44 protein-coding genes and 7 tRNA genes (1 of these 51 running past the window's edge) are annotated in these 57,671 nt (G+C 68.2%); 18 read left to right on the top strand and 33 right to left on the bottom strand.

All coding sequences use genetic code 11. The features are described from left to right. The 3 genes from EX88_RS0113540 to pmbA form a co-directional block, all read right to left on the bottom strand. Nucleotides 1–419, bottom strand: partial view of a DUF1501 domain-containing protein gene (locus EX88_RS0113540; RefSeq protein ID WP_031372523.1) — the 5' end (the start) only. Its footprint begins 721 nt before the window's first position; only the first 419 of its 1,140 coding nucleotides appear in the window; it begins with the start codon at nt 417–419; its stop codon lies beyond the left edge, outside the window. A 1-nt stretch (nt 420) separates the two neighbouring features. Continuing rightward, nucleotides 421–1,920, bottom strand: a complete 1,500-nt coding sequence (locus tag EX88_RS0113535; protein ID WP_031372522.1) for a DUF1800 domain-containing protein — start codon at nt 1,918–1,920, stop codon at nt 421–423. A 143-nt stretch (nt 1,921–2,063) separates the two neighbouring features. After that, nucleotides 2,064–3,434, bottom strand: a complete 1,371-nt coding sequence (pmbA, locus tag EX88_RS0113530) for a metalloprotease PmbA (RefSeq protein ID WP_036148902.1) — start codon at nt 3,432–3,434, stop codon at nt 2,064–2,066. Nucleotides 3,435–3,530: 96 nt separating this feature from the next. On the opposite strand from pmbA, the gene yjgA reads away from it, so the two are divergent. Further along, nucleotides 3,531–4,106, top strand: coding sequence for a ribosome biogenesis factor YjgA (yjgA, locus tag EX88_RS0113525; protein ID WP_031372520.1), 576 nt, complete (start codon nt 3,531–3,533; stop codon nt 4,104–4,106). 130 nt (nt 4,107–4,236) lie between these two features. Here the strand turns inward: yjgA and tldD are convergent, their stop codons facing one another. The 4 genes from tldD to EX88_RS0113505 all read right to left on the bottom strand — a co-directional run bounded on the left by tldD (nt 4,237) and on the right by EX88_RS0113505 (nt 12,198). Beyond that, nucleotides 4,237–5,679 carry a metalloprotease TldD gene (gene tldD, locus EX88_RS0113520; RefSeq protein ID WP_031372519.1) on the bottom strand — a complete coding sequence of 481 codons (1,443 nt, stop codon included), beginning with the start codon at nt 5,677–5,679 and terminating at the stop codon, nt 4,237–4,239. 307 nt (nt 5,680–5,986) lie between these two features. Next, on the bottom strand, nt 5,987–9,943 hold the full coding sequence (locus EX88_RS0113515) for a YhdP family protein (RefSeq protein WP_031372518.1): 3,957 nt from the start codon (nt 9,941–9,943) through the stop codon (nt 5,987–5,989). A 117-nt stretch (nt 9,944–10,060) separates the two neighbouring features. Further along, nucleotides 10,061–11,548, bottom strand: coding sequence for a ribonuclease G (rng, locus tag EX88_RS0113510; RefSeq protein ID WP_031372517.1), 1,488 nt, complete (start codon nt 11,546–11,548; stop codon nt 10,061–10,063). A gap of 80 nt (nt 11,549–11,628) precedes the next feature. Next, a complete protein-coding gene (locus tag EX88_RS0113505) occupies nt 11,629–12,198 on the bottom strand; it encodes a Maf family protein (RefSeq protein WP_031372516.1) in 570 nt (189 codons plus the stop codon). A 124-nt stretch (nt 12,199–12,322) separates the two neighbouring features. Between EX88_RS0113505 and EX88_RS0113500 the strand changes: the two genes are divergently transcribed. The 3 genes from EX88_RS0113500 to EX88_RS0113490 all read left to right on the top strand — a co-directional run bounded on the left by EX88_RS0113500 (nt 12,323) and on the right by EX88_RS0113490 (nt 14,367). After that, nucleotides 12,323–13,093, top strand: a complete 771-nt coding sequence (locus EX88_RS0113500) for an SIMPL domain-containing protein (protein WP_051885096.1) — start codon at nt 12,323–12,325, stop codon at nt 13,091–13,093. A gap of 2 nt (nt 13,094–13,095) precedes the next feature. Next, on the top strand, nt 13,096–13,284 hold the full coding sequence (locus tag EX88_RS0113495; protein ID WP_031372514.1) for a hypothetical protein: 189 nt from the start codon (nt 13,096–13,098) through the stop codon (nt 13,282–13,284). Nucleotides 13,285–13,695: 411 nt separating this feature from the next. Next, nucleotides 13,696–14,367, top strand: a complete 672-nt coding sequence (locus tag EX88_RS0113490) for an energy transducer TonB (RefSeq protein WP_031372513.1) — start codon at nt 13,696–13,698, stop codon at nt 14,365–14,367. A gap of 152 nt (nt 14,368–14,519) precedes the next feature. Here EX88_RS0113490 and rlmH read toward each other — a convergent pair whose 3' ends face one another. Further along, the gene (gene rlmH / locus EX88_RS0113485) at nt 14,520–14,990 is read right to left on the bottom strand and encodes a 23S rRNA (pseudouridine(1915)-N(3))-methyltransferase RlmH (protein WP_031372512.1); all 471 of its coding nucleotides are present in this window, start codon (nt 14,988–14,990) and stop codon (nt 14,520–14,522) included. Nucleotides 14,991–15,117: 127 nt separating this feature from the next. On the opposite strand from rlmH, the gene EX88_RS0113480 reads away from it, so the two are divergent. Next, complete coding sequence (locus EX88_RS0113480; RefSeq protein ID WP_031372511.1) at nt 15,118–16,680, top strand: alkaline phosphatase PhoX; 1,563 nt, start codon at nt 15,118–15,120, stop codon at nt 16,678–16,680. Between the two features lie 151 nt (nt 16,681–16,831). On the opposite strand, the gene EX88_RS0113475 is transcribed toward EX88_RS0113480, so the two are convergent. From EX88_RS0113475 to EX88_RS0113415, 13 genes are all read right to left on the bottom strand, one after another. Further along, a complete protein-coding gene (locus tag EX88_RS0113475) occupies nt 16,832–18,826 on the bottom strand; it encodes a peptidyl-prolyl cis-trans isomerase (RefSeq protein ID WP_031372510.1) in 1,995 nt (664 codons plus the stop codon). A 333-nt stretch (nt 18,827–19,159) separates the two neighbouring features. Beyond that, a tRNA-Asp gene (locus EX88_RS0113470) sits at nt 19,160–19,236 on the bottom strand. Between the two features lie 91 nt (nt 19,237–19,327). After that, nucleotides 19,328–19,402: transfer RNA gene (locus EX88_RS0113465), tRNA-Val, on the bottom strand. Between the two features lie 51 nt (nt 19,403–19,453). Further along, entirely contained in the window at nt 19,454–19,726 is a 273-nt protein-coding gene (locus EX88_RS0113460; protein WP_031372509.1) for an HU family DNA-binding protein, read from the bottom strand. A 219-nt stretch (nt 19,727–19,945) separates the two neighbouring features. Next, on the bottom strand, nt 19,946–22,378 hold the full coding sequence (gene lon, locus EX88_RS0113455; protein WP_031372508.1) for an endopeptidase La: 2,433 nt from the start codon (nt 22,376–22,378) through the stop codon (nt 19,946–19,948). A 594-nt stretch (nt 22,379–22,972) separates the two neighbouring features. Further along, on the bottom strand, nt 22,973–24,262 hold the full coding sequence (clpX, locus tag EX88_RS0113450; RefSeq protein WP_031372507.1) for an ATP-dependent Clp protease ATP-binding subunit ClpX: 1,290 nt from the start codon (nt 24,260–24,262) through the stop codon (nt 22,973–22,975). Nucleotides 24,263–24,442: 180 nt separating this feature from the next. Next, nucleotides 24,443–25,069 carry an ATP-dependent Clp endopeptidase proteolytic subunit ClpP gene (clpP, locus tag EX88_RS0113445; protein WP_031372506.1) on the bottom strand — a complete coding sequence of 209 codons (627 nt, stop codon included), beginning with the start codon at nt 25,067–25,069 and terminating at the stop codon, nt 24,443–24,445. A 155-nt stretch (nt 25,070–25,224) separates the two neighbouring features. Then, entirely contained in the window at nt 25,225–26,526 is a 1,302-nt protein-coding gene (tig, locus tag EX88_RS0113440; protein ID WP_031372505.1) for a trigger factor, read from the bottom strand. A 381-nt stretch (nt 26,527–26,907) separates the two neighbouring features. Further along, nucleotides 26,908–26,993: transfer RNA gene (locus EX88_RS0113435), tRNA-Leu, on the bottom strand. Nucleotides 26,994–27,350: 357 nt separating this feature from the next. Next, nucleotides 27,351–27,426 (bottom strand) — tRNA-Lys (locus EX88_RS0113430). Between the two features lie 52 nt (nt 27,427–27,478). Beyond that, a tRNA-His gene (locus EX88_RS0113425) sits at nt 27,479–27,555 on the bottom strand. Between the two features lie 62 nt (nt 27,556–27,617). Then, nucleotides 27,618–27,694 (bottom strand) — tRNA-Arg (locus tag EX88_RS0113420). Nucleotides 27,695–27,734: 40 nt separating this feature from the next. Further along, nucleotides 27,735–27,811: transfer RNA gene (locus tag EX88_RS0113415), tRNA-Pro, on the bottom strand. A 187-nt stretch (nt 27,812–27,998) separates the two neighbouring features. On the opposite strand from EX88_RS0113415, the gene EX88_RS0113410 reads away from it, so the two are divergent. Beyond that, a complete protein-coding gene (locus tag EX88_RS0113410; protein ID WP_031372504.1) occupies nt 27,999–28,757 on the top strand; it encodes a Bax inhibitor-1/YccA family protein in 759 nt (252 codons plus the stop codon). Nucleotides 28,758–28,945: 188 nt separating this feature from the next. Here the strand turns inward: EX88_RS0113410 and rsfS are convergent, their stop codons facing one another. From rsfS to EX88_RS0113375, 7 genes are all read right to left on the bottom strand, one after another. Next, the gene (gene rsfS, locus EX88_RS0113405) at nt 28,946–29,380 is read right to left on the bottom strand and encodes a ribosome silencing factor (protein ID WP_036148873.1); all 435 of its coding nucleotides are present in this window, start codon (nt 29,378–29,380) and stop codon (nt 28,946–28,948) included. A 38-nt stretch (nt 29,381–29,418) separates the two neighbouring features. Continuing rightward, nucleotides 29,419–30,072 (bottom strand): nicotinate-nucleotide adenylyltransferase, encoded by a 654-nt coding sequence (gene nadD, locus EX88_RS0113400; RefSeq protein ID WP_031372502.1) that lies wholly within the window; start codon nt 30,070–30,072, stop codon nt 29,419–29,421. 10 nt (nt 30,073–30,082) lie between these two features. Next, complete coding sequence (gene holA / locus EX88_RS0113395; RefSeq protein WP_031372501.1) at nt 30,083–31,129, bottom strand: DNA polymerase III subunit delta; 1,047 nt, start codon at nt 31,127–31,129, stop codon at nt 30,083–30,085. Nucleotides 31,130–31,157: 28 nt separating this feature from the next. Further along, nucleotides 31,158–31,679 (bottom strand): LPS assembly lipoprotein LptE, encoded by a 522-nt coding sequence (gene lptE / locus EX88_RS0113390; protein ID WP_051885094.1) that lies wholly within the window; start codon nt 31,677–31,679, stop codon nt 31,158–31,160. A 142-nt stretch (nt 31,680–31,821) separates the two neighbouring features. Further along, complete coding sequence (locus EX88_RS0113385) at nt 31,822–32,475, bottom strand: glutathione S-transferase family protein (protein WP_031372499.1); 654 nt, start codon at nt 32,473–32,475, stop codon at nt 31,822–31,824. A 232-nt stretch (nt 32,476–32,707) separates the two neighbouring features. Continuing rightward, nucleotides 32,708–35,497, bottom strand: coding sequence for a leucine--tRNA ligase (gene leuS / locus EX88_RS0113380; protein ID WP_036148872.1), 2,790 nt, complete (start codon nt 35,495–35,497; stop codon nt 32,708–32,710). Nucleotides 35,498–35,726: 229 nt separating this feature from the next. After that, the gene (locus EX88_RS0113375) at nt 35,727–35,924 is read right to left on the bottom strand and encodes a hypothetical protein (protein WP_031372497.1); all 198 of its coding nucleotides are present in this window, start codon (nt 35,922–35,924) and stop codon (nt 35,727–35,729) included. Between the two features lie 181 nt (nt 35,925–36,105). Between EX88_RS0113375 and EX88_RS0113370 the strand changes: the two genes are divergently transcribed. Both EX88_RS0113370 and EX88_RS0113365 read left to right on the top strand, forming a co-directional pair. Continuing rightward, the gene (locus tag EX88_RS0113370; protein ID WP_031372496.1) at nt 36,106–37,407 is read left to right on the top strand and encodes a metal-dependent hydrolase family protein; all 1,302 of its coding nucleotides are present in this window, start codon (nt 36,106–36,108) and stop codon (nt 37,405–37,407) included. A 261-nt stretch (nt 37,408–37,668) separates the two neighbouring features. Then, nucleotides 37,669–37,968, top strand: a complete 300-nt coding sequence (locus tag EX88_RS0113365) for a hypothetical protein (protein ID WP_031372495.1) — start codon at nt 37,669–37,671, stop codon at nt 37,966–37,968. A 202-nt stretch (nt 37,969–38,170) separates the two neighbouring features. On the opposite strand, the gene EX88_RS0113360 is transcribed toward EX88_RS0113365, so the two are convergent. Beyond that, nucleotides 38,171–38,755 carry a hypothetical protein gene (locus EX88_RS0113360; RefSeq protein ID WP_031372494.1) on the bottom strand — a complete coding sequence of 195 codons (585 nt, stop codon included), beginning with the start codon at nt 38,753–38,755 and terminating at the stop codon, nt 38,171–38,173. Between the two features lie 217 nt (nt 38,756–38,972). Between EX88_RS0113360 and EX88_RS0113355 the strand changes: the two genes are divergently transcribed. The 6 genes from EX88_RS0113355 (at nt 38,973) to EX88_RS0113330 (ending at nt 45,708) form a co-directional block, all read left to right on the top strand. Then, entirely contained in the window at nt 38,973–39,842 is an 870-nt protein-coding gene (locus EX88_RS0113355) for a tetratricopeptide repeat protein (protein WP_031372493.1), read from the top strand. Between the two features lie 124 nt (nt 39,843–39,966). Then, entirely contained in the window at nt 39,967–40,470 is a 504-nt protein-coding gene (locus EX88_RS0113350) for a DUF4442 domain-containing protein (RefSeq protein WP_051885093.1), read from the top strand. Nucleotides 40,471–40,687: 217 nt separating this feature from the next. Continuing rightward, nucleotides 40,688–42,712, top strand: coding sequence for a bifunctional serine/threonine-protein kinase/formylglycine-generating enzyme family protein (locus tag EX88_RS0113345; protein WP_161786126.1), 2,025 nt, complete (start codon nt 40,688–40,690; stop codon nt 42,710–42,712). A 307-nt stretch (nt 42,713–43,019) separates the two neighbouring features. Beyond that, nucleotides 43,020–43,700 carry a DUF502 domain-containing protein gene (locus EX88_RS0113340; RefSeq protein WP_051885092.1) on the top strand — a complete coding sequence of 227 codons (681 nt, stop codon included), beginning with the start codon at nt 43,020–43,022 and terminating at the stop codon, nt 43,698–43,700. Continuing rightward, nucleotides 43,697–44,887 carry a PQQ-dependent sugar dehydrogenase gene (locus EX88_RS0113335; protein ID WP_152566261.1) on the top strand — a complete coding sequence of 397 codons (1,191 nt, stop codon included), beginning with the start codon at nt 43,697–43,699 and terminating at the stop codon, nt 44,885–44,887. Before EX88_RS0113340 ends, EX88_RS0113335 begins: the two co-directional genes overlap by 4 nt. After that, nucleotides 44,884–45,708: a queuosine precursor transporter gene (locus EX88_RS0113330; RefSeq protein WP_051885091.1), complete on the top strand. Its 825-nt coding sequence runs from the start codon at nt 44,884–44,886 to the stop codon at nt 45,706–45,708. Before EX88_RS0113335 ends, EX88_RS0113330 begins: the two co-directional genes overlap by 4 nt. Nucleotides 45,709–45,733: 25 nt before the next feature. Here EX88_RS0113330 and EX88_RS0113325 read toward each other — a convergent pair whose 3' ends face one another. After that, on the bottom strand, nt 45,734–46,504 hold the full coding sequence (locus EX88_RS0113325; RefSeq protein WP_031372487.1) for a LytR/AlgR family response regulator transcription factor: 771 nt from the start codon (nt 46,502–46,504) through the stop codon (nt 45,734–45,736). Continuing rightward, entirely contained in the window at nt 46,501–47,577 is a 1,077-nt protein-coding gene (locus EX88_RS0113320; protein WP_051885090.1) for a sensor histidine kinase, read from the bottom strand. Before EX88_RS0113320 ends, EX88_RS0113325 begins: the two co-directional genes overlap by 4 nt. A 146-nt stretch (nt 47,578–47,723) precedes the next feature. Here EX88_RS0113320 and EX88_RS0113315 point away from each other — a divergent pair, with 146 nt between their 5' ends. The 4 genes from EX88_RS0113315 (at nt 47,724) to EX88_RS0113300 (ending at nt 54,465) form a co-directional block, all read left to right on the top strand. Beyond that, complete coding sequence (locus EX88_RS0113315; protein ID WP_031372485.1) at nt 47,724–48,629, top strand: TolB family protein; 906 nt, start codon at nt 47,724–47,726, stop codon at nt 48,627–48,629. Between the two features lie 133 nt (nt 48,630–48,762). Next, nucleotides 48,763–50,619, top strand: coding sequence for a DUF885 domain-containing protein (locus tag EX88_RS0113310; RefSeq protein WP_051885089.1), 1,857 nt, complete (start codon nt 48,763–48,765; stop codon nt 50,617–50,619). 490 nt (nt 50,620–51,109) lie between these two features. Continuing rightward, a complete protein-coding gene (locus tag EX88_RS0113305; RefSeq protein WP_081930955.1) occupies nt 51,110–52,810 on the top strand; it encodes a FecR domain-containing protein in 1,701 nt (566 codons plus the stop codon). Between the two features lie 20 nt (nt 52,811–52,830). After that, nucleotides 52,831–54,465, top strand: coding sequence for a CHASE2 domain-containing protein (locus tag EX88_RS0113300; RefSeq protein WP_031372482.1), 1,635 nt, complete (start codon nt 52,831–52,833; stop codon nt 54,463–54,465). Nucleotides 54,466–54,601: 136 nt separating this feature from the next. Here EX88_RS0113300 and EX88_RS0113295 read toward each other — a convergent pair whose 3' ends face one another. Together EX88_RS0113295 and EX88_RS0113285 are read right to left on the bottom strand one after the other, a co-directional pair. After that, entirely contained in the window at nt 54,602–55,072 is a 471-nt protein-coding gene (locus tag EX88_RS0113295) for an avidin/streptavidin family protein (RefSeq protein WP_161786125.1), read from the bottom strand. Between the two features lie 528 nt (nt 55,073–55,600). Beyond that, entirely contained in the window at nt 55,601–56,929 is a 1,329-nt protein-coding gene (locus tag EX88_RS0113285) for a DEAD/DEAH box helicase (RefSeq protein ID WP_031372480.1), read from the bottom strand. Between the last annotated feature and the right edge of the window lie 742 nt (nt 56,930–57,671).

Below are 57,671 nucleotides of genomic sequence, written 5' to 3'. Positions count from 1 at the left end.
AGCGCCTGCACGCAGCGGCCGAGCCAGCCGTCGCGCGCGCCGTTCGGCCGCGCGGTGCCGTTCTCCAGGCAGTCCTGGGCATCGAAATGCGAACGCGCGCGATATGGCGGCGCGATCGCGACGATCGGCAGCAGTTGCTTGTCGCGGTACATCGCCGCGGCCTGCTGCATCGCCGGATGCAGGCCGAACATCGCGTCGATGCGGATCGGGTCGGCCACCGCACCGGCGCCGCGCAAGGCGGCATACACCGGATCGGCGTAAGGCGGCAGCAAATGCAGGCCGTCGAGCCCGCCGCGCAACAACACCAACAGGAAACGCGTATCCGTATCGTCGCCGGCGGCGCGCGACGCGTTCGGGAACAGGGTCAGCAGTGCGCTCGCGCCGAATGCAGCCAACAGACCTCGGCGTTGCGAATCCATCTCAGATCCTCCATTGGAAAGCGGGGCTGGCGAACAACAGCGCATAGCCGTCCCTCAGGGAACCGGCGCGACGCAGGCCGATGGCGAAATCGCCGTCGACCGCGGCGTTGCCGAGCACCGATACCGCGCATTGGTAAGGCGCCGACGCCTTCGGGTCGATGCGCGCGGCGAGCATTTGCGCGGCCTGGATGCGTTTCCATAGGCCGTCGGGGCTGCTCCAGTCGGCGGCGGTGTCGGGAAAGCCCGCCGGCGAACGCGGGGTGAACACCGGCTGGCCGAGGCTCGACAGCAGATTGATCAGGGCGCGCGCATCGTTGCCGACCGGCAACTCGCCGGCACGCAATGCCGAGACCACGAAATCGTTCGGCGTCTTGAACTTGCGCGCGTTGTCCGCCCACGACTCCTGGCTTTCGACCAAGGCGCGGTACAGCGCGCGCAGATCGCCGTCGTGGCTCAGATAAGCCTGGGCCATGCGCTTGACCAGCGCCGGCGGCGGCTGGTCGGCGACGAAATGGCGCGCGAGCTTGAAACTCAGGTGATGGGCGGTGGACGGATGCTTGGCCAGGTCGGCCAGGACCGCCCGCCCCTGCTCGACCCCGCCTTCGGCGTAACGGCGGCCGAGTACCCGACGTTCGCCGGGTTCGTGCGAGGCCTTGCGAAAGGTGAAGGCGTGGTCGGGAATCCGATCGCCGGCGGCCTTGGCTTCGCGCGAATTGAAGGTGCTCCAGCCGGTGATCGCGCGCGCCAGCTCGAGCACGTCGTCCTGGCGATAACCGCCGTCGACGCCAAGCGTATGCAGTTCGAGGATCTCGCGGGCCAGGTTCTCGTTGAGCCCTCGTCGTTCGCGACGCATCAGTTCGGCGCGCTGCGCCGCCGCCGAGTCGTTGCCGATCGAAATCGAATTGTCGAGATAACGCAGCATCGCCGGATGGCTTTCGACCGCGAGCAGCATGTCCTCGAACCGGCCCAGCACGTGCGGACGGATCGCTTCGCGCTCCATCGCCGCGGCATACAAGCGCGTATCGCCCTTGTCGATCGAGACCGCGAAATGATTCGACCAGAACTGGGTCAGGCGTTCGACGAAGGGCCGGTCGGTGCGCGAGGCATGGCGATAACGCGCGGCGAATTCGTCGAGCTGGCGACGGCGCAGGTCGCGCCGCATCTGCTCGGCGCGTTCGCCGGCTTGGTCGACGTCGACGGCCTTGCCCTCAGGCCGAACCGACGCCATCGCATCCGCAGCGCTCATCGAGGAACCGGGCTGCATATCGCCCATCGCCGCGGGCGGCGCGGCCTTGACCCGGCCTGCGCGCGCGGCGCTGAGCTGTTCGTATTCGCGCGTCATCGTCACGGCGCTGCTCGGCAGGCCGTGAAATTCGTCGAGCGGGGGCGGCTCGCGCAGTTGCGCGAGCAGAATCTCGCGGCCGTCGCCGCTGCCTTCGAGTTCGCCCGGCTTGGCGCCGAGCCCGAAACGATTGGCGGCCGTCGCCTTGCTTGCACTCATGCGGCCTCCCAGGAGTGGAGTTCCAGGATGAACGCCCTGATGCCGCTTGCGTTGACAGGATCGGGCCGCTTTGGCGACGCGATCCCGATTCCGCTAACCCGATCTCACTCTCGCGACCTCATGTTCATGAGTTCATTCGCGGGTCATTCTTCGACCGATTCGCCGGCGACGGTCATGCGGCCGACCAGGATCGAACCGGTGCGCACGTGCGAGCGGTAATCGACGTCGCTGCCGACCGCTTCGACCGCGGCGAACATCTTGCGCAGATTGCCGGCGATGGTGATGCCGTCGACCGGATACTGGATCTGGCCGTTCTCGACCCAGAAACCGGCGGCGCCGCGCGAATAATCGCCGGTCACGGTGTTGACGCCCTGCCCCATCAATTCTGTGACCAGCAGGCCGCGCCCCATGTCGCGCAACATCGCAGGGAAATCGCCGGCATTCGCCGCGACCTGCAGGTTATGCACTCCGCCGGCGTTGGCAGTGGTCTGCAGGCCGAGCTTGCGCGCCGAATAGCTGCCGAGCACGTAGCGCTGCAGCACGCCGCCGCTGACGATGGCCGATTCGCGCGTGGCCACGCCCTCGGCGTCGAAGGACGTCGAACGCAGGCCGCGATGCAGGAACGGCTGCTCCTCGATCTGGAACCACGACGGGAACAACTGCGCGCCGACGCTGTCGAGCAGGAAGCTGGCCTGGCGGTACAAGGCGCCGCCGCTGATCGCGCTGAGCAGATGACCGACCAGCGAGCGCGCGCTTTCGGCCGCGAACAGCACCGGGTAGTCGCCGGTGGCGATCTGCCGCGGCGCGAGCCGGGCGATGGTGCGCTCGCCGGCCTTGCGGCCGACGCTGGCGGCCGATTCGAGGTCGTCGGCGGCCAGGGCCGAGCTGTACCAGCCGTCGCGCTGCATGGCGTCGCCGCGGCCGGCGATCATCGCGCAGCCGAAGCTGTGCTGGGTGCTGCGCTCGCGGCCGACGAAGCCGTGCGAGTTGGCGTACACGCCGAGGCTGGCGCCGGTGCCCACCGAGGCGCCGTCGGAGTTCTCGATCCGCGCGTCGTAGTCGCGGCCGGCGCTTTCGCAGGCCAGGGCCAGCTCGACGGCGTGGTCGGCGTCGATCGCCCAGGGGTGCCAGCTGTCGAAATCGCGCAGATCGCTCGCCATCAGGGCCGGATCGGCCAGGCCGGCGGCCTCGTCGTCCTCGGTGTAGCGGGCGATCGCGCAGGCCTGCTCGACCGTGGCTTCCAGGCTCTCGTCGCGCAGGTCGGCGGTGCTGGCGCTGCCCTTGCGCTGGCCGAAATAGACGGTGACGGCGATGCCGCGGTCGCGGGTGGCCTCGACCGTCTCGACCTCGCCCATGCGCACGTTCACGTTCAGCCCCGCCTCCTCCGAGCAGGAAACCTCGGCCTGGCTGGCGCCGCGGGCCTTGGCGGCCGCCAGCAGGCGCAGGGACAGGTCGGCGAGCAGGTCCAGGCGCGCCTCGGGGTCGGCGAAAGTGTGGGCCGAAGCGGTCGGAATGAGGGCGACTGCGTTCAATGTCTTATCCTTGCGGTACGCGGCGCGTCGGCGGCGCGGGAATTCAGGTCAGTTTGACGGTACGAGAGGTGTTTTGCGATGCGCGGCAGAGACGAAGAAACCGGCGAGTTCCTCAGCCCCAGCCGGAGCCAGAACCGGCGCGAGGCGCTGGAGGTGCTGGCCCTGGGCGAGAAACTGGTGTCCTTGACCGAGGCCCAGCTGTCCAAGCTGCCGGTGCCCGAGTCCTTGCTGCCGCACATCCGCGATTGCAAGCGCATCACCGCCAACATCGCCCACAAGCGCCAGTTGGCGTTCCTGGCCAAGCAGATGCGGCGCGAGGACGACGAGGTGCTCGAAGCGATCCGCGATGCCCTCGACGAGGACGGCGAAGCGGCGCGGCGCGAGGTCGCGGCGATGCACCGCATCGAGAACTGGCGCGAACGCCTGCTCGCCGAAGGCGATACGGCGCTGGCCGCGTTGCTCGACGAATACCCGCAGGCCGATCGCCAGCGTCTGCGCCAACTCGCGCGCAACACGCTGGAAGAGCGCAAGCGCAACAAGCCGCCGCATTCGTTCCGCGAGCTGTATCGCGAACTGCGCGAGGTGATCCTCGGCGCGGGCGCCGCGGCCGATGCGGCCGACGAAACCATCGACGACGGCCATCCCGACGACTGACGCTCGTCGCCGGCGTTGAAGCCCGCTGCCCGAGCCATCCGGCTCGGGCTATCGTCGCGCACTGCGATCCGGCGCTCTGCGTCGCCTTCTCCTGCCTGCGGGAGAAGGCAACGATGGCTTGCCGCCGCGATCACGCGCTGGTGCCACCCACCGTCAGACCTTCGATCAACAGCGAGGGCTGGCCGACGCCGACCGGCACGCTCTGCCCGTCCTTGCCGCACACGCCGACGCCTTCGTCGAGCGCGAGATCGTGGCCGATCATGCGCACCTTCTGCATCGTCTCTGGGCCGTTGCCGATCAGGGTCGCGCCCTTGACCGGCGCGGTGACCTTGCCGTCTTCGATCAGATAGGCCTCGGTCGCCGAGAACACGTACTTGCCGCTAGTGATGTCGACCTGGCCGCCGCCGAAGTTGACCGCGTATAAGCCCTTCTTGACCGAGCGGATCATCTCTTCGGGATCGTGCTGGCCGGCCAGCATGTAGGTGTTGGTCATGCGCGGCATCGGCAGATGGGCGAAAGACTCGCGACGGCCGTTGCCGGTCGGCGCCATGCCCATCAAGCGCGCATTGAGGGTGTCCTGCATGTAGCCGACCAGGACGCCGTCTTCGATCAAGGTGGTGCAGTTGGTCGGCGTGCCTTCGTCGTCGATGTTGAGCGAACCGCGGCGGCCGTCGAGGGTGCCGTCGTCGACGATGGTCACGCCGGGCGAGGCCACGCGCTGGCCCATGCGGCCGGCATAGGTCGAGGTGCCCTTGCGGTTGAAATCGCCTTCCAGGCCGTGACCGACCGCTTCGTGCAGGAGCACACCGGGCCAGCCCGGGCCGAGCACGACCGGCATGATCCCGGCCGGCGCATCGATCGCCTCCAGGTTCACCAGCGCCTGGCGCAGCGCTTCGCGCGCGAGCCGGTCGGGCTTGTCGCCGCCGAGCAGTTCGGCGTAACTGTAGCGGCCGCCGCCGCCGGCATAACCGCTTTCGCGGCGGCCATTGTGTTCGACGATGATCTGCACGTTGAGCCGCACCAGCGGGCGTACGTCGGCGGCGAGTACACCGTCGCTGCGCGCCACCAGGATCGTGTCGATGCCGCCGCTGAGGCTGACGATGACCTGCTTGACCCGCGGGTCGGCCGCGCGCAGCAGCTTGTCGATACGGCGCAGCGCCTCGACCTTGGTTTCGTTGCCGATCGAGTCGATCGGATCTTCGCTCGGGTACAGCGAACGCCCGCCGCCGCGCACCAGCGTCTTCGCCGATTGCGCATGACCGTCGCGGGCGATCGCGCGCGCCGACCTCGATGCCGCCAGCAAGGCCTCGCTGTTGATCTCGTCGGAATAGGCGAAGCCGGTCTTCTCGCCGCTGATCGCGCGCACGCCGACGCCCTGCTCGATCGAATGCGAACCGTCCTTGACGATGCCGTCCTCGACGCTCCAGCTCTCGCGGCGCGAATGCTGGAAATACAGGTCGCCGAAATCGATGCCCGGCCCGAGCAAGGTGCCGAAGCTGCGCTCCAGGCCGCCGGCATCGAGCCCGGCGGGCAACAAGAGGCGGTTTTCGGCGATCTGCAGGGGAAGGGTCATATCGGAACCATGGGGACGTGGAAGGGTCATCTTAGGCGGCGCGGCGGCGGTTTGGCGCGGTCCGCGGCCACCCGGACGAGTGTGGACGAGTGTGGACGGGTGCGGCGCGGGAAACCGTGTCGCAACCCCGTTGTCGAAACCGAAATGGTGGCGGCGGCCGGCGCAATCAACCGCCGCAAGCGGCTGCGGCCGGGGCTCGGCCGGTTTGGGCCGAACCGATTCGCCCCCCTCGCCCGCCATCGCCCGCTCTGGCGCGGTGGGCCGCAGCCGAACCGAGGCGGAGCTGGCGTGCGGGGTGAATCGCCGTTCAGCCCGGCGGTGGCGCGACGGGCGGCGCCACCGGCGGCGTCAAACGCGTCTGCTCGCGCGTCACCACCTCGACCTTCGGCTCTTTCCACGGCCCGGTGACCCGGTAGGTCTTCGAGGCCAGGCTGCCGAGCGGTTTCTGCAGCACCGCGTTCGCCGCCGCACCGATCGCCGCGCCGACCGGGCCGGCCGCGAGCGCGCCGAACGCGGTCAGCAGATTGGCCGCCTTGGGCCGCACTTCGATGGTCTGGTCGTAGCGCTGAGCGCGCAGATCCGCCGCACCGCGGATGGCGATCGCCGCGGCCGGACCGTCGATCACCAGATTGTCGCTGCGCGCGGTGCCGTTGCCGAAGCGCACGGTGCCGTCGATGCGATCGAAGGCGAAGCCTTTCGAGAACAGGTCGCGGAAGTCGAGGGTCAGGCGGCGCGGCAACTGGGCGATGCTGAGCAGGCCGAGCACGCGGCCGGCGCCGGGCTCGACCTCGATCAGGCGGCCGTTACGCGCCTCCAGGCTCAGGCTGCCTTCGAGCGAACCCAGTGCGAACGCCGCCGGGCTGCCCGGCCAACCCGCATCGAGCTTGGCCTTGGCCTTGCCGCCACCGATCTGGCCGGCGAAACCGAAACCGCCGAGCAACGCGCCGACGTCGCCGCTGTCGAGGGCGACGTTCAAATGGGTGCGCGCCGCCGCGCCGCGGCCGGTCCAGTCGCCGCTGATGTCGAGCGACTGTTTGTCGGCGCGGGTGCTCAGTTGTTCGATGCGCAGGCCGGCCGGTGTCGGCCGCGTGCGTATCATCGCCTTGCCGAGCGCGGCGTCGCCGACCCGCAGCTCGGTGATGTCGAGCGCGAGCGCGGGGATCTTCGCCGGGTCGATGGCGTTGGCGCCGCCGGCCGCCGCGTTCGCGGCCGCGCTCGCCGGCGCGCTGCCGACCGTGGCGGTCGCGTTGGTTGCGGCCGCACTCGCGGGCGCCGACGTCGATGGCGACGCGGTCGGCGTGCGCCAGTGCACACGGGCGAAACGCCCGGCGATGGTGCCGCCCTCGCCGCCCGGAATCAGCAGCGCGCCTTCGAGCGCCGCGCCCTCGGCGCGCACCGCGGTCGCGCCGCGCGGCGCCGGCGCGACGATCACGCGCGTGTTCGGGAAACTGCCGCCGAGCAATTGCAGATGCTGCGCGGTGACGTCGATGCGCTGCAGCGCAAGGCCGTCGCCGCTGCCGCCGCCGTGCGCGATCGCGATCCAGTCGATCGCCTCGAGCGTCGCGGCGCGGCCGGTGGCGATCAGGCCGCTGGCCGGCGGCGCTTCGTCGACGCGGTTCGCACCGAGCACGACGCGCACGCCGGTCTTGCCGGCGGCGCTGCGTGCGCGCAAGGCCAGGACATTGCCGAGGCCGACGCGCACATCGCCGCTGCCGAGCGGCAATGGAGTTTCGATGGTCGCCGGCAGACTCGCCGCGGCGGCCTTGTCGAGCGGCGGCGGCAAAGTCAGCGCGGTACCGACCAAATTCGACTGCAAACGCAACAGAGTCGGCGTCGGCGCGGACACGCCGGGCCTCGGCGTCGTGCCGGCGGCCTGCGCGGCCCTCGGAATGGAGATCCCGACCGTCCACAGCGAACGCCCGTCGAGATAGGACTTCAACCAGGCCAACTCGTCCGGACCGCGCCCGATCAACTCGTCGGCGCCGGACACGACATCGAGCCCGGCCTCGAACACGTTGCCGCGATCGCGCACGAACTCGTCGCCCGCGCGCAGCGACAGCTTGCCCGGCGCGCCTTCGTGCATCACCGCGAGATCCTCGGCGCGGAAACCGCCGCGGCCGTACTCGGCATGGCCGCGTACTTGTTCGAAGGCGATCTTCCAGCGCGGATCGGCGAGCTTGGCGTTGTCCAGGTCGACCGTGCCGGCGATGCGGGTGATGCTGTTCGGCTGCAAGGGCATCTGCATCTCGAACCCGACCCGCGCCGGGCCGCTGGCGCGCAGATTGTCGAGCGTGTCGGCGTGGTCCTTGCGCAGCGGGCTTTGCTTGAGCAGCGCCTGCAACTGCGCCGCATCCGCCGCGGCTTCGGCCTGCACGCGCAGATGGCCGTCCTTGTAGTGATCGATTCCGGCGCCGACCTTGCGCACGCCGACACCGGCGATGCGGCCGCTGCCTTCGACGCTGAAGCCGTCGGCGACGAAACGCACCTCGGCGTCCAGGCCTTCGACCGCCGGCCATTCCGGCTGGAACTTCACCACCGCATCGTCGAGACGGGCACTGGCTTCGAACAGGCCGTTATTGCGATTGAACGGCCAATCGTCGAGGTCGCCGGATATCACCGCGCGCGCATTGTTCAGGCGCCCGCCGACCAGGGCGGTGTCGAGCCAGTTCACCAACTTGGCCGACATGCGGTTGCGGATCCAGAAGCCCTTGGCGACCGGAACCTGGGTCGGGTCGATGTCGGCGGCGATATCGATCCACGGCCGCGTGCCGTCGCCCTGCCACCACAGACCGCCGCGCGCGCTGACGCCGAAATCGTCGCCGCGTACGCGCAACGCGGTGGTGCCCACGCGCCAGCCCGCGCCTTCGCGCCAGCCGCCGACGCGGCCCTGCAGCTTGACCGCATGCGGCACGCCGAAACCGCGCGGCCAGTCGAAGCGCATCGGTGAGTTTTCGTCGAGGTCGAGGGTGAAACCATCGGCATCGCCCTCGAAACCGCCGGCCAGGCCCTGCAAACCCGGCGCATCGCCGACCGCGTCGAAGCCGAGCGCTTCGATTCTCGCGCTCGCGAACATCGGGCCGCCGCGGCGGCCGTTGAGCGCGATATTACGCAGCGACGCCCGCGGCTTGGCGGTTTCGAACCAGTTGCGCAAGCGTTCCGGCAAGGCGTCGCTGAGCGCGGCCACCGCGATCAACGGGCCGGCATCGATGCGTTCGGCGCGCAGCGCGTAATGCTCGCCGCCGGCGACGGCGAGGCCGTCGAGCTGCTGCACTTCCTCGCCGCTGCCGATGCGCAGCTTGGAAGCGTCGAAACGCCAACCGTGATCGGTCAGGCGCCAGTGCGACAAGGTTTCGACGTGTTCGAAATCGACGCGCGCCGCGGCCGCAGCCGTGTTCGTCCCTGGCTGCGCACGCTCGGCGCGCAGACCGACGCGGTCGAGCGCAGCCGACACCGTCACCGAAGCGACGCGGTGGTCGCGCAGTTCCGCCCAGGCCTCGGCCCGGCCCTGGCCCGACTCGACCCGGATGCCGGCGAGCTTGAGCAAGGGCGACCAGCCGGTCAGGTCGGCGCGGGTGGCGCCGGCATAGGCGCGGCCGTCGCCGCGCTCGCGATCGAAGTCCACCACCGCATCGAGCGGCGTCGACGGCGCACCGGCCACGCCGACCGTAGGCCAGGCGCGGACGCCGGCGCGCACGCGCTTGCCGTCGACGCGCAGACGCAGGTCGATCTTCGGCACCCGCGCATCGATGCCGAGCGAAGGCGCGATCACCGCAAGCCGGCCATCGATGACCTGCAGTTCGCCCAGGCCTTCGAGCGCCGACAGCGGATCGCGCTGGCGCGTGTCCTGCTGGCCGGGCAGACCGCGCACTTTCCAACGGCCGTCGTCGCTGCGCTCCAGGGTCAGGTCGAGGCCCTTGAGGCGCAGCTCCGAGAACGATTGCCCCGGCAGCAGCCCGGCGTACACCGAGACCAGCATTTCGGCATCGCCGATGGTGAAGGCCTGGCTGCCCTCGCCGATGCGTAATCCATCCAGGCGCAGCAAGGGGCCGCGCCGCGTCCACTGCGTCTCGACCTTGTCGAACGCCACCGGCCGCCCGGCGCGCTGGCTCAACCAGGCCGCGACGCGATCCGGATGGCTTTCGGCCAAGGGCAGGACCTGGCTCGCCGCACCCAACAGCACCGCCACCAGCACGAGCACGATCGCGACGCCATAGAAGGCGCCACGACGGGCCATGCGCAAGCGGCGGCGCAGCGGGGTAGGCATCAGGCCCGCGCTCCGCGCGCGCCCGACGGGAATCGGGAATGGGGATTCGGGAATCGGAAAATCAAAAGCCGGGCTTCGCTGTTACGAATCCCGAATCCCGATTCCCGATTCCCGGCTTCAGAGCAAAACCACATCGAACTGCTCCTGCGCGTACTGGTCCTCGGCCTGGAAGCGGATCGACTTGCCGAGGAATTCCTCCAGCTCCGCCACCGCCGCCGATTCTTCGTCGGTGATCCGCGCGACCACCTTCGGCGATGCGATGACCAGCAAACGCGCGGCATCGAACTGGCGCACCTGGCGGACGATCTCGCGGAAGATCTCGTAGGTCACCGTTTCCGGCGTCTTCAAGGTGCCGCGGCCGCCGCATTCGTGGCAGGCCTCGCTGAGCTGGCGTTCCAGGCTCTCGGTGGTGCGCTTGCGGGTCATCTCCACCAGGCCCAGCGGCGAGAATTCGTAGACCGTGGTCTTGGCGTGATCGCGGGTCAGCGCCTTTTCCAACTGGCGCAGCACCTGGCGGCGATGCTCCAGGTCGGTCATGTCGATGAAGTCGATGATGATGATGCCGCCCAGGTTGCGCAGCCGCAGTTGCCGGGCGACCGACTGCGCCGCCTCGAGATTGGTCCGGTAAACGGTCTCCTCGAGATTGCGTTGACCCAGGAAGGAACCGGTGTTGACGTCGATCGTCGTCATCGCCTCGGTCTGGTCGATGACCAGATAGCCGCCGGACTTCAGCGGCACTTCCTTGTCGAGCGCGCGCTGGATCTCGTCCTCGACCCCGTACAGGTCGAAGATCGGCCGCGCGCCGGTGTAGTGCTCGATCTTCTCGGCCAGCCCCGGCATGTACTGCGCGGCGAAGCTGCGCAGGCGCTCGCAGGTCTCGCGCGAGTCGACCTTGACCTTCTCGACGTCACGGCGGATCAGGTCGCGCACCGCGCGCAGCGGCAGGCTCAGGTCTTCGTAAACGCGTTCGCCGACTTTCGAGCTCTGCGATTTCTCGGCGATCAGGGCCCAGGCCCGGCTCAGATAGCCGATGTCCTCGGCCAGGGCTTCCTCGGGCTGGCTCTCGGCATTGGTGCGCACGATGTAGCCGTGGTTGTCGCCGGCCGGGGCCAGGGTCGTGACCAGCGACTTCAGCCGCGCGCGCTCGCCCTCGTCCTCGATCCGCGCCGACACCCCGACCACGCGGGTGCGCGGCAGCAGCACCAGATAACGCGAGGGAATACTGAGCTGGGTGGTCAGGCGCGCGCCCTTGCTGCCGATCGGGTCCTTGACTACCTGGACGATGATTTCCTGACCCTCGCGCAGCAGCTCGGCGATTGGCCGGGTCGGCGTCGGCGGCAGCGGCGCTTCGTCGCCCTCGCCTTCACCGACCGGGTTGTGCTTGACGATGTCGGCCGCGTGCAGGAACGCCGCGCGCTCCAGGCCGATCTCGACGAACGCCGCCTGCATGCCCGGCATCACCCGCTGGACCTTGCCCTTGTAGATGTTGCCGACCACGCCACGGCGCCAGCCGCGCTCGATGTGCAGCTCCTGCAGCATGCCGTTCTCGACGACGGCGACGCGGGTTTCGCGCGGAGTGACGTTGACCAGGATTTCTTCAGTCATGAGGCAGGGTGGGTCCCAAGTCAGGCGAACGTCGGATGGAAAGAACGCGGTGCAGCGCGGTCGAACGTAAGCGCGGCGGCCTAGCCGCCGACGCCGAACTCCCGCAGCAGCCGCGCCGTCTCGTGCAGCGGCAACCCCATCACCCCCGAATAACTGCCGGCCAGATGCCGTACGAAGACCTCGGCGCCGCCCTGGATCGCATAGGCGCCGGCCTTGCCCTCGGGCTCGCCGCTGGCGACATAACGCGCGATCGTCGCCTCATCGAGCTCGGCGAAGCTGACCTGCGAGACCGACAGCGCCTGCGCCTCGCGCGAGCGCGAGACCAGCGACACCGCCGAAATCACCTGGTGGGTGCGCCCCGACAGCTTGCGCAGCATCGCCGCGGCATCGTCGGCATCGCGCGGCTTGCCGAACACCTCGTCGTCGAGCACGACCTCGGTGTCGGACCCCAGCACCAGCGCGGTCGGATTGCCGAGCACCTGCAACAGGCCGGCGCCGGCTTTCTCGCGGGCGACCCGGCGGACGTACTCCTGCGCCGGTTCGTTGGGCTGGCGGTGTTCGGGCACGTCGAGATCGAGTACGCCGAATTCCAGGCCGAGGCGGGTCAGCAATTCGCGTCGCCGCGGCGACTTGGAGGCAAGATAGAGCATACGGAAAGCATAACCCGCGCTGACTGAGCGCCAGCCGACGACGAGCCGCGCAAACCCCGTAACGAATCACGGTTCGTTCACCAGTTCAGCAAGACCCTACCCCTCGTCCTTCAAGGAGCACCACATGACCCGGTCGTCGCCACAGTCTTTCGCCCGCCTTTCGTTGCGCCCGCTGGCGCTCGCCGCTTTCCTCGCCTTCGGAGCCGCAACCGCCATGACCGCCCAAGCCCAGACCGCGCCCGCCTACGTCGCCAGCGACGGCACCCTGCTGTCGGTGTCGGCCCAGGCCGAGGCGCGCCGCACGCCGAACATCGCCACCTTGTCGACCGGCGTGGTCACCCAGGCCGCCGACGCCAATGCCGCGATGCGCGCCAACGCCGAGCAGATGAGCAAGGTCGTGGCCGCGATCAAGGCCGCCGGCATCGCCGACCGCGACGTCCAGACCGGCGGCATCAACCTCAACCCGCAGTACCGCTACGCCGAGAACCAGCCGCCGGTCATCACCGGCTACCAGGCCAACAACAACGTCAACATCGTCGTGCGCGACCTGTCCAAGCTCGGCAAGATCCTCGACGCCCTGGTCGCCACCGGCGCCAACCAGATCAACGGCCCCAGCTTCGATATCGACGACAAGGAAAAGGACGTCGCCTACGACGAAGCCCGCCGCAGCGCCATCGAGAAGGCCCAGGCCCGCGCCGAGATGTACGCCAAGACCCTGGGCATGAAGGTCCGCCGCATCGTCAGCGTCAGCGAAGGCGCGCGCTTCGGACCGCCGATGCCGATGCCGATGATGGCCATGGGCCGGATGGAAAAGGCGTCGGCCGACACGCCGATCGCGCCGGGCGAGAACGCCTTGTCGATGACCCTCGACGTCGTCTTCGAGCTGGGTAAGTAAGCATGGCCGGCCCGACCAAGACCGCGCCGCCGGCGCCGGATCCGAAGCCGGGCCGCACGCCTGGCTACCCGGAACCGCAGCCGCGCAATCCCGACGACGCGCGCCAGCCGCATCCGCGCAAGCCGCCGAACCCCGACGAGGGCGGGCTGCAGCGCGAACCCGAGAGCGGCCCGGACCCGACTGACCGCTGAGCCGGGCTCCCGAGCCGTAGACACCAGGAAGGCCCGCGCAAGCGGGCCTTCTTGTTTCTTGCGCGCGGCGGCATCGACGAATGCAGGCCGGCAAGTGGCCAAGCGCATGCCCGCCACGGCGACGTTGCCGTCCATTCAGCATCCATCGTTCGCGGGTGGGCCGCGGGCCGGCGCGCCGAACGCTGCGCCGAAGCGAAAAAACCCGGCGATTTTTCAAGCACCGCCCTCGTCTGCGGGTGTCGCCGGTGGCCGTCGAACGCGCCGCAGGCCGACCAAAGTCGCAAACGAGAAGCGCTTGCATCCGCAAATCGGCCGGCGCATTTTTGTGACGCGGCACCACTGTTCTTGCTCAACCCCGCCGGCGGTATCCGAACGTTGTCAGTGATGTCAGACAAGCCAAGGAGGTAGCTCATGGTTCGCGCGATTCCCTCTCACTCCCACACGCCATTGGACGGCACCCGCATCGCCGCCAACGCCGGCGCCATCGCCTTCAACGCGGCGATGCTGATGTTGATGCTGGTCCCGCTGAGCGCGCCGCGTTTGCTGGTGTCGCCCGAAGAACCGGTGATCCCGGAATTCCTTCCCAGGCCCAGGGTGCTCGTCGAACCGCCGCCGCCGCCGAAACTGGTCGAGGTCGTCCAGAGGCCACGGCAGCAACCCATCGTCCATCCCCAGCCGCAGGTCCAGCCGGTCGAAGCCCCGCCGGTCGTGGTCGACAACCCCGACCCGCAACCGATCGATTTCGCCGGTGCCGAGACCGTCGCCCGGGCCACGCCGCAGATCGACCTGGGGCCGCAGACCCTGACCGGCGCGGTCCTGCAAAGCCTGAAGAACCCGCCGCCGAGCTATCCGCCGCAGGCGGTGCGCGAAGGCCTGACCGGGGTGGTCGAGCTGGAGATCCTGGTCGGCATCGACGGCAAGCCGATCGACGTCAGCATCGTGCGCAGCAGCGGCCATCGCCTGCTCGACCAGGCCGCGCGCAAGGTCGTGCTGAACCGCTGGACCTTCCAGCCGGCGATGAGCAACGGCCAACCGGTGCAGGCGCGCGGCCGCGTGCCGATCGAGTTCAAGCTGGATCAATAATTCTCGAACGACGCGCCGAACCGAAGCCCGGGCTCATCGCCCGGGCCTTTTTTGCGCGCAAGCTTTGTTGCGCGAGCCGTCGGTTGATCCGGGGCCAGGCGCGCCCTCGATGAAATGATCCGGCCGCAACGGCCCGCGATCGAACCCACCGCTCAGGCGCGGTGATAAGGATGGTTCGCCAACAGCGCGGCGGCCCGGTACAACTGCTCGGCGGCGACCAGCCGCACCAGCATATGCGGCAAGGTCAGCGGCCCCAGCGACCATTGTTCGTCGGCGCGCGCCAGCACCTCGGGCGCATGCCCTTCCGGGCCGCCGATCAGGAACGCCAGGTCGCGGCCCTGGCCGCGCCAATGCTCCAGCCGCTGCGCGAGTTGCTCCGAGGTCCACAGGCGCCCGCGCCCTTCCAATGCGACCACGCAGGCGTTCTTCGGCAGCGCGGCGATCACCCGCGCGCCTTCGTCCTGGGTCGCACGCACGGCATCGCGGCCCTTGCCGCGCAGGCCCGGCTCGATCTCGACCAAGTCCAGCGGCAACCAATGCGAAAGACGTTTCTGGTACTCGCCGAATCCTTCCGCGACCCAGCGCGGCGCTCGTTCGCCGACGGCGATCAGTCTGCTTTTCATGCGCGCATGGTAGCCAAGCGTGCGCGGCCCCGCCGGGGTCGCAGCGGTATTGTCATATTCCGGTTACCGCACCGGGCTAGCGTGCAGGGTTCCCCCGCCCCACCCCAGCCCCGCAGGAGTTTCCACGATGGATGCTTTCGATCCCTCTCGCCGCCAGGTCATCAAGAGCAGCGCCGCCGCCATGGCGATCGGCGCGATGGGCAGTCTGAGCGCGCTGTACACGCGTCAGGCCGCCGCTGCGACCGATCCGACCCGGCTTTCCCCCGTGCCGAGCCGCTACGGCGCGCTGGCGCCGGTCGCCGACCTCAGCACCGGCCTGCCCTTGCTGCAGTTGCCGCGCGGCTTCAGCTATCGCTCGTTCGCCTGGAGCGGCGACCGCATGGACGATGGCCAGGTCTGCCCGGACCGTCACGACGGCATGGCCGTGGTCGCCACGCATCGCGGCGCCCAGCATCCGCACGGCCGCGGCCACGGCCGCAGCGAACTGATCCTGATCCGCAACCACGAACGCGGCGCCGGCTCCATCCCGATCCGCGCGCCGGGCATGTACGACACCGGCACCGTCAGCGGCGGCCAGCCCGGCGGCGGCACCACCACCTTGCGCTATCGCTCCGGCGAAGGCCGCCACGGCGACGAATGGCGCGGCGTCGAACCGAGCCTCGGCGGCACCCTGGTCAATTGCGCCGGCGGCCCGACCCCGTGGGGCACCTGGCTGAGCTGCGAGGAGATCAAGAGCAACGCGGTCTCCAGCACCGGCCACAAGCACGGCTACGTGTTCGAGGTCGACCCGCGCAGCGAACGCACCAGCGGCCGCCCGATCGTCGAGATGGGCCGCTTCAGCCACGAGGCGGTGGCGATCGATCCGCGCACCGGCATCGTCTATCTGACCGAAGACGACCGCAACAAGTCCGGCTTCTATCGCTTCATTCCGAACCGCCGCGCCGGCTGCCACGGCTCGCTCGAACACGGCGGTCGCCTGCAGGCCGCGCGTGTGCGCGGCAAGCCCAACGCCGACCTCACCGCCGTCAGTATCGGCGCCGAATACCAACTCGAATGGGTCGACATCCCGGATCCGGATTTGGACTCGATCGCCGCACCGAGCGGTTTCCCCGACATCGGCGCCGGCGACACCCTCAGCGGCCCGTTCGCCCAGGCCTGGAGCGAAGGCGGCCTGCGCATGAGCCGCGGCGAAGGCATCTGGTACAGCTACGGCAAGTTGTTCATCGTCGACACCAGCAACGGCACCGACGCCCAGGGCCGCAAGGGACGCGGCAACGGCGCGGTGTGGGTGCTGGATCTGTTCACCCAGCGCATGCGCGCGCTGTTCGTCAGCAGCCACCAGCTCGCCGCGCACAATCCCGACAACATCACCGTCAACGCGCGCGGTGGCGTGGTGCTGTGCGAAGACCCGGATGCGGCGCCGGCCGGCAGCCCCGACGAGTACGGCCCGGGCACGCGCCTGGTCGGTCTGACCCGCGGCGGCGAATCGTTCTATCTGTGCAAGAACAACGCCGAGCTGACCTCGACCCAGATCGCCAACGCCGGCAAGCACGTCGCCGAAGGCGATTACCGCGACAGCGAATTCTGCGGCGCCTGCTGGGACCCGGCCGCGCGCACCTTGTTCGTCAACATGCAGTCGCCGGGCATCACCTTCGCGATCACCGGCCCCTGGGAACGCGGTCCCTTGTGAGCGTGGGCTAACAGCCCGCGCGCATCGCGGCGCCGTGCGCCGGCGTCGCGATGCGCGGCCCGGCGATAGCGAATCCGGTCGGCCGCAGACTCGGCCGCAAATAAAGAAGGCCCGGCAATGCCGGGCCTTCGAGTTTCCGCAGCGCCAAGGATCAGCGCAGGTTTTCTTCGATCACCTTGATCTGCACGCGCTTGCGCAGCGCCGTGGTCAGTTCGCGGCTTTCTTCGTAACCGCCCATCTGCGAGATCTGCGTGCGCAGCATGTCGAGCTGGGCGGCCGGGATTTCCGACTTGCTGCCCGGCTTGACCTTGTTGACCGCGAACAGGACCACGCGGCCGTCGGCGAGCGCCGACTTGCCGGCGGCGACCTTGCCTTCGGCCGGCGCCTTGAGGGCGAAGATCGCTTCGCTGACTTCCGGGGTCGGCAGCGGCATGCCGCGGGCGACGTCCGGGATCGTTTCCGGGGCCGTCAGCTGCTTGGAAGCGGCCACCGCGGCGATCGCTTCGCCGCCGTTGATGCGCGCGACCAGCGCATCGGCTTCTTTCTGCGCGGCCTTGATGCCGCGATCGGTGCGCACCGCGGCGATCACCTTGTCGCGGACCTGGGCCAGCGGCAGCGCGCGTTCCGGCGTATGCGAGACGACGCGGATCAGCACGCTGTGCTCCTGGCCGATCTCGATCGGATCGCTGACCGTGTTGTCCTGCAGGCGCGCATCCGAGAACGCGGCGCGGATCACCGCCGGGTGGGCGCCGATGCCCTGGCCGTTGGCCGCGGCATCGCGGGTGACCGGGCCGACCTTCTGCACCGGCAGGTTCATCGCCTTGGCCGGACCGTCGAGCGAGGTCGGGTTCTTGTAGACCAGGTCGACCAGCTTGGCCGAGAAGTCGTTGAAGTTGCGCTCGCGGCTGGTTTCGGTCTCTTCGCGCAGCAGCGCGTCGCGGACCAGCGCGAACGGCTGTTGCTCGCCGCTCTTGACCTCGCGCACCACGATCACGTGCCAGCCGCTGTCGTCCTTCACCGGCGCACTGATCTCGCCGACCTTGAGCTTGAACGCGGCGTCTTCGAACGCGCCCGGGATGTCGCCCTTGCTGACCCAGCCCAGCTCGCCGCCGGCGGCCTTGGAACCGAGGTCGTCGCTGTTGGCGCGGGCGATCGCGGCGAAATCGGCGCCGGCGGCCTTGGCCTGGGTCGCGAGCTGCGCGGCCTTCTGCTCGGCGGCCTTCTGCGCCGCGGCATCGGCGCCGGAGGCGACGTTGACCTGGATGTGCGAGATCAGGCGCTGTTCCTGGGCGATGAAGCGGCTCTTCTCGGCCTCGTAACGGTCCTGCAACGCCTTCTCGGTCGGCAGCGGCGGCGGCGGCAGGGTCGCGCCGTTGATCTCGACGTATTCGAGGTTGACGCTCTCGGGCGCGCGGAAATCCTTGGCGTGGCCGTCGTACCACTTCTGGATGTCGGCGGCGCTGACCTCGGCGGTGTCCGGGGTCGGCGGCGGCAGCATCACCAGGCTGACGTCGCGGCGTTCGCCCATGAGCTTGATCAGGCGGTCGGTTTCGGCGTGGGTAAGGAAGTTGCTCTGGCCGATACCGCCGGTCAGCAGGGTTTCCATGAGGCGGGCGCGCACGAACTGCTCGAACTCGGTCGGCGTCTGCGCCGGCTGGCGCATCTGCAGGCCGAGCACGTAGCGCTCCTGGTTGAACTTGCCGGTGCTGTCCTGGAATTCCGGGACCGCCTGGATGGTCTTGATGACCAGCGCATCGCTGACCGCCAGGCCGTCGACTTCGGCGGCGAGCTTGCGCACGCGCTCGTCGATCAGCGTTTCCAGTATCGCGCGCTTGCTCTCGGGCTTCTCGAACTCGCGCGCATCGAAGGCTTCGCCTTCGGCGGCGCGGCGGCGATCGCGTTCTTGCTGGAAGCGCGTATTGAATTCCTGTGCGTCGATCGACTCGTGCTTCCACAGCATCGAGGCCGGCCACCACGACGGCGCCGAACGCCACCACGACGGGGCCATGTCGATCCGCGCGACCGAGCTGTCGACGCGCTGCACGAGGTATTGCTCGATGCCGACGAAGGCGAAGGGAATGATCAGCAAGCCGAGGATCACGGTGGCGATCCAGCCCGAGGTCTTGTCGCGAAGTGTCTGCAGCATGTCCGAGTCGCGTTCAGTCGTAAGCCGGACAGTTTAGCGCGGTTCCGGTCCCCAGGCGGATGGGGCGACGACGGTCCCATTCCGGGCGACCGGCCGGGGCCGGCGGACGGGCTGCGGACGGGTCGGGCTGGATGCTGCGGCGCGAAAAACGGCGGCTGCGCGAGCGGTTCCGCTGCAGGCGGGCCCCGCTGCGGGCCGACCTGCAGCAGGACGACGGCGGATGCCGGCCGTGGCCGTGGCTGTGGCGGCGAGGCCGGCGGGGGGCCGCGGCCGCAGGCTGCGCCCGAATCGCAGGCATAAAAAAAGGCGCCGTTTCCGGCGCCTTCGCAAAACTGGCGGAGTGGACGGGACTCGAACCCGCGACCTCCGGCGTGACAGGCCAGCATTCTAACCGACTGAACTACCACTCCGCGTTTTGAACTCTTTCAACCGAATCCTGACTCGTGTGTCTTGCCTGACTTCATCTTTCGGATGACGTCTTGGCAGAAAGACCAGCGAGACTGGTGGGTGCTGAGGGTTTCGAACCCCCGACCCTCTCCGTGTAAAGGAGACGCTCTACCGCTGAGCTAAGCACCCGAGTGCATCGGATTCTGCTTGGCGATGCCCCAGGCACCGCCGGCGAGCTGCTTAGTTTACAGCATCCTTCAGCGCCTTGCCAGCCTTGAAGGAAGGATTCTTCGACGCTGCGATCTTGATCGTTTCGCCGGTCTTCGGATTGCGACCCTGGCGGGCGGCGCGCGCGCGCACCTGGAAGGTACCGAAGCCTACGAGCGTAACAGTGTCGCCCTTCTTGAGCGCCTTGGTGACGACGTCGATCAATGCATCGACGGCGGCGGTAGCGTCGGTCTTCGACAGCTCGGCGGTTTCGGCAACTGCCCCTACGAGATCGGCCTTGTTCATTATTTTCTTGACTCCTGTGCGGATTGGACCGCGTGTTCTGAGAATCGGATCTACGCCAGCAGGCGTACGTCCCGATCAAGCGTGCCGCGCTGCAGAAGCAGGATTTCCTGCAGCGCGGTTGCGGTCGTTATACCAGCGGCATTTTGGGGGCGCAAGCGTGAAAGCTAGCAGCGACGCGGCTTTCAGCGCTTTTTTCGGGTTTCCGACCGACGGCCCGACTTAATGCTTGACGTCGGGCTGCGCAGCCGTCTTGCCGCCGTCGCGCACCGGCAGCTCGCCCTCGCCGGAGGGCGGCGTCGGTGCGATGGGACGTTCCAGCGCAAGGTCGAGCACCTCGTCGATCCAACGCGCCGGCACGATCTTGAGGCCCTGCATCACGCTCTTGGGCAGGTCGGAAAGATCCTTGCGGTTCTCCTCGGGAATGATCACGGTGCGGATGCCGCCGCGCAGCGCCGCGAGCAATTTTTCCTTGAGCCCGCCGATCGGCAGTACGCGTCCGCGCAAGGTGATTTCGCCGGTCATCGCGACGTCGGCCTTGACCGCGTTCTTGGTCAACATCGACACCAATGCGGTGGCGATGCCGATGCCCGCGCTCGGGCCGTCCTTCGGCGTCGCGCCTTCGGGCACGTGCACGTGCACGTCGTGCTTCTGCAGGAACTCGACGTCGATGCCGAGCCGTTCGGCGCGCGAACGCACCACCGACAAAGCCGCCGATGCGGATTCCTTCATGACGTCGCCGAGCTGGCCGGTCAGGATCAGCTGACCCTTGCCCGGCACCAGGGTGGCTTCGACCTGGAGCAGGTCGCCGCCGACTTCGGTCCAGGCCAGGCCGGTGACCAGGCCGATCTCGTTCTGCTCTTCGGCGCGGCCGAAATCGAAACGGCGCACGCCCAGGTATTTCTCGAGATTCTTCGAACCGACGCTCATCGCGCCGTCCTTGTCCTTCTTGAGCTTCGGACCGGCCAGGGCGATTTCCTTGACCACCTTGCGGCAGATCTTGGAGATCTCGCGCTCGAGGTTGCGCACCCCGGATTCGCGCGTGTAGTAACGCACGATGTCGCGCACCGCCGATTCGGCGATCTTGATTTCCTCGACCTTCAAACCATTGGCCTTGATCTGCTTGGGCAGCAGATAGCGCATGGCGATGTTGAGCTTCTCTTCCTCGGTGTAACCCGGGATCCGGATCACTTCCATGCGGTCCAGCAGCGGGCCGGGAATGTTGAGCGAGTTCGAGGTCGCCACGAACATCACTTCGCTGAGGTCGAGGTCGACTTCGAGGTAGTGATCGTTGAAGGAATTGTTCTGTTCCGGATCGAGCACTTCCAGCAATGCCGAAGACGGGTCGCCACGGAAGTCCATCGACATCTTGTCGATTTCGTCGAGCACGAACAGCGGGTTCTTGCTGCCGACCTTGTTGAGGTTCTGGACGATGCGGCCCGGCATCGAACCGACGTAGGTGCGTCGGTGGCCGCGGATCTCGGCCTCGTCGCGCACGCCGCCGAGCGACATGCGCACGAACTTGCGGTTGGTGGCCTTGGCGATGCTCTGCCCCAGCGAGGTCTTGCCCACGCCCGGCGGACCGACCAGACACAGGATCGCGCCCTTCATGTTCTTCACCCGCGTCTGCACGGCGAGGTATTCGAGGATGCGCTCCTTGACCTTTTCCAGACCGAAGTGGTCGGCGTCGAGGACGTCCTGCGCGGCCTTGAGGTCCTTGCGGATCTTGCTGCGCTTCTTCCACGGCACGCCGAGCAGCCAGTCGAGATAGTTGCGCACGACCGCGGCCTCGGCCGACATCGGCGACATCTGCTTGAGCTTGTTGAGCTCGGCCTTGGCCTTGGTTTCCACCGGCTTGGGCATGCCTGCCTCGGCGATCTTGCGCGCGAGCTCGTCGACGTCGTTGGGCGCATCGTCGATCTCGCCGAGCTCCTTCTGGATCGCCTTCATCTGCTCGTTGAGGTAGTACTCGCGTTGGCTCTTCTCCATCTGCGACTTGACCCGGCCGCGGATGCGCTTCTCCAACTGCTGCACGTCGATTTCGCCGTCGACGAGGCCGACCAGCTGTTCCAGGCGCGCGCCGATGGCGTGGGTCTCGAGCAGCTTCTGCTTGTCGCCGATGCGCACGCCCAGGTGGGCGGCGACGGTGTCGGCGAGACGGCCGGGTTCGTCGATGCCGGCCAGGGTCTGCATCAGCTCCGGCGGCAGCTTGCGATTGGTCTTGACGTACTGCTCGAACAAGCCCATCAGCGAGCGCGCGATCGCCTCGACTTCGCGTTCTTCGCGGTCGATCACCGGCTCGACCACGTCGGCCTGGCCGGACAGCGCGCCGTCGCGTTCGAGGACGTCGCCGACCTTGACCCGCGACACGCCTTCGACGAGGACCTTGATGGTGCCGTCGGGCAACTTGAGCAACTGCAGCACCTGCGCGAGCGTGCCGATCTCGTACAGATCCTCGGCGACCGGATCGTCGGTCTCGGCGGATTTCTGCGCGACCAGCAGGATGCGCTTATCGGATTCCATCGCCAGATCGAGGGCGCGGATCGACTTGTCGCGGCCGACGAACAGCGGGATCACCATGTGCGGAAACACGACCACGTCGCGCAGCGGCAGCACCGGCAGTTGCAGGATTTCGTGTTCGGTACGGTCGGACATGCGGACTCCAGATGTATGCGTTAGGCAGCCACTACGGCGGCCACGCCCGATTTATGGGGTTGGCGCCCGAACGATGCAAGCACGACATTGGTCCCAACGCCGCCAGCATGCGCCAAACCCTTGCCAATCAAGACATTGAGGCGATTACGGCACTCAATGTTCCAGCCAAGCGTTCAGTATCACCGTGTACTGACATCTGAAGTCGGCCCGGGCGCACGGAACCGGCCGCTGCGGCCGGTTCTTACGGCTTGCGTTGACGGCCGCCCTTCCCGGGCCACGATGGCGCGGCTCCTTACCGGATCAGACGCCGGCCGAGGGCCGGATCGGACAAGGGAGGTCCTGGAAGGCGGCCTGCACGGCCCGGCGGGATGGCCTGGCGGGATTGGCTTGGCGCGCGTCGCGGACAAGGCGAGAGCCGGCGAGCGGCGCTCGTGGTGCCATGGGCCTGGTCCGCGATGCAGGCGGGCGCTGGGTGCGGGTCTGGGCGGGTCGCACCCGAGCCAGCCGAAGCTCCCAGGCTTTCGACGCGCGGCCGGAGCAGGCGTTGCCGCCCCCGGATAGCAAACGCCCCGGCAGGGCCGGGGCGTTCGGGGTTTACTCGGCCGCAGCGACCTTCGGCTGCGCCGGCGGCGTCTGATAGATCAGGTACGGCTCGGACTTGTGCTCGATCACCGACTCGTCGACGACCACCTTGCTGACGTTCTCCAGCGACGGCAGTTCGTACATCGTGTCCAGCAGGACCGACTCGACGATGGTGCGCAGGCCGCGCGCGCCGGTCTTGCGCTTGAGCGCGCGACGGGCGATCGCCGCGAGCGCGTCGGGACGGAATTCGAGCTCGACGCTCTCCATCTCGAACAGCTTGCGGAACTGCTTGGTGATCGCGTTCTTCGGCTCGGTGAGGATCGAAATCAGCGCCGCTTCGTCGAGTTCCTCGAGCGTGGCGACCACCGGCAGGCGGCCGACGAACTCGGGGATCAGGCCGAACTTGATCAGGTCTTCCGGCTCGACCTCGGCCAGGATGCGGCCGATGTCGATCTTGCGCTCGCTGCTCTTGACCTTGGCGCCGAAACCGATGCCGCCGGCCTCGGTGCTGCGCTGCTGGATGATCTTGTCCAGGCCGGCGAACGCGCCGCCCACCACGAACAGGATGTTGCGCGTGTCGACCTGCAGGAATTCCTGCTGCGGATGCTTGCGCCCGCCTTGCGGCGGCACGCTGGCGATGGTGCCTTCGATCAGCTTCAGCAGCGCCTGCTGCACGCCTTCGCCGGACACGTCGCGGGTGATCGACGGGTTGTCGCTCTTGCGCGAAATCTTGTCGATTTCGTCGATGTAGACGATGCCCTGCTGCGCTTTTTCGACGTCGTAGTCGCACTTCTGCAGCAGCTTCTGAATGATGTTCTCGACGTCTTCGCCCACATAACCGGCTTCGGTCAGGGTGGTCGCGTCGGCGATCGTGAACGGCACGTTGAGCAGGCGCGCCAGCGTTTCGGCCAGCAGCGTCTTGCCCGAACCGGTCGGGCCGACCAGCAGGATGTTCGACTTCGACAATTCGACGTCGTCGTTCTTCTGCCGGCTCTCGATGCGCTTGTAATGGTTGTATACGGCCACCGCCAGGGTGCGCTTGGCGCGCTGCTGGCCGATCACGTATTGGTCGAGCACTTCGAGAATCTCGCGCGGCTTCGGCAGATGGCTGCGGGCCGACTGCGCCTTCTCCTCGAGCTCCTCGCGGATGATGTCGTTGCACAGCTCGACGCATTCATCGCAGATGAAGACGCTCGGGCCCGCAATCAGCTTGCGGACTTCATGCTGGCTTTTACCGCAGAACGAGCAATACAGGATCTTGTTGCTGTCGCCCGTGCTGCGTCCTTGTCGATCGTCGGTCATGCTTTGGCCCGTTGGTGCTCGAATCGTACTCATATTCCCGATTGGCCATCTCGGCAAGCGCCTGTAATGGCCGTTCGGCTATCGCAGCCCGAGAATAACACACCCCCCGGCCCCGCCCTGCGGGCGGGACTGGCGGCGGTTACCCAGTGCGATCAAGGGTTTGCGCGTCTGGACGAACGGTCAGGCAGCCTGGACCGAGTCGTCGGGACGGCGCTCGAGGACCTGGTCGATCAGGCCGTATTCGCGCGCGGCTTCGGCGCTCTTGAAGTTATCGCGCTCGGTATCGCGCGCGATCGTCTCCAGCGCCTGGCCGGTGTGCTTGGACAGGATCTCGTTGAGGCGCTGACGCAGGGTCAGGATCTCGCGGGCGTGGATGTCGATATCGGTCGCCTGACCCTGGAAGCCGCCGAGCGGCTGGTGGATCATCACGCGCGAGTTCGGCAGGGCGTAACGCTTGCCCTTGGCGCCCGCGGCGAGCAGCAGCGCGCCCATGCTGGCGGCCTGGCCGACGCAGATCGTGCTCACGTCCGGCTTGATGTACTGCATGGTGTCGTAGATCGCCATGCCGGCGGTGACCACGCCGCCCGGCGAGTTGATGTAGAGGCTGATGTCCTTTTCGGGATTCTCGGCCTCCAGGAACAGCATCTGGGCCACGATCACGTTGGCGACATGGTCGTCGACGCCGCCGACGAGGAAGATCACGCGCTCTTTGAGCAGGCGCGAATAGATGTCGTAGGCGCGTTCGCCGCGGCTGGTCTGTTCGACCACCATCGGCACCAGATTCAATGCTTTGGTTCGGTTATCCATTTCAACGGCACCTATTGGCTGACGTGGAGTGCGCTTGTAATGCAAGCGCGGTCCGGCCAACTTGGGGCCGGCCGGACCGCAGCGCAAGAGGCGCGATTGCTAAAAGCGGCATTGCCGCCTAGCACGCCCGATCGGGAAAGCTCGAAAGCCGCCGATCAGGCCGGGCGGATCGCTTCGCTGAACGACAGCGGCTGCTCGGTGTGCTGGGCGCGCTCGGCGATCCAGTCGATCACCTGCTCTTCCATCACGCGGTTCTGCAGGCCGGCCATCAGCTGCTGGTCGTTGCGGTACAGGTCGATCACCTGCTGCGGCTCCTCATAGGTCGAGGCGATCAGGCGCAGGGTCTCGTTGACGCGCTTGGGCTCCAGGCGCAGCTCGTGGCGGCGGGCGATCTCGCCGACCAGCAGGCCGACCAGCACGCGCTTGCGCGCTGCGTCCATGTAGTTCAGGTGAGCGTCGGCCGGGGCTTCGATCTGGCGGCCCTGGCGGCGCGCCTGCTCGACGGTCTGCCAGACCATGTCGCGGGCTTCGTTCTCGACCAGCTTCGGCGGCATTTCGACCGACTCGTAGGCGGCGATCAGCTGCTCGCCCACTTCACGGCGCAAGCGGGTCATCAACGCGCCCTTGAGCTCGCGCTCCAGGTTGGTGCGGATGTCGTTGCGGAACTGCTCGGCATCGCCGCTCTTCACGCCGAAGCTCTTGATGAACTCGGCGTCGACGTCCGGCAGGACCGGCTCGGAGACGTGGTTCAGCTTCAGGTGCACGCTGGCCTTCTGGCCGGCGAGCTGCGGGGCGCGCCATTCGGCCGGGAATTCGACTTCGGCGACCGTTTCTTCGCCGGCCTTGAGGCCGACCAGGGCGTCCTCGAGCGGCTTGAACATGGATTCCGAACCGATCACGGTGCTGCCGTGCTCGGCGCCTTCGGCCGGCAAACGCTCCTCGCCAACCTGGGTCCAGGTCTCCAGCTCGACCACGTCGCCCTGCTGGGCGGCGCGATCGACCGACTTCAGGGTGCGGCGCTGCAGGCGCAGGTTTTCGATCATCGCGTCGATGTCGGCGTCGGCGACTTCGGCGACGTGACGGACGATGTTGAGCTTGGCCACGTCGATGTCGCCGAAGTCCGGCACGACCTCGAAGGTCGCCACGTAGGACAGCGTCTCGCCGCTTTCGTTGGCCGGCTCGATGCGCGGGTTACCGGCGATCTGCAGCTTTTCCTCGCGGATGGCGTTGCCGAAGCTTTCGCGCAGCATGCCGTCGAGGATTTCGGCCCGCACCTGCGCGCCGAAACGCTGCTCGATGACCTTGGTCGGCACCTTGCCGGGGCGGAAGCCCTTGATCTTGGCGCCGCGCGCGATTTCGCGCAGGCGGCCGCCGACCTGGTTTTCCAGGTTCTCGGCCGGGAGGCTGAAGGTCAGTCGGCGTTCGAGCGAGCCCAGCGATTCGAGCGAAACTTGCATATCCACTCCTGCGACCACGGCACTCGCCGCAGCACGATGTTGATGATCTTGTCCGGCCGCCGTTATCGACGAGACCCTCGCCGGCCAGCGGAACTTGCTAGTTTGGCCGATTACGGGCCGGCCTGCCAGCGCCTGGGGGCGGAAAAGCCGTCCGGACGGGCTTGCTGGGGCCGAAACGGCGGAATTCGCGACCTGGGTCGCAGCCGAGGGCGGGTTTGGAGGCGGTCTGGCGCGCAGTGAAGCCGGCTGGACGGGAGTGGCTGGCACGGCGGCTGGCTGGGGCAACCCCTGAAGCTGGAGGCTGGCGCGGCCAGGCCGAGGGCCGGTCGGGTCATCCTGCCAATGGTGCATTCATGGCGGATGGGTGCCGACCCGCCGACGTGGTGCGAAAGGCGGGACTCGAACCCGCACGGGGGTTACCCGCTGGAACCTAAATCCAGTGCGTCTACCAATTCCGCCACTTTCGCCCAGGGCCGGCATCGCGTGGATGCGGCCGACGCATTCTAGCCGTCACGCCGAAAAAAAGCGCCTCGCGCCCAAGCCACCGCAACCTATCGGAGGATCACCCGGGCACGGGCAGCCGGCCCGACTTCGCATGCAGTTGGGAAGTCCTGCGCCTTGGCGGCGCGCCGTGGCGATGCGCACCGGCCACGACACGGACCTTGATCGCCTATTCGTGGATGCAAGGCAACCGCTGACCGCCGTCGTCCGCGTTCGCGCGCCGCTCGGCGGCGACGAATGCCGCGCGTTTATTGCAGGCACTGCAGGCAAAAATCGCGGACAAAGAAAAAGGCAGCTGGATCGCTCCAGCTGCCTTTCGATTTTGGTGGGCTGTCAAGGATTCGAACCTTGGACCTATTGATTAAGAGTCAACTGCTCTACCAACTGAGCTAACAGCCCGGTGAAACTAGGTGCGGAACTATACAGAAAAAATCAGTGCCGCACAACACTTTGGGGTGGAAGACGGGATTTGAACCCGCGACCCCCGGAATCACAATCCGGTGCTCTAACCAACTGAGCTACATCCACCATAAACCTGCTACTGCAACGCACGTTATTGAAACACGAACGCACGTTTACGAAAACTTTTTTGGCGCGCCCGGCGGGACTCGAACCCACAACCACCGGCTTAGAAGGCCGGTGCTCTATCCGGTTGAGCTACGGGCGCCAGATTACATCTTAACTGACGGCCGAGCTTGCTCGATGGATGGTCGGGGCAGAGGGATTCGAACCCACGACATCCAGCTCCCAAAGCTGGCGCTCTACCAGGCTGAGCTATACCCCGAGCCGGGACTCCCGCGACACGCCAAGACCGCGAAAGGCCGCATAGTGTGGGCGGCGCTTTGTTCCCTGTCAATCGTGCGTTGCCGGCGCCGCACCGCCCTGCCCGAGCCGCCGCCGCTTGTGCGATGTATGCTTCGACCCTATCTAGTATTCATTCTCGAAACCGCGTTTTTCCAAGGAGCAAGACCATGCGCAGCGGCAATCCCGCATTGAAGGACTCGACCTTCCTCGACCTCGGCACCGGCTCGGTCGTGCGCGGCGGCGACCAGGTGATGACCCTGAACGGTACGGTCAACAAAACCGGCGTGTTGTTGCTGCTGACCGTCATCACCGCGTCCTTCGCCTGGAGCCAGGTCCAGATCACCGAGCTCGGCGCGATCGGCGCCGGCCCCTATGTCTGGGGCGGCGCGATCGGCGGCCTGATCCTGGCCCTGGTCACCACCTTCAAGAAGACCTGGGCGCCGGTCACCGCGCCGCTGTACGCGCTGGTCGAGGGCTTCTTCCTCGGCGCGATCTCGTCGATCTTCGAGGCCAAGTTCCCGGGCATCGTGATCCAGGCGGTCATGCTGACCTTCGGCACCCTGTTCGCGCTGCTGTTCGCGTATCGCTCGGGCCTGATCAAGGCGACCGAGAACTTCAAGCTCGGCGTGGCCGCGGCCACCGGCGGCATCTTCCTGATCTACCTGGCCACGATGGTGCTGGGCCTGTTCAACATCAACATCCCCTACATCCACGAATCGGGCCTGATCGGCATCGGCTTCAGCCTGTTCGTGGTGGTGGTCGCGGCGATGAACCTGGTGCTGGACTTCGACTTCATCGAGACCGGCGTCGAGCAAGGCGCGCCGAAGTACATGGAGTGGTACGGCGCGTTCGGCCTGATGGTGACCCTGGTGTGGCTGTACATCGAGTTCCTGCGCCTGCTGTCGAAGCTGCAGTCGCGCAACTGATACCCACGGTTCGTGTTTTGCAAAGGGCGCCTTCGGGCGCCCTTTTCTTTGCCCAGGGTGGGCGCGTTCTGGCCCGGCCGCCGCTGCCTGTGGCTACGAAGCGCGAGGCATGCACCCGCAAACGACGACGGCGCCCGAGGGCGCCGTCGTTGCTTCGCTGCGAAACCTTCGGATCAGGCGCGGCCTTCTCAGAAGCGATCTTCGTCGTCGGTCTCGAACTTGCCTTCGTAGCCTTCCGGCGGCGGCGGCTGGTCGCCGACCGTCCACAGACGCTCGAGGGCGTAGAACTCGCGCACGCGCGGCAGCATGACGTGGACGACGACGTCGCCCAGATCGACCAGCACCCACTCGGCCTCGCGCTCGCCTTCGACGCCCAGCGGCATGACGTCGAGGTTCTTGGCGAACTTGACGACTTCGTTGGCGATGGATTTGACGTGACGGGTCGAGGTGCCGGAGGCGATCACCATGTAATCGGTGACGCTGCTCTTGCCGCGCACATCGATTTCGACGACATCCTTGGCCTTGAGTTCTTCGACCGCGGCGTGGACCGTCTTGAGCAACAACGCGATCGGCGGCGGCGGGTTCGGCAGCTGGGTCTTGATGACTTGGGCTTGGCTGGTCAAGGGGAAATCGGCTCTGCGTGACGGGGAGTGTGCCGGGATTATACCGAAGCGCCGCGCAGGGCTCGCACGCCATACAGACCATGACGTTCTATATAGCCGGCAACGGCCGCCGGAACGTACTCGCGCCAGGGCTGCCCAGCGGCGATCAGCGAACGTACCTGGCTGGCCGATTCGGCATGGAGCGGCTGGTTCAGGCGGAAAACCCGTCCGGCCGGGGCCTGCCTCAAGGCCTCGACCTGGGCTGTCTCGCGACCTGCTGCGAATGCGATGCGCTCGGTTTCGAGGGGGCTGCCGGGGCGCTCGGCGACGACGAAATGGGCCAGGCCGAACAAGGCCTGCCACTCTTTCCATTTCGGCAGGTCGAGAAAACTGTCGGCGCCGACCAACAGCGCCAGCGGCTGCTCCGGGCCGACCTCGGCGCGGACCTCGCGCAGGGTCTCGACCGTATAGGAGCGGCCCTCGCGGCGCAGTTCGCGCCGGTCGACCATGAGTTCGTCTTCGCCGGCCACGGCCAGGTCGAGCATGCGCGCGCGGTGCTCGGCGCTGGCGCCGGGCAAGGCGCGATGCGGCGGGTCGGCGGCCGGCATCAGCCGGACCTGCGCGCGCAGCGTGTCGCGCGCGGCGCGGGCGATCGCCAGATGGCCGTCGTGGATCGGATCGAAAGTGCCGCCGTAGAAGACCAGCAAGCCCATGGGCGGCGACTCAGGCGCCGGACACCGCGAGCAGGCGCAGCGCGCGCGGCTCGGCGACGGCCAGCAACAAACGCTCCAGCGCGACCCAGGCATCGCCGCTCTCGCGGCCCTTGGCCATGCGGTCGACGCGGCCGGCCTGGGCCAACAAGGCCTCCCAGCGGCGGGCGTCGTGACGCTGCAGGGCGCGGCGGTACATGGGCTGCTTCGAGTCCCAGATCCGCTGCGCCTTGAATTCGGCGTTGATGTTGCCGCCGCGCGCGTTGACCCGCGCCAATGCGGCGGTGCGCTGCAATTCCATCACCACCATGCCGAGTAAGGCCGGCACCGCCTCGCCTTCGGCGCGCAGGCCGGCGAGCATGCGCGAGACCTGCCCGCCCTGCCCGTTCATGGCGGCGTCGAGCACGCGGAACACGTCGAAGCGCGCGGCATCGGCGACCAGGGTCTGCATGCGTTCGAGGTCGATGGTCTCGCCGTCGGACAACAGGGCGAGCTTGTCGACTTCCTGCGCGGCCGCGAGCAGATTGCCCTCGACGCGCTCGGCCAAGCTCTGCACCGCATCGCGATCGGCGCGCAGGCCGCGCGCGCGGAGGCGACGTTCGATCCATTCCGGCAGTTCGTGCGGCTTGATCGCCCAGGCCACGGCGATGTGGCCGACGCGGCCCACCGCTTCGCTCCACTTGCCGCCGTGCTGCTTGCTCCATTCGCCCGCGGTGATCAGCAGGTTGACGTCGTGCGGCGGGTCGGCGCAGAAATCGGAAATCACTTCGGCGCCTTCCTTGCCGGGCTTGCCGCTGGGCAGGCGCAGCTCGATCAGGCGCCGGCTGGCGAACAGGCTCGGCGCGCGGAAGGCGCCGGACAACGCGTTCCAGTCGGGTTCGCGTTGATTGCCTTCGGCCTCGTACACCTCGCGTTCGTCGATGCCCTGCTTGCGCGCGGCGGCGCGCACCGCGTCGGCGGCTTCGAGCACGCGCAAGGGCTCGGGCCCGGCGATCAGATAGACCGGCCGCAGGGCTTCGCTGTCGAGCTGGGCGAGCAGACGCTCGGGCGTCAGTTCCATGATCGCCGACGCAAGCCGTGAGCGAAGATCAACGCCGTTCGCTGACGGCGCCGACGCGGCGCAACACCGCGGCGCTCATCTCGCGACGCATTTCGCGCATCAGGATTTCGCGTTCGCCTTCGGTACCGATCGCGTTGACCGGGTTGGAGACGTAGTCGCGCGCCAGTTCGATGCTCTGGCGCGGCACCAGGGCGGTGCCGTCGGCCTTGCGCAGTTCGAAGGCGACGGCGTAGCGCAGGCTGTATTCCTGCACGCGGCCGAGTTCGTCGAGCGCGGCCGGGGTGTCGCCCCAACGCTCGGACAACAGATCGAGCACCGCCACTTCGCTGGAATCGGCGGTCGCCGGCACCGCGCCGGCGCGGGTCAGCGCCTGGGCCAGGGATTCGGCGAGCGGGCTGTAGCGGTCGGCGGAGACCACCCGCACCGGACCGAGGTCCGGCGGCAGGGTCAGGGCCTGGCGCAACTGGAAACCGCAGGCCGACAAGGCCAGCACGAGGACCGCCAGCGAGGTGCGGGCGGTCGCGCGGAGAAAGGGGGTGCGAGGCGTCATGTGGCGAAGTCTGGACGAGGCGGCTTCGGGCATCAATAGGAAGCCTGAACCGCATTGGCGTCGAAGCGGTCGCAGCCGTGGCTGCGTCTGCGCCCGCGTTCGGGGCACGAGCGGCGCGCCGATCCGGCGACGCCGTCGGCGCTCAGTAACGGATCGCCTGCCCCGCGAACAGCGCCTGCGGCGTCTGCGCGCCCGGCAGGGCCATGAGCCGGTCGAGCCAGGCCTGCACAGCCGGCCAGCGCTCCGGCCAGTCGCGCATCGCGAAACCGGCGGCCTCGGCCCAGGGCTCGACGGTGAAGAACAGATAGCCGCTGCAGGCGACATCGGCGATGGTCGGCGCCTCGCCCGCCAGCCACGGCGTCCGGCTCAACTGCGCCTGCAGGCGATCGAGATCGGCGAGCGAGCGGCGGTCGTACCAGGCCAACACCGCCGGATCGTAGTGGCCGAACTGACGGCCGTAGCGCGAATGGGCGACGTTGAGGCTCACCCGGTTGGCTTCCCACGACAGCCATTCACGCACGTGCAGACGTTGTTCGATGGTCTGGCCGTCGAGCGCGCCGGCGCGGGTCGCCAGGTAGTCGAGGATCACGTTCGACTGGCACAGCACCAGATCGTCGATGCGCAGCACCGGCACTTCGCCGTGAGCGGCGAGCTCGCGGAACTCCTGCGAACGCTGATCGCGCGGGCTGCGGATATCGACGTGGCGCTGCTCGAAGTCGATACCGAGCAGGCGCAGGGCCAAAGCGACCTTGTAGCTGAAACCGGAATCGGGGTGGCAGTAGAGGATGGGAGTCATGGCAGGCTGGGTGGATTGGGTGAGGAGGCGATGCAATGACTTGCAGCGACACGAGACTTGCAGCGGGCCAAGAGCAAATCCCCCTACTCCCCTCAACAAAGGGGGGAAAGCAACAACGGCAGCTCAGCAACGGACGCAAACAGCAACACGACCATCTGGTGCCCCCCTGTTGAGGGGGCCAGGGGGATTTGCTGTTGCTGTGCCTTCGCCCTTACCGGCCCGACGCGACGACTCAGCTCGCGACGATGTTGACGATCTTGCCCGGCACCACGATCACCTTGCGCACGGTCAGGCCTTCCATGAACTTGACCACGTTCGGTTCGGCCAAGGCCAAACGCTCGGCGTCTTCCTTGGCCACGTTGACCGGCACTTCGATGGTGCCGCGCAGTTTGCCGTTGACTTGCACCGCCAAGGTCACCGCGTCGCGCGCCAGCGCCGAGGTGTCGACCGCCGGGAACGGCAGGTCTTCGAGCAGGGTTTCGTCGTGCCCCAGCACCTGCCACAGCGCGTGGCTGGCATGCGGGGTGATCGGGTTGAGCAGCAACACGATCGCCGCCAGCGCTTCCTGGCGCAGGGCGCGGCCGTTGCCGCTGGCATCGTCGAACTTGCCCAGGTGATTGAGCAGTTCCATGACCGCGGCGATCGCGGTGTTGAAGCTGTGGCGACGGCCGTAGTCGTCGCCGACCTTCTGGATGCACTCGTGCAACTGCCGGCGCAGGGTCTTCTGCGCGGCGTCCAGGCTGGCGATATCGAGCGCCGGCGCGGCGCCGTCGGCGGCGTGCTTGTGGACCATCGTCCACAGACGGCGCAGGAAGCGCGCCATGCCTTCGACACCGGCTTCGTTCCACTCCAGCGACTGGTCCGGCGGCGCGGCGAACATCGAGAACAGACGCACCGTGTCGGCGCCGAACTTGCCGACCATCAACTGCGGGTCGACGCCGTTGTTCTTCGACTTCGACATCTTCTCGGTGCCGCCGATCTGCACCGGCTGGCCGTCGGCCTTGAGCGCGGCGCTGGTGATGCGGCCGCGTTCGTCGCGCACGATCTCGACGTCGGCCGGATTGATCCAGTCCTTCGAGCCGTCGCCGTTGTCGCGATAGAAGGTGTCGGCGATGACCATGCCCTGGGTCAGCAGGTTGGTCGCCGGCTCATCGCTGTTCACCAGGCCCTGGTCGCGCAGCAGCTTGTGATAGAAGCGGAAATACATCAGGTGCAGGATCGCGTGCTCGATGCCGCCGATGTACTGGTCGACCGGCAGCCAGTAGTTGGCGCGGCCGTCGACCTGCTCGGAAGCGCCCGGCGAGGTGTAGCGCGCGTAGTACCAGCTCGACTCCATGAAGGTGTCGAAAGTATCGGTTTCGCGCTCGGCCGCGCCGCCGCACTGCGGGCAGGTGGTCTTGCGCCATTCCGGGTCGGCCTTGATCGGCGAGGTGATGGCGCCGGCCTTGGCATAGGCATCCGCCACGTCTTCCGGCAGCACCACCGGCAACTGGTTCTCCGGCACCGGCACGTCGCCGCAGCTCGGGCACAGGATCACCGGGATCGGGCAGCCCCAATAGCGCTGGCGGCTCACGCCCCAGTCGCGCAGGCGGTAGTTGACCCGGCGCGCGCCGCGGCCTTCGGCCTCCAGCTTGGTCGCCAGGGCGTCGAGCGCCTGCTGGAAATCCAGGCCGTCGAAGTCGCCGGAATTGACCAGCCAGCCACGCTCGGTCCAGGCGCCCTGCTCGTCGATGCCGCTCTGGAATTCCTCGACCACCTGCACCGCGGCGGTGGTGCCGTAGACGTCGACCGAGGCCGCGCCGCCGAGGGCGCTGCGCATCGGGTCCTTGTGCTGGGTGGCGACGTCCTCGCCGATCTCGGCGAGCGCGTCGCGCACCGCGTCGGGCACGATCACGGTCTTGATCGGCAACTGGTAACGCTTGGCGAATTCCCAGTCGCGCTGATCGTGGCCGGGCACGGCCATGACCGCGCCGGTGCCGTAGTTCATCAGCACGAAATTGGCGACGAACACCGGCAGCGCTTCGCCGCTGATCGGATGAATCGCGCGCAGGCCGGTGTCGCGGCCGCGCTTTTCCTGGGTTTCCAGTTCGGCTTCGGACACGCCGCCGCGGCGCAGCTCGGCGATGAACTCGGCCAGGTCGCTGTCGCTTTGCGCGGCGAGCGCGGCCAGCGGATGCTCGGCGGCGATCGATACGAAGGTCACGCCCATCAAGGTGTCGGGGCGAGTGGTGAACACGTTCAAGGGTTCGACCGCGGCGCCGTTCTCGTCGCGCACGTCGAAGCGGATCTCCAGGCCTTCGCTGCGGCCGATCCAGTTGCGCTGCATGGTCTTGACCGCTTCCGGCCAGCCCGGCAGCGTGTCCAGGCCGTCGAGCAGTTCCTGGGCGTAATCGGTGATCTTGAGGAACCACTGCGGAATTTCGCGCTTCTCGACCAGCGCGCCGGTGCGCCAGCCGCGGCCGTCGATGACCTGTTCGTTGGCGAGCACGGTCTGGTCGACCGGGTCCCAGTTGACCACCGAATTCTTGCGGTAAGCCAATCCCTGCTTCATCAGCCGCACGAACATGCGCTGCTCGTGCACGTAGTAGTCCGGCGTGCAGGTGGCGAACTCGCGCGACCAGTCGATGGCATAGCCCATGGTCTTGAGCTGCGCCTTCATGTGGGCGATGTTGGCGTAGGTCCACTTCGCCGGCGCGGTCTTGTTCTTGATCGCGGCGTTCTCGGCCGGCAGTCCGAACGCGTCCCAGCCCATCGGCTGCAGCACGTTGTGGCCGGTCATGCGCTTGTAGCGCGAGATCACGTCGCCGATGGTGTAGTTGCGCACATGGCCCATGTGCAGCGCGCCCGAGGGGTACGGCAGCATCGACAGGCAGTAGTACTTGGGCTTGTCCGACGTTTCGTCGACCTCGAACGCGCGGGTGGCGTCCCAATAGCCTTGGGCGGCGGTTTCGACGCTGCTCGGGTCGAAGGCCTTGGTTTCACTCTTGGGGTCGTGCGGGGGGTGGGGGACGTCGGTAGACACAGGCGGGCATGAGCGGAAGGACAGGACCGGCAAGCCTACCGCAGCGCACCAAGCCCCGCCATGCGCGGGCGGCCGCGGCTGCGGCCGCAAGACCCGCGACAGGTCGCCCTCCCCGCTCTGGCCGGCCCCACCCGGGCACCGGCGAAGAAGGCCGGCCCTCGCGGACCGGCCTTCGGTTTTCACGCCTGCGACCCGGGTGCAGCGCCCCGGCGCAGGCGCCGGCGTGCGCTCAAACGCACTCGAACGCGACGACCTGCCCCTTCTCGTTGTAGATCGGACGGACGGTTTTCCCCATCGGGCAGAACTTCGGCAGATTGCCGATGACTCCGCCCCGGGTGCGGTCGGGAGCCGGTGCGGTGCGGACATCGGTGGCCTGGACGGCCCCGGACAACAGGACGGCGGCGAGCAACAGCGACAGCTTGATCATGACGGTCGACTCGTTCTGGACGAACCGGATGGATGCCGACGAAGGGCCTGTACGGCCGATGCAGGCCTCCGGTCCGGCCGGCCCGCATCGGCCCCCAAGTTGCAGTCAAGCATGACCCTTGGCAACGGTGCGCGGCCGAATCGGCCGCTAAGATCGGCCAACTTCGTCCCGGAATCCGCACATGACCCGTCTCGCCGTCGCCGTCATCGCCGTCCTGTCCGCCGCCCCGGCCTATGCCGCCCCCACCGTCGCGGCCGAACCGATGGCACTGCAGTGCGGCCGATTGTTCGACGCGCGCAGCGGCAAACTGCTGGAATCGCGCACCGTGGTGGTGCGCGACGGCAAGGTCGAGCAGGTCCTCGACGGCCGCGCCGAGGCGCCGGGCGCGCGCACGGTCGACCTGTCCGGCCACACCTGCACGCCGGGCTGGACCGACCTGCACGTGCACCTGGGCGACCAGTCCAGCCCGAAGAGCTACGAAGAAGACTTCCGCCTCGACCCGGTCGATTTCGCTTTCCGTTCGGTCGGCTATGCCAACAAGACCCTGATGGCCGGCTTCACCAGCGTGCGCGACCTCGGCGGCGAAGTCAGCCCGCACCTGCGCGATGCGATCAACCAGGGCCTGGTCGCCGGCCCGCGCATCTGGGCCGCGGGCAAGTCGATCGCCACCACCGGCGGCCATGCCGACCCGACCAACGGCTATAACGCCACCCTCTCGCATCTGCTCGGCCCGCCGGGCCCGACCGAGGGCGTGATCAACTCGGTCGACGAAGCACGCCAGGCGGTGCGCCAGCGTTACAAGGACGGCAGCGACGTGATCAAGATCACCGCCACCGGCGGCGTGCTGTCCTACGCCAAGTCCGGCGACGCGCCGCAGTTCACCGTCGACGAGGTCAAGGCCATCGTCGACGCCGCCAAGGACTACGGCTATCGCGTCGCCGCGCATGCGCACGGCACCGAAGGCATGAAGCGCGCGGTGCTCGGCGGGGTGACCTCGATCGAGCACGGCACCTACATGACCGACGAAGTGATGTCGCTGATGAAGCAGAAAGGCACCTGGTACGTACCGACCATCTATGCCGGCCGCTTCGTCGCCGACAAGGCCAAGATCGACGGCTACTTCCCGGAAGTGGTGCGTCCGAAGGCGGCGCGGATCGGCTCGCTGATCCAGCAGACCGCGGCCAAGGCCTACAAGAACGGCGTCAAGATCGCCTTCGGCACCGACATGGGCGTCGGCCCGCACGGCGACAACGCACGCGAATTCCTCTACATGGTCGAAGCCGGCATTCCCGCCGCGGTGGCCTTGCAGGCGGCGACGATCCGCGCCGCCGAAGTGCTCGGCGTCGACGACCAGGGCGTGATCGAAGCCGGCAAGCGCGCCGACATCGTCGCCGTGCCGGGCAACCCGCTCGAGGACATCAACGCGGTGATGAAGGTCGATTTCGTCATGAAGGACGGGCAGGTCTTCAAGCAGGCCTTGTAAGCGCCGCGCCGCATCGCTGCGGGCGCCGACGCGCGTGGGCGCGCCGGCGTCGGCAGCCGCTTGCCGGCCCAGTTCCAGTTCACAGAAAAGCCGCCTGCGGCGGCAGCACCGCCGTGCCCGTGAACTGAGTCACGGCGGGCCCGCCGCGTGCGTGGCATAAGCACGGTGCCGGGTCAGCATCCGGCACAGGAGATTCAAACGCCGCAGTACATCGAGGCCGCTCGCGCCTCCCGGCCCACGCTTCACTGAAAGGGAGTTCGAATGAAACCGCCCTTGCTCGTCGCCGCCGTTTGTGCGGCCGCCCTCGGCAGCCTGCTTTCGATGACCCAGGCACTCGCGGCTCCGCCGTGCCCGGAATGTTTCTATCCCTACCGCGCCTGCATCCGCAGCGCCGTCACGCCGGAACAGCAACTGGCCTGCGAGCTCGAATACAACGACTGCCGCGCGAGCTATTGCGAAATCACCGCCGCCGCGAGCGACGCGCTGGCGCCGCGCGAACGCCACCAGGCCACACCGGTAAGAGCCGCGCGCATCGTCGACACGCGGCAAAGCGCGCGCTGAGTCCATCGCCGCGCGGCCTCGGCCTCTCCGACGCCGCGCGCTCCAGGACCGCCGTCGCCGCAGCAAGGTCGGCCGCGGACGTCGCGTCCGCGGCAGGCGCCGAATACGATCGACCTTGCTGCGGCGTCGGCACCTGTCATCGAAGCGGATGCGCGACGCGCATCCGCTGTCGTCCGCCGCATCGACATTGCGCCGCTGCGCATCAGTTTCCGGGGCGTTCGCCGCGCGCCGTGGCCACATAAGCGATCAACCAGATCAGCAAGGCGAGCCGCTGGGCGACCGGCGCCGGCAACACGCCGATGTCGGCGCCGAGCACCGCGATCAGCACCAGCGCGCCGGACAGCACTTCGACCGAGATCAGGCCGCGCCACGCCGGCAGGCCGCGCGCACCGATCGCGAGCAAGGCCGCGCCGGCCACGAAGGCCAGCCACCACAGCATCCAGGCGGTCGCATGCAGACGGCTGGCTTGCGCATCCAGGTCGGTCGGATCGAGCGACACCCCGCCCTGCGCCGCCCAGGCCAGGGCCGACAGGCACCACAGCCAGGCGCCGATGCGCGCCATCGCGCCGCCGCTGCGCAGGCGTTCGCGCAGCCGCCAGGCCACTGCCGCCAACAGCAGCCCCGGCACCACGAAGCCGAGCAGATTGAAGGCGGCCGCATGGGCGATGCCGTCGGCGCCGAGCAGGCCCGGCGGATGCAGGCGATGCGAATAGCCTTCGAGCGCCGCGCCGAAACCGAGCAAGGCGCCGAGGCAGCACAGCGCCGCCGCCAACGCGAGCGCCTGCATGCGGCCGCGCCCCCTGCCTGCGCTTGCGCCTGCACCGGTGTTGGCTGCGCCGATATCGGCCGCGGTCGCCGGGCCTGTGTTCGGGTTCCCGTTCCTCGATTTCGATGAGCGCTTCATCGCGTCATGCTAGCGTGCGCACCCGCGGCGCGCGCTTGCCTTGCGCCCGATCGCCCCCACTTCGGGTTCCAACCCGCGCACCACGCAGACGAGCCAGACGATGACCGCAACCGCCAAGCCCCACGTCTTCGACGCCACCGCCGATCGCTTCCAGGAAGAGGTGCTGCAGAAATCCCTGCAGGTGCCGGTCCTGATCGATTTCTGGGCCGAATGGTGCCAGCCGTGCAAGACCTTGGGCCCGATCCTGGAAAAACTGGCGGCCGACTACAACGGCGCCTTCGAACTGGCCAAGGTCGACGTCGAGGCCGAACAGCAGCTCGGCGCCGCGTTCCAGATCCGCTCGATCCCGACCGTGTTCCTGGTCAAGGGCGGCCAGTTGGTCGACGGCTTCGCCGAAGCCCTGCCGGAAAGCGCGGTGCGCGAATTCCTCAAGCACCACGGCATCGAGCCGGCCGAGGCCGCGCCGGTCGAAGAGGCCGTCGCCGAACCCGCCGCGGTCGACCCGCACGGCGAAGTCGTGCGCCTGCGCCACGAAGTCGCCGAACAGCCCGACAAGGCCGAACTCAAGCTCGACCTGGCCTTGGCCCTGCTGGCCACCGGTGCGGCGCAGGAGTCGGAGCAGTTGCTCGACGCCCTGCCGGCCAACCTCGCCACCGACGACCGCAGCCTGCGCGCCCGCGCCCGCCTCGGCTTCCTGGCCGTGAGCAAGGACGCGCCGCCGGTGCAGACGCTGGAGGCCGCCATCGCCGCCCAGCCCGAAGACCTGCAGGCCCGCTACCTGCTCGGCGCGCGCCTGCTCGCCGCCGGCCACGACCAGGCCGCGCTTGAGCACTTCATCGAACTGCTGCGCCGCGACCGTAGCTTCCAGGACGGCCTGCCGCGCAAGGCCCTGATCGATGCCTTCAAGGTGGTCGAAGACCAGGACCTGGTCGGCCAGTACCGCCGCAAGATGGCCTCGCTGCTGTTCTGAACGGGCCGCCCTGGCGCCGGTGCGCGGCCGATCCGCCGCCGGCCTCGACGGTCCCGACCCAGCGAAGGCTTGACTATACGCACCCGTATGGCAGGCTAGACCGGCCTTCGCCACCCTTGCCCCCATGAAAGCCAGCACCCTGCGCCACGGCCTCAATCTGTGGCCGCCGTTCCTGTTTTCCGGCATCCACGTCGCCGCGATCGCCCCGGACTACCGCCAGGCCACGGTCGAACTGCGCATGCGCCCCTGGAACCGCAACTACGTCGGCACCCATTTCGGCGGCAGCCTGTTCTCGATGACCGACCCGTTCTGGATGCTGCTGGCGATGAACGCCCTCGGCCGCGAGTACATCGTCTGGGATCGCGCCGGTTCGATCGAGTTCGTCAAACCCGGGCGCGGCACCGTGCGCGCCGAATTCCGTCTCGACGACGAGGTGCTCGACGAACTGCGCAAGGCCACCGCCAACGGCGACAAATACCTGCACTGGTTCGACACCGACGTGGTCGACGCCAGCGGCGAAGTAGTCGCCAAGATCCGCAAACAGCTGTACGTGCGGCGCAAGCGCGACCAGCGCGACAAGCCCAATTTGGACAGCGCCCTAAGCGCTGGAAAGGCAAGCCACCGCTGATCGCCGCACCATTCCGCCTGCTGCGCGGAGGTATGGTGCGATCGCGACACCGCGATTGTTGACCGGTTGCTCATATCCAAGCGGATCGAACGCGGCGCCAGTGGACCAAGGTCCAGCGTCCGCTCTACTTGTCATGGCGGGCCGGCAAGAAGCACACTAGCCGCTTACGCGGGCACTGCGACAGCGTATGCTGTGCAGTCGCGACACGGGGCCGCGAATGTCGATCATCACAACGCAATCCGATGAACCCAGCGCACCGATGCCGGAGATTCCCGGCTATCGACTGCGCCAGATCATCAACCACGGCGGCTTGTCCACGGTCTACCTGGGCGAGCAAGTCGCGCTTGGCCGCGAAGTCGCCATCAAGATCATGCTGCCGCACGCGCTGGCCGACGAAGTCAGCCGCCGTCGCTTCGAGAACGAAGTCCGCACGATCGCGCGCCTGGAACATCCCCACGTCGTCGGTATCCACGAAGTCGGCCGCACCCGCGAGGGCCTGCCCTACTACGCCATGCCGTTCCTGCCGCGCGGCCACCTGGGCAAGCGCATCGAGCAGGGTTTCGCGCGCGGCGAAGCCGAGGTCATTTCCATCGTCGAGCCGCTGCTGTCGGCGCTCGAGTACGCCCATTCGCGCGGCGTCGTGCATCGCGACGTCAAGGCCGAGAACGTCCTGTTCGACATCACCGAACGGCCGCTGCTGGCCGATTTCGGCATCGCCCTGCGCCGCGGTTTCGGCGCGCGCATGACCGCGACCGGCCTGGCCGTGGGCAGCACCGCCTACATGGCGCCGGAGCAGGCGCGCGGCGAAGAAGTCGACGGCCGCGCCGATCTCTACAGCCTTGGCGTGTTGTGCTGGGAAATGCTGACCGGCCGGCTGCCGTTCGAGGCGCAGGACGCGTTGTCGATGGCGGTCATGCACGCGCAGAACCCGATTCCGAAGCTGCCGCCGCCGCTCAAGCACTGGCAGCGTTTCATGAACCGCGCCCTGGCCAAGCAACCCGACCAGCGTTTCAGCGACGCTGCCGAAATGGCCGAGGCGGTCAGCGAGATCAAGCACCGCGGCGAACTCTCGCGTTTCGGCCGGGTGGCCGCGCAACTGCGTCCGCTCAAGCGCTGGGTGACCCCGGCCTGGGCCGGCCTGGCGGTGGTCGCGGTCGCCGTGGTCAGCATCGCCTTCGCCCTCAACCGGGTCGAGAAGGACGGTTTCTTCCGCGCCGAATTGCCTGCCGCGAACAAGAGCGGTGCGACCCGGATCGACAACGACCCGACCCAGGCGATGATGGCGCCGCTGCCGCAAGCGCCGCTGCAGGAATCGCTGCAGAACGCACGCACCTACATCGCCCAGGGCCGCCTGGCCTCGCCGGCCGACGCCAACGCTTACAACAGCCTGCTCACCGCCTGGCATCTGGACAGCACCAGCCCGGAAGTCGGCGTGGTGGTCGGCGAACTCACCCAGGCCTTCGCCGACGAGATGGCGCGCGACTTGCGCGAAGGCCGCGACCAGCGTGCGCGCGAGCATCTGGTCAACGCCACCGCGCTCGGCCAGCAAACCGGCACCGCCGACTCGGCCGCGCAACGCAGCCTGCGCGAAAAAGCCGCGCAAGCCCTGGAAACCCGCCTGGAACAGGCCGCGCGCCGCGGCGATGGCGCCGACGCCGGGCGCGTGATCGCGCTGGCCGAGGAGTTCGGCCTGCCGCGCACCGTGTCCACCCGGTTGATCGCGCAGGCACGCGGCGTCGCCGGCGACGGCACGGTCGCGCGCGGCGTGGCCACGATCGGCGCGGCCGCGCCGGCCAGCAGCGTCGCGGTGAGTTTCAACCCGCGTCCGGTCAGCCGCGGCGAGTACGCGCGCTTCGTCAGCGCCAACCAGCGTGCGCCGGCGTTGTGCCGCGAACGCGCGTCGCTGCTGCGGGTAATCGCGCCGAAGGACTGGAAGGCGCCAGGCTTCGACCAGAACGAGACCGAACCGGTGGTCTGCGTGTCGACCTCCGATGCCGAGGCTTATGCGCGTTGGTACAGCCAGCAGACCGGCCGCCACTACCGCCTGCCGACGGCCGACGAAGCCCAGCGCATGTCCGGCGGCGGCGGTCGCGCGCTGTCGATCTGGTCCGGCGATTGCGGCCGCACCTGCCAGCAACGCCAGGTCGGCGGCAGTTCCTGGCGCAGCGGCTCGGCCCTGCGTCCGCTCAACGCCACCCGCGGCTACGACGACGTCGGCTTCCGCCTGGTGCGCGAACGCTGAGGCGCTGGGGGCTGAGGCGCAGCGATCGTCGCGACCTGAAGCGAAATCCCCCGCGCCAGCCAGCCTCACCCGACCTCGAACGGCGTCGGGCGCCGCCCCCTTTGCAAAGGGGGCGAACTTTCGAGGGGTTAATTTTCGAACGGGTGACTTTTCGGACGGACGAATCACCGGAGGCATACCGTCCCCCCTTTGCAAAAGGGGGGCTAGGGGGGATTTGCTTTTGAACCAGCGCTGGCAATGACGACCCGCGCAGCCAGCGTCGGCGCATGCCGCGTGTTCGCCGCCGCCGTCGCCTACAATCCGCGCCATGCGCATGTCCAACCTGCAACGCCTGTTTCTCACCGGCCTGTTGACCCTGCTGCCGATCTGGCTGACCTGGGTCGTGGTCAAGTTCGTGTTCGTACTGTTGTCGGACACCAGCCGTCCCTTGATCGGTCCGCTGCTCAACAACCTCGCCCTCGGCTACCCGCACACGCTGGGCTGGTTGAACGACCCGTGGGTACAGACCGCGATCGGCCTGATCGCCACGCTCGGGGTGATCCTGCTGTCGGGGGTAATGACCCGACGCGTGATCGGCCAGACCGTGCTGCGCTGGTTCGAGTCGCTGATCAAGCGCATTCCGTTGGCCAGCACCATCTACGGCAGCGCGCGGCAGTTGCTCGACATCCTGCAGACCAAGCCCGACGGCACTCAGCGCGTGGTGCTGATCGACTTCCCGCACAACGAGATGAAGTCGATCGGCTTCGTCACCCGGGTCATGCGCGAACAAGGCACCGGCCGCGAACTGGCCGCGGTGTATGTGCCGACCACGCCGAACCCGACCTCGGGCTATCTGGAGATCGTGCCGGTGGAAAAAATCACCCCGACCGACTGGACCGTCGACCAGGCGATGAGCTTCATCATCTCCGGCGGCGCGGTCTCGCCGGAGTCGATTCCGTTCTCGGTGCCGTCGCCGGCCGCGCCGAACCCGCAGGAGCCGCAAGCATGAAGCCACGCCACTTGCTGCGCCTGGCCGCGGCCCTGCTCGCCTGCACCGGCCTCGCCAGCGCCGCCGTCGCCGCACCTGCGGCGCTGACGCCGCATCGCGTCGCGCTCGACGACGGCCGCAGTTTCACTCTCAACCTGCCGGCCGAGCTCGAGATCGTCCCGGCGGTGCAAGGCCTCAAGCGCGTGCGCTTCTTCGCCCGCAGCCCGGACGGACGCTTGTTCGTCACCGATATGCACGACCTCAGCGACAACCGCCGCGGGCGCGTCTACGCCCTCGACGATTGGGACGAGCAGCGCGCGCGGTTCGGCAAGGTCTCGGTGTATCTCGACAAGCAACGCAATCCCAACAGCGTCGCCTTCCACACCGATGCCCAGGGCCAGTCCTGGCTGTACCTCGCCAACACCGACAAGTTGCTGCGCTACCGCTACCGCAACGGCGACCTCAAGCCTTCCTCCGAACCCGAAACCCTGGCGACCTTCCCCGACTACGGCCTGAGCTACAAGTACGGCGGTTGGCACCTGACCCGCACCCTCGCCTTCGGCGACGGCAAGCTCTACGTCTCGGTCGGCAGCAGTTGCAATGCCTGCATCGAGAAAGAAGACGTGCGCGCCGCGGTGCTGCAGATGAACCCCGACGGCAGCGGCCGCCGCATCTACGCGCAGGGCCTGCGCAACGCGGTCGGGCTGCTGTTCCGCGACGGCCAGCTGTATGCGACCAACCAGGGCGCCGACCATCTCGGCGACCAGAAACCCGACGAGACGATGTTCGCGCTGCGCGACGGCGCCGACTACGGCTGGCCGTTCTGCTATCACAGCAAGGGCCGCGCCCACACCGATCCGAAGTTTCCGCGCAAACCCGGTTGCATGCAGGTGCCCAAGCCGTTCGCGTCCTTCCCTTCGCACGCCTCGGCGCTGGGCCTGACCTGGTTCCCGTCCGCCGACGGCGCCATGCTGCAGAACGAATACCTGGTCGCCCTGCACGGCGGCAGCAAGCTCCGCCTCGATCACGGCTACCGCATCGTCCGGGTCGGCGCCGACGGCCGCAGCGGCGGCGAGTTGGTCAACGGTTTCCTCGCCAAGGGCAAGGTGCACGGCCGCCCCTGCGACGTGCTGCGCACGGGCCGCGACAGTTTCTTCTTCAGCGACGACAAGAGCGGCGTGATCTATTACGTGAGGCCCAAGCGATGAGCGCATCCGGGATAGAGACCGCCGCCGCGATCGCGAGCGCCGGCGGCGAAGGCACCCGCACCCTGCAGGACCGCGCGCTGCGTCTGTTCATCGTCCTGTCGGCGTTTTTCTGCGTCAACGCGGCGTTGGCCGAGTTCATCGGGGTCAAGATCTTCGCCCTCGAGGACACCCTCGGCATCGCCCCGCTGCAATGGAATCTGTTCGGCCAGACCGGCTCGCTGAACTTCACCGCCGGCACCCTGCTGTGGCCGGTGGTGTTCCTGATGACCGACGTCATCAACGAGTTCTTCGGCCGCCGCGGCGTGCGCCTGATCTCCTGGCTCGCGGCCCTGTTGATCGCCTACGGCTTCGTGTTCGCCTTCGCCGCGATCGCGCTGGCGCCGGCGGCGTGGTGGGTGCAGGCGGCGCAGGCCCAGGGCGTGCCGGACTACCAGGCCGCGTTCGCGGCGATCTTCGGCCAGGGCCTGTGGAGCATCGGCGGCTCGCTGATCGCCTTCATGATCGGCCAGTTGATCGACGTCGGTGTGTTCCACCGCATCCGCAGCGTCACCGGCGAGAAACATATCTGGCTGCGCGCGACCGGCTCGACCGCGGTCTCGCAGTTGGTCGACAGCTTCGTCGTGCTGTATATCGCCTTCGTGCTCGGCCCGCAGCATTGGCCGATCCCGCAGTTCCTCGCCATCGGTTCGGTCAACTACGTCTACAAGATGCTGGCCGCGTTCGCGATGATCCCGCTGATCTATCTGCTGCGCATGTGGATTCACCGCTATCTCGGCGAGGCCCGCGCCCGCCAATTGCGCGACGAGGCGGCGGCGGACTGATCGCCGCGGCACGGGTACGCATGGCTTAGCCCAGCCCCATGGCCTCGCGTATCCGCTCGCGATAGCTGGCGCCGCTGCCCAGGCGCTGGCCGTTGACCAAGCGCAGCAGATAACGGCCGCCATCGAGCTGTTCGATGTCGCGCACCGCCTGCAGATGGACGATGCGCGAACGATGGATGCGCACGAAGCGGCGCGGGTCCAGCCGCGCCTCGATGCCGTTCAAGGTCTCGCGCAGCAGATAGGCCTGGCCGCCGGCGTGCAGCTCGACGTAGTTGCTCTGGGCGATCACGCATTCGACCTCTTCGACCGGCAGCAGGCGCAGACGCGCGCCCACCGGCACCGCCAGGCGCTGCGGATAGCCTTCGCGCGCGCCCTCGCCGCTCGCCGCCGCGCGCAACGGACGCTCCGCCTGCGCCGCGCGTGCGCGCCGCACCCGCGCCAGCGCCGCGCCGAGGCGCTCGGCGGAATAGGGCTTGAGCAGGTAGTCGACCGCATCGGCATCGAAGGCACGCAGGGCGTGCTCGGCATGCGCGGTCACGAACACCACCTGCGGCCGTCGCGCCGCCGGCAAGGCCTGCAGCACGCCGAAGCCGTTGAGATCGGGCAGGCGGATGTCGAGAAACACCACGTCGGCCGGCAGCCGGCGCAAAGCCGCGACCGCGCTGTCGCCGTCGGCGCATTCGGCGATCACTTCCACATCCGCCTCCAGGCCCAGCAAGCGGCACAGGCGCGCGCGCGACATCGCCTCGTCGTCGACCACCACCGCGCGCAGCGGTGCCGTCGCGAGCAGGCTCATGCCGCGGCCTCCAGCGGCTGCCAGCGCCGATACGGCAATTGCAGGCGCACGCAGGTGCCGCCGTCGATGCGAGCGCCGATGTCGAAGCGGTGATCGTCGCCGTACAAGCCTTGCAGGCGCGCGCGGGTGTTGCGCAGGCCGATGCCGGCACCGTGCACCGCCTCGCCGGCGCCGCCGTCGTCGCTGACTTCGAGGATCAGGCAATCCTCGCGGCGCTCGGCGCGCACCGACACTTCGCCGGGCGTGGTCCGCATCGCCACCGCATGGTGGATCGCGTTTTCGACCAAGGGCTGCAACAGCAACTGCGGCACCTGCGCGTCGAGCAGGGCCGAGTCGATCGCCCAATGCACGCGCAGGCGTTCGCCGAGGCGGATCTTCTCGATGCCGATGTAGTGATCCAGCGCGACCAGTTCGTCGCGCAAGGCGATTTCCTGGCGATGCGAGCGGTCGAGGCTGTGGCGCAGCAGCGCGCCGAGGTCGACCAGCATGCGGTCGGCGCCGTCGGGATCGCGATGCACCATCTCGGCGATCGAATTGAGCGCATTGAACAGGAAATGCGGATTGAGCTGCGCCGACAGCGCATCGAGCCGCGCCCGCGCCAGCCGCGCTTCGAGCTCCATCGCCTGGCGTTCGCGGCGGCGCGCGCGTTCGGCATAGACCAGCGCATGCGCCACGCCGACGATCAGCCAACTCGTCAGCAGGTTGTTGAGCACGCTCGCGGCGAGCAACTCGCCCACCGACGGCAGGCGTTCGTACCAGCCGATCCAGCCGTTGAGCGCGGCCACCGTCGCGGCGCGCAGCAGGATCACCACGACGACCGCGAGGCCTTGCATCGCCAGCGCCGACATCGCCCGGCCGCGTTCGATCGGATGACGCCCGACCCAGGCGAACAGCCCCAGGGTGATCGGCACCCACAGCCAGGCGCTGGCGAGGTGCTGGCGCAGGGTGTTCGGCCAATCGGCCGGTTGCCCGGCGGCTTGGTGCATGGTCACGACCTGGCCGACCCAGACGAAGCCGTTGAGGGTCCACCAGCCCAGCACCAGCAACACCAGCAGCGGCAGTCGATTGCGCATGGAAGACGATGCTGGACCCGCGCCGCGGCGCTTGCAATCGCCGGCGCGGGGTTCGTCCCGCGATCCGGCCGATTCGTCCCGGCCCGACTCCGAGCGCCGTCGCGCCCGCGCAGGCTGCGGCCACCTCCCTTTCGTGAATCGCCGCCATGCGCCGTCTTTCGCGTCTTTCGATCGCCCTCGCCGCTCTCGCCGCCGTCGCCCTGCCGGCCGCGGCCGCCGACGCCTGCCCGCCGGTACGCAAATTCGCCGACGGCGTCATCTCGACGCCACAGTGGGAATGGCGCCTGAGCTTTACTCCGAGCCGCCAGCGCGCCTATTGGTCGACCAGCAAGGGCTGGTGGCCGGGCACGCGCGAGCGCGCGACCGTCATGACTTCGCAATGGCGGCCCTCGGGCTGGAGCGCACCGCAGGCCGCGCCATTCTCCGGCGTGCACAGCGACATGGACCCGGCGCTGTCGCCGGACGGGCGTTATCTGGTGTTCTCGTCGGAGCGGCCGAGGCCCGACGGCGTGGCGGCGAAGATGGACCTGTGGATCGCCAAGCGCGGCTTGCGCGGCTGGGGCGAACCGCGCCACCTCGGCGCCGCGGTCAACAGCGCCGGCGACGAGCTGTACCCGAGCACCGACCGGCACGGCCACGTGTACTTCGCCAGCGATCGCGACGGCGAGTTCGACATCTACCGCAGCGAACGCCTGCGCAACGGCGACTACGCGCCGGCGCGCAAGGTCGAAGGCGGCGTCAACACCGCCGAGCGCTGGGAGTTCAATCCGGAGATCTCTCCCGACGGCCGCATCCTGTTGTTCACCCGCCTGGATTTCCCCAACGACCCGCTGCCCGACCTGGGCTACGGCTACGGCGACCTGCACGCGGCCCGGCTCAAGGACGGCCGCTTCGGCACCGCCAAGAACCTCGGCCCCTGCGTCAACACGGTCTGGGACGAATTCCATCCGACCGTGCTGTGGGACCGCGGCCTGCTGTTCTATGCGCGCGACATCGGCCGCCCCAGCGATTTCTATTACACCCGCCTGCAATTGCCCGATCTGGAGGATTGAAAGCGCGGCGGCAACCGGCGGGGCGCAAGCCAGGCTGTGCGAGCGCCATCGCGCTCGCGCATGACCTTCGGCTCATGCCCCCGCCGGGCATGCGCGAGAGCCTGCGGGTCCGTCCGTCCGCATCGGCCAAGACATGACCCCGCTTCCGTTCCGCCGTCCGGGCCCGCGCCCGGTCCGCCTCGCTTTGTCCGTCGCGCTCGCCGCGGCGCTGTGCCTCGCCCTGCCGGTGGCCGCAGCAGCCGCAGCCACCGATCCGGCCGCATCCACGCCGCGCAAGGTCACCGTGCAGACCAAAGGCGAGAAACTCAACCGCCTGTACGAGCAGTACTGGGAAGAGAATCTCAAGCTCAACCCCCTGCGCGCCACCGCCCAGGGCGACCCGCGCTACAACGACCAACTGCCGAACTTCCTCAGCGCCGAGTTCCGCAAGCAGTCGCACGAATTCTCCGAACGCTGGCTCAAGACCATCGAATCGGTCGGCTCGCAGGGGCTGTCCGACCAGGACTTGCTGAGCTACGAGATCTTCGTGCGCGAAATGAAGATCAACCTGGAATCGGACCGGCATCCGTCCTGGCTGCAGCCGGTCAACCAGTTCTACAACTTCGCCGCCAGCATCGCCCAGCTCGGTTCCGGTACCGGCTCGCAACCGTTCAAGACCGCCGCCGACTACGACAACTGGCGCAAGCGCGCGGCGAAGGTGCCGGCGGTGTTCGACCAGCTCATCGCCAACAGCCGCGAAGGCGTCAAGCGCGGCGTGGTCCAGCCGAAAGCGCTGATGACGAAGGTGCTGCCGCAGTTGGATGCGCTGATCAAGGACGACCCCACCGCGACCTTGTTCTGGAAGCCGGTGACGGACTGGCCGGCCGGCATTTCCGAGGCCGACAAGACGCGCCTGAGCGCGGACTACCGGCAGATGATCCAGACCGAGCTGATGCCGGCCTACCGGCGCCTGCGCGAGTACATCGCCAACGATTACCTGCCGCATGCGCGCGACAGCGCCGGGCTCGGCGCCCTGCCCGGCGGCGAGGCCTGGTACGCGTTCAATGCGCGCCGTTCCACCACCACCACGATGACCCCCGCCGAAATCCATCAGATCGGCCTGGACGAAGTCGCGCGCATCCACGGCGAGATCGGCAAGATCCGCGGCGAGGTGAAGTTCCAGGGTTCGCTGCAGGACTTCTTCAAGTTCATGCAGACCGACCCGCGTTTCACCTTCAAGGACGAGCCTGCCCTGCTCGCCCACTACCGCGGCCTGGAAGCGCGCATCGACAAGAAGATTCCGCAGTTGTTCTCGCTGACGCCGAAGGCGCCGTTCGAAATCCGTCCGGTCGAGGCCTTCCGCGCCCAGTCCGCCGCCGGCGGTTCCTATATGCGTCCGAGCGAGGACGGCACGCGTCCGGGCATCTTCTACGTCAACACCTACGACCTGCCGACCCGCAAGACCTGGGACGCCGAAGACCTGTACCTGCACGAAGCCATCCCCGGCCATCACTTCCAGCTCGCCTTGCAGCAGGAACTGACCGGCCTGCCGAAGTTCCGCCGCTTCGGCGGCGAAACCGCCTTCAGCGAAGGCTGGGGCCTGTACGCCGAATCGCTCGGCAAGGAACTCGGCGTGTACGCCACGCCTTACGACTACTTCGGCTATCTGCAGAACGAGTTGTGGCGCGCGATCCGCCTGGTCGTCGACACCGGCCTGCACAGCAAGGGCTGGACCCGCGAGCAGGTGATCGCCTACATGCTCGACAACTCGGCCGAGAGCGAAACCCAGTCCACCGCCGAAGCCGAACGCTACATGGCCATTCCCGGCCAGGCCCTGGCCTACAAGATCGGCGAGCTCAAGATCATGGAGCTGCGCAAGCGCGCGCAAAGCCGGCTCGGCACGCGCTTCGACATCCGCGAGTTCCACGCCGAAGTGCTGAAGGACGGCTCGGTGCCGCTGGACGTGCTCGACCGCAAGATCGATCGCTGGATCCAATCGAAACAAGGTTGAACAAGCAAGGGCGAACGAAGCGGGTCCGGAGCTGCCGGACCCGCGGCCCGGCCTCCCGCCACGACGGGAGGCCGGCATCGCCGGCCACCTGAGTCACGCGGGCAACGACGCCGCCTCGCACTAATGTGCTTTCTGACTCACTGGGTTTCTGTTCATCTGCGCGGGCCATTGCCGGCTTCCCCCGTGGGCCGCCTTTCGGGCAGGATGAGGACCGGCCCACCTGGATCGCACTGCCTGCCGAACCCCTGTCCCGCCCTCATGAGCCGAGCCCCTGCGGGCTTCGCCCGCATGTCCTGCAGGCTTCGTCCAGGCCCCGAGCGGCCGGACGGAGGCACCGAAGCAGGGCGGCCCGGGCCGGCCCTCCGGTCGGACCGGAAGCGGCGTTCGAACCGGTCGACAGCAGAAAAAGTGTGACTGACACCGCATAATTAGCGGTTGTTGTGCCTCGCCGTCCACGGTGCCCGCTGTCCCACCCAGCCTCGGAATACGGATGTCCCACATTCCAGCGCCCCAATCCTTCGCCGCCGCGCGTGCCGCGTCGCGCAGCCTTGCCGCCTTGGCTTTCATCCGCCTTCGTTTCGCCGCGTTGTCGCTCGTGCTGCTGTTCGCCAGCGCCGGCCTGGCCCAGGCGCAGGACTGGAGCTATCGCGTGCGTCCCGGCGACACCCTCTGGGACCTCGGCGCCAAACACCTCAAGAACGGCATCAACTGGCGCCGCCTGCAGGAACACAACCGCATCGCCGACCCCTATCACCTGCCGCCGGGCACGCGCATGTTGTTCCCGGTCGGCTGGCTGCGCATCGAACCGGCCAAGGCGCGCGTCATCGCCGTGCGCGGCGCGGTCAATCTGCTGACTTCCGAGAAGGCCGCCGCCGCACTGGTCGTCGAAGGCATGCGCATAGGCATCGGCAGCCGCGTCGAGACCGGCCCCGGCGCCAGCGCTACGCTCGAATTCGCCGACGGCTCGCGCCTGATGATCCAGGACAACAGCCGCATCTCCTTCGACGAGCTCAGCAGCTACGGCAGCACCGGCATGGTCGATACGCGCATGCGCCTGCAGCGCGGCCGCACCTCGAACCGGGTGATCCCGGCCAAGGGCCCGGCCTCGCGCTACATCATCGACACGCCCTCGGCGACCTCCAGCGTGCGCGGCACCCACTTCCGGGTCAGCGCCGGCGACGAGGGCGCGCCCGACGCGACCGAAGTGCTGGAAGGCAAGGTCGCGGTCGGCAGCCAGCGCACCGAAGTGATGGTGCGCCCGGGCTTCGGCACCGTCGCCGCCGCCGGCGCCGCGCCGTCGGCGCCGATACAGTTGCTGCCGGCGCCGGCCTTGAGCGCCGCGCCGCCCGAACAACTGCCCGCGACCATCGCCTGGTCGCCGGTCGAAGGCGCGGTCGCGTATCGCGTCGAAGTGGTGCGCGACGACGCCCCCGAAGTGCTGCTGTTCGAGGCCCGCACCAGCGAGACCCGCCAGCGCATCGACGATCTGCCGGCAGGCCGCCACCGCGTGCAGGTGCGCGCCGTCGCCGCCAACGGCCTCGGCGGCCGCGACAGCAGCCAGGTCTTCACCGTCAACGATCAGCCGGCGCCGCCGCTGACGATCAGCCCGCTCGACGGGCAGCGCCTCAACCTGCCGCGTCCGCGCTTCGAGTGGACCCGCGCCGAAGGCGCCGAGCGCACCCGTCTGCAGGTCGCCGCCGACGAGCAGTTCGGCCAGCCGCTGATCGACACCGAAGTCGCCGGCCAGCGTTTCCGCCCGTCCGAGTCGCTCGCGCCCGGCAAGTACTACTGGCGCGTGGCTTCGCGCGACGGCAAGGGTCATGCCGGCCGCTACGGCAACGTCTTGCCGTTTGAAATCAGCGATGCGCCGGTCGATCCCGGCCTGGAAGCGCCGCAGGCGGCAAAGGGTATGCTGACCCTGCGCTGGCAGAAGGGCGAACCGGGCCAGCGCTATCGTGTGCAGATCGCGCGCGAACAGGACTTCTCCAAGCTGCTGCTCGACGAGGTGGTGGACGTGCCGCAGATCGAACTCAAGCGTCCCGGCGGCGGCACCTGGCACGTCCGCGTGCAGACCATCGAGGACGACGGCTACGCCGCGCCGTACGGCCCGCCGCAGCAAATCCGCCTGCCCTGCCGCATCTGCTATGGCGCGGGCGCCGCCGGCGCCTTGTTGCTGTTGCTGACGTTATGACCCCAACGGCCCGGTCCAGGTTGTTACGAGGCGGCGCGGCCCTGCTCGCCGCCGGCCTGGCCGCGCTGTTGACCGTCACCGGCGCGGCCTCGCGCCTGGACGACGTGTTCTACGACCTGCACCTGTCGAACTGGGGCTATGCGCCCGACGACGACGTCGTCATCGTCGCCATCGACGATCGCAGCCTCAACGAACTCGGGCAGTGGCCGTGGCCGCGGGACATCCACGCGCAGATGCTCGACCGCCTCGGCTACGCCGGCGTGCGCGGCGTCGCCCTCGACCTGGTGCTGGCCGAACCCGACCGCACCGGCGACGGCCACGATGCCGCGCTGGCCGCCTCGATGCGCCGCGTCGGCCGCGTTGCCCTGCCGGTGACCACCGCGTCGCTGCGCCAGAACGGGCCGCTGGTGGAAGTGCTGCCAACCCCGTTGATCGCGACCGCGGCGACCACGCTCGGCCACACCGACATCGAGCTCGATTCCGAAGGCACCACGCGCGAGATGTATCTGCAGGCCGGCCTGGGCGAATCGCGCTGGTCGGCGCTCGGCCTGGCCCTGATCGGGTTGGAACCGAACGTCGTGCCGCATCCCCTGCCCGGGCTGCGCCGTCCCGCGTCCGAGCAGGGCTCGCCGTATCAGCAGACCCGCGATCACCGCGTGCGCATCCGCTTCGCCGGGCCGCCGGGCACCTTCGGCCAGGTCTCGTACTCGGACGTGCTCGACGGCGAAGTGCCGGCCGAACTGTTGCGCGGCCGCTGGGTCGTGGTCGGCGTAACCGCCAGCGGCCTCGCCCCGAGCTATCTCACGCCGATGTCCGACGTGGTGCGCATGGACGGCGCCGAGTACCAGGCCAACGTCATCGAGATGCTGCTGCACGATCGCACCATCGTGCCGATGCGGCCGCTCTGGCAAGCGTTGCTCGCCGCGGTCATGCTGTTCGCGGTGGTGCTGTTGATGCTGCACCCGCGCTTCCAGCGCCCGCTGCTGGTGACCGGCGCGGCCGCCTTGCTGACCGCGTTCGGCAGCGTCGCCCTGCTGCGCCTGGGCAATGTCTGGTTCGCGCCGGCGACCACCATCGCGATGATCGCGCTGGCCTATCTGCTGTGGATGATCGCCCACCTGCGCCACTGGCGCCGCGAGGCCAATCTCGACACCCTGACCCGTCTCGGCAACCGCCGCCGCTTCGATCATGTGCTGCTAAGCGAACTGGCCAGCGCCCGGCGCACCCGCGCGCCGCTGTCGCTGGCGCTGATCGACGTCGACTTCTTCAAGGCTTACAACGACTCCGAAGGCCACCGCGCCGGCGACAAACTGCTGCGCCAGATCGCCGAGCTGATCGCTTCGCACGCGCGCCGCCCGCGCGACCTGGCCGCGCGTTTCGGCGGCGACGAGTTCGCGGTGATCCTGCCCGACACCCACGTCGAAGGCGCCGCCCGCGTCGCCGATGGCATCCTGGAAGACATGCGCAAGCTCGACGCGCGTTACGGCGAAGGCCATGCCGACCAGCGCGTCAGCCTCAGCATCGGCCTGTACACCTGTGTGCCGGGCGTCCACACCCACGTGCGCACCTTGTTCGACGGCGCCGATTCGGCGTTGTACCGCGCCAAGGAAAACGGCCGCGACCGCCGCGAAGCGACCCGGTTCGGCGAAGTCTGAGCGACGCCGGATCCGAGCCGACGACGCCTGTCGTCATCGCGATGACAACACACGACAATCCTCACGCCCCCTCTTTGGGAGGGGGCTGGGGAATTTGCTCCTGCCTTCCACACCCACCGACTTCGGCGAGCCGCCACTACATCGAAGTAAAGGTGTCGGCGCCTGCGAGGATATGGTCCCAGTCGAACTGCGAGTTCGGCCGCGACAGATGCCACAGCGTGCGCAAGCCGGCACCCGCGGCCGAATCGGTGCACGTGCCGGTCCACGCGGTGATGCTGCCGATCTGGCCCCAGCGCACGCTGAAGGCGATGGTGACCGCATTGTTCGCGCCCGGCGCCGGCGGCGCCGAATTGACCCAACCGACCAGCGGATAGAAACCGGGCGCGCCGCCGTTGGTGCGGTACTGGCCCTGGATCGCGCCGGTGCTCGGGTTGAACGAGGTGATCCTCATCTCCGAACCCATCTGGTTGCGCCACGAACCCACCGGGTTGCCGCAACGCACCGCTGCCGCCGCGTCGGCTGCTTCCTTCTGCGGTTTCTTCGCCGACACGCTGCCGCTGACCGCGAACAAGCCGAGAAGAACGAGAACTGCTCCTGCACGTTCCATGTTGCCTCCTGTCATAAGGCGGCGAGAGCGCCGCGATTTTCAAGCGATGTCGAATCGCATCGACGAATCCCGAGCCGATCTTCGAGTGCGATGGCGTCGAAGCGTTCGCGTATGCAATCGCGGCGCACTCAGGCGGCCGTTGCCGTGCGGAATGTTCGACGCGATGTCCGGCGAAGTGTCCGCTGCTTGGACCCGGCCGAACCAGACGGCCGGCGGACCACCGCGATCGCACGCCCGCTTCGCTCGCATCGAACGCGAACCACCGGCGGGCTGCTACTACGCTCGCTAACGCGCATACCGCTCAAACCGCGACTGCGCACACGCTTCGTCGCGGCGAGGCTGAACGACGAAACTCATCGCGCGTATGCACGCGCAAATCAGCCGGACAACGTGATGCGCGTCGCGGATCGACGGCGTGCGTATCGGTGCCGACGCACTGCGGCGAGGCTTCGCCATCGCCCATAACGAAAAGGGCCGGCAATGCCGGCCCTTTCGATTCATCGATGACGAACCCGCTAAGCGGATCGATCAACCGGCGTTGCGGTCGCGACGCTGGCCCGGCTGCGCGCCTGCGCCGCCGCGATGCTGCTTCGGACCGGCATGCGCGTGACGCGGGGCCGGCTTGCCGTGCGGACGATGCGCCGGCTTGCGCGGTCCGTTGTTGCCGCGGTTGTTGCCGCCCGGGCTGCGCGCGCCCGGTGCATCCGAACCCATGCGGATCGGACGCGACGGCTCGTAGCCGGGCACCGTCACCATCTCGATGTCGTCCTTGAGGATGCGCTGGATCTGGCGCAGCAGGCCGCCTTCGTCCGGCGAAACCAACGACAGCGCTTCGCCCGTGGCGCCGTTGCGGCCGGTGCGGCCGATGCGGTGCACGTAGTCTTCGGCGACCATCGGCAGATCGAAGTTGATCACCAGCGGCAGGCTCGGGATGTCGAGACCGCGCGCGGCGACGTCGGTGGCGACCAGCACGCGGGCCTTGTTCGCCTTGAAGTCGCGCAGGGCTTTCTGGCGCTGGGCCTGGCTCTTGTTGCCGTGGATCGCGACCGACTTGAGGCCGGCTTCTTCCAACTGCTCGGCCAGGCGGTTGCAACCGTGCTTGGTGCGGCCGAACACGATCACCTGATCGTTCGGACGCTTGGCCAGGATGTCGATCAGCAGATCGCGCTTGCGGCCGCCGTCGACCGGATGCACGCGATGGGTGATGGCTTCGGCGACCAGGCTGTTGGCGGCGATCTGCACCTGCTGCGGATTACGCATGAACTCCAGCGCAAGCTGCTTGATCTGGGTTTCGAACGTGGCCGAGAACAACAGCGTCTGGCGCGACTGCGGCAGGCGGCCGAGGATGCGCTTGATCGCCGGCAGGAAGCCCATGTCGAGCATGCGGTCGGCTTCGTCCATGATCAGCATCTCGACGCCGTCGAGCTTGGCGCTGCCGCGCTCGAGGTGGTCGATCAGGCGGCCCGGGGTGGCGACGAGCACGTCGACGCCGCGGCGCAGCGCATCGAGCTGCGGGCCCATGCCGGCGCCGCCGAAGATGGCGTGGATGTTGAGGCGCAGATACTTGGCGTAACCGCGCAGGCTGTCGCTGACCTGCAGCGCCAATTCGCGCGTCGGCGCGAGGATCAGCACGCGCGGCTTGCGCTGGGTGTTGCCCTGGGTGGTGGCGAGGCGGTGCAGCAGCGGCAGGCCGAAGGCCGCCGTCTTGCCGGTACCGGTTTGAGCGCCGCCGAGCAGGTCGTGGCCGGCCAGCGCGAGCGGGATCGCTTCGCTCTGGATCGGCGTCGGGGTGGTGTAGTTCTGTTCGGAAAGCGCGCGCAGCAACGCGGGCGCAAGCCCAAGCGATTCAAACGTCATGTTGGAACTCCAGTGGTTCGCGATGCGGCCTCGCCCGGCGCCCGTCGAAACGGGCGCACGATCGAGACGATCGCGTGATGACCCCAGCGTTCCCTTGAACCGCGCTGCGAGTATCTGATTTGACGGCGCCGGATGCTCCGGGCCGTGTCTGCGCTACGAAAGACGTGCGGGATAAAAAGTCGCGCCGGCGAATCCGAGAACTCGGTGCGGGGCGACAGGCAACCTGGGAAACGTACCCTTGCGGGGAGGCAGCCGTGCGCTGAACGGGGCGAACTCTACTCGAAACCCCGTGAAACCGCCAGCTGGGTTCCACGGTGGGTGTCAGCGGGCGGTCATATGGTGGGGGGCGGAGGCCTTGTCCTGGGTGGGTTTGGGGTGGTCGGGGCGGCCGGGGTTGGGTCGGGGCTGGGGATGGGATGGTCGGCTTGGTCTTGCGGTTGATCCCCGTCGGGGCTGCGACCAGAGTCCATTTTGAGTTGCGCTCTCCCGAATCGGTAACCCGAAGTTGCACCTTGGCGACCGTCTTCTGGGTGGCCGGCCCCACCCTATTCGGTGATCGGGGCGCCGCGAGGCCGCGGCAACGCGGTCGCGGCTTGCGCCGCTCCTACCCAAGAGCACGACGCCCCTTGCCCCCGCCCCCGCCGTTGCCCTTGCCCTTGCCCTTGCCCTTGCCCTTGCCCTTGCCCTTGCCGTTGCCGTTGCCGTTGCCGTTGCCGTTGCCGTTGCCGAGATTTTGATCTGC

It is taken from the genome of Lysobacter antibioticus (assembly GCF_000731095.1).
Lineage (GTDB): Bacteria > Pseudomonadota > Gammaproteobacteria > Xanthomonadales > Xanthomonadaceae > Lysobacter > Lysobacter antibioticus_B.
This window is presented reverse-complemented; position numbering and strand designations above follow the sequence as displayed.

Bases quoted from the DNA above. Each gene is read 5' to 3' on its own strand.
- EX88_RS0113355 (WP_031372493.1), top strand. From the start codon at position 38,973: ATGACCGCAACCGCCAAGCCCCACGTCTTCGACGCCACCGCCGATCGC.
- EX88_RS0113495 (WP_031372514.1), top strand. From the start codon at position 13,096: ATGGCCGGCCCGACCAAGACCGCGCCGCCGGCGCCGGATCCGAAGCCG.
- lptE (WP_051885094.1), bottom strand. From the start codon at position 31,679: ATGACGCCTCGCACCCCCTTTCTCCGCGCGACCGCCCGCACCTCGCTG.
- EX88_RS0113335 (WP_152566261.1), top strand. From the start codon at position 43,697: ATGAAGCCACGCCACTTGCTGCGCCTGGCCGCGGCCCTGCTCGCCTGC.
- tig (WP_031372505.1), bottom strand. From the start codon at position 26,526: ATGCAAGTTTCGCTCGAATCGCTGGGCTCGCTCGAACGCCGACTGACC.
- EX88_RS0113305 (WP_081930955.1), top strand. From the start codon at position 51,110: ATGTCCCACATTCCAGCGCCCCAATCCTTCGCCGCCGCGCGTGCCGCG.
- EX88_RS0113350 (WP_051885093.1), top strand. From the start codon at position 39,967: ATGAAAGCCAGCACCCTGCGCCACGGCCTCAATCTGTGGCCGCCGTTC.
- EX88_RS0113535 (WP_031372522.1), bottom strand. From the start codon at position 1,920: ATGAGTGCAAGCAAGGCGACGGCCGCCAATCGTTTCGGGCTCGGCGCC.
- holA (WP_031372501.1), bottom strand. From the start codon at position 31,129: ATGGAACTGACGCCCGAGCGTCTGCTCGCCCAGCTCGACAGCGAAGCC.
- EX88_RS0113490 (WP_031372513.1), top strand. From the start codon at position 13,696: ATGGTTCGCGCGATTCCCTCTCACTCCCACACGCCATTGGACGGCACC.
- EX88_RS0113365 (WP_031372495.1), top strand. From the start codon at position 37,669: ATGAAACCGCCCTTGCTCGTCGCCGCCGTTTGTGCGGCCGCCCTCGGC.
- EX88_RS0113460 (WP_031372509.1), bottom strand. From the start codon at position 19,726: ATGAACAAGGCCGATCTCGTAGGGGCAGTTGCCGAAACCGCCGAGCTG.
- EX88_RS0113345 (WP_161786126.1), top strand. From the start codon at position 40,688: ATGTCGATCATCACAACGCAATCCGATGAACCCAGCGCACCGATGCCG.
- yjgA (WP_031372520.1), top strand. From the start codon at position 3,531: ATGCGCGGCAGAGACGAAGAAACCGGCGAGTTCCTCAGCCCCAGCCGG.
- EX88_RS0113375 (WP_031372497.1), bottom strand. From the start codon at position 35,924: ATGATCAAGCTGTCGCTGTTGCTCGCCGCCGTCCTGTTGTCCGGGGCC.
- rng (WP_031372517.1), bottom strand. From the start codon at position 11,548: ATGACTGAAGAAATCCTGGTCAACGTCACTCCGCGCGAAACCCGCGTC.
- lon (WP_031372508.1), bottom strand. From the start codon at position 22,378: ATGTCCGACCGTACCGAACACGAAATCCTGCAACTGCCGGTGCTGCCG.
- EX88_RS0113325 (WP_031372487.1), bottom strand. From the start codon at position 46,504: ATGAGCCTGCTCGCGACGGCACCGCTGCGCGCGGTGGTGGTCGACGAC.
- clpX (WP_031372507.1), bottom strand. From the start codon at position 24,262: ATGACCGACGATCGACAAGGACGCAGCACGGGCGACAGCAACAAGATC.
- EX88_RS0113500 (WP_051885096.1), top strand. From the start codon at position 12,323: ATGACCCGGTCGTCGCCACAGTCTTTCGCCCGCCTTTCGTTGCGCCCG.
- EX88_RS0113285 (WP_031372480.1), bottom strand. From the start codon at position 56,929: ATGACGTTTGAATCGCTTGGGCTTGCGCCCGCGTTGCTGCGCGCGCTT.
- EX88_RS0113515 (WP_031372518.1), bottom strand. From the start codon at position 9,943: ATGCCTACCCCGCTGCGCCGCCGCTTGCGCATGGCCCGTCGTGGCGCC.
- EX88_RS0113330 (WP_051885091.1), top strand. From the start codon at position 44,884: ATGAGCGCATCCGGGATAGAGACCGCCGCCGCGATCGCGAGCGCCGGC.
- EX88_RS0113360 (WP_031372494.1), bottom strand. From the start codon at position 38,755: ATGCAGGCGCTCGCGTTGGCGGCGGCGCTGTGCTGCCTCGGCGCCTTG.
- EX88_RS0113315 (WP_031372485.1), top strand. From the start codon at position 47,724: ATGCGCCGTCTTTCGCGTCTTTCGATCGCCCTCGCCGCTCTCGCCGCC.
- clpP (WP_031372506.1), bottom strand. From the start codon at position 25,069: ATGGATAACCGAACCAAAGCATTGAATCTGGTGCCGATGGTGGTCGAA.
- rlmH (WP_031372512.1), bottom strand. From the start codon at position 14,990: ATGAAAAGCAGACTGATCGCCGTCGGCGAACGAGCGCCGCGCTGGGTC.
- tldD (WP_031372519.1), bottom strand. From the start codon at position 5,679: ATGACCCTTCCCCTGCAGATCGCCGAAAACCGCCTCTTGTTGCCCGCC.
- EX88_RS0113475 (WP_031372510.1), bottom strand. From the start codon at position 18,826: ATGCTGCAGACACTTCGCGACAAGACCTCGGGCTGGATCGCCACCGTG.
- EX88_RS0113295 (WP_161786125.1), bottom strand. From the start codon at position 55,072: ATGGAACGTGCAGGAGCAGTTCTCGTTCTTCTCGGCTTGTTCGCGGTC.
- EX88_RS0113385 (WP_031372499.1), bottom strand. From the start codon at position 32,475: ATGACTCCCATCCTCTACTGCCACCCCGATTCCGGTTTCAGCTACAAG.
- EX88_RS0113340 (WP_051885092.1), top strand. From the start codon at position 43,020: ATGCGCATGTCCAACCTGCAACGCCTGTTTCTCACCGGCCTGTTGACC.
- EX88_RS0113310 (WP_051885089.1), top strand. From the start codon at position 48,763: ATGACCCCGCTTCCGTTCCGCCGTCCGGGCCCGCGCCCGGTCCGCCTC.
- EX88_RS0113480 (WP_031372511.1), top strand. From the start codon at position 15,118: ATGGATGCTTTCGATCCCTCTCGCCGCCAGGTCATCAAGAGCAGCGCC.
- nadD (WP_031372502.1), bottom strand. From the start codon at position 30,072: ATGGGCTTGCTGGTCTTCTACGGCGGCACTTTCGATCCGATCCACGAC.
- EX88_RS0113505 (WP_031372516.1), bottom strand. From the start codon at position 12,198: ATGCTCTATCTTGCCTCCAAGTCGCCGCGGCGACGCGAATTGCTGACC.
- EX88_RS0113320 (WP_051885090.1), bottom strand. From the start codon at position 47,577: ATGCGCAATCGACTGCCGCTGCTGGTGTTGCTGGTGCTGGGCTGGTGG.
- EX88_RS0113410 (WP_031372504.1), top strand. From the start codon at position 27,999: ATGCGCAGCGGCAATCCCGCATTGAAGGACTCGACCTTCCTCGACCTC.
- EX88_RS0113370 (WP_031372496.1), top strand. From the start codon at position 36,106: ATGACCCGTCTCGCCGTCGCCGTCATCGCCGTCCTGTCCGCCGCCCCG.